Source organism: Asanoa hainanensis (assembly GCF_900188485.1).
Lineage (GTDB): Bacteria > Actinomycetota > Actinomycetes > Mycobacteriales > Micromonosporaceae > Asanoa > Asanoa hainanensis.
In genome coordinates, this window is sequence record NZ_FZPH01000012.1 from 113,204 (window position 1) to 169,431 (window position 56,228).

At 70.5% G+C, this 56,228-nt stretch carries 55 protein-coding genes (2 of these 55 running past the window's edge); 38 read left to right on the forward strand and 17 right to left on the reverse strand.

All coding sequences use genetic code 11. The features are described 5' to 3' along the window. The 10 genes from CHC05_RS26485 to CHC05_RS26525 all read left to right on the forward strand — a co-directional run. Positions 1–129, forward strand: partial view of a hypothetical protein gene (locus tag CHC05_RS26485; protein ID WP_089253285.1) — the final stretch only. Its footprint begins 174 nt before the window's first position; only the last 129 of its 303 coding nucleotides appear in the window; its start codon lies off the left edge, out of view; it ends in the stop codon at positions 127–129. Then, positions 126–1,712: an amidase gene (locus CHC05_RS26490; RefSeq protein WP_089253286.1), complete on the forward strand. Its 1,587-nt coding sequence runs from the start codon at positions 126–128 to the stop codon at positions 1,710–1,712. The genes CHC05_RS26485 and CHC05_RS26490 overlap by 4 nt, the downstream gene beginning before the upstream one ends. Positions 1,713–1,782: 70 nt before the next feature. Further along, on the forward strand, positions 1,783–2,625 hold the full coding sequence (locus tag CHC05_RS26495) for a helix-turn-helix domain-containing protein (RefSeq protein ID WP_089253287.1): 843 nt from the start codon (positions 1,783–1,785) through the stop codon (positions 2,623–2,625). A gap of 142 nt (positions 2,626–2,767) precedes the next feature. Continuing rightward, positions 2,768–4,213: an RICIN domain-containing protein gene (locus CHC05_RS26500; protein ID WP_245871232.1), complete on the forward strand. Its 1,446-nt coding sequence runs from the start codon at positions 2,768–2,770 to the stop codon at positions 4,211–4,213. 82 nt (positions 4,214–4,295) lie between these two features. Further along, positions 4,296–4,478 carry a hypothetical protein gene (locus CHC05_RS26505; protein WP_144022784.1) on the forward strand — a complete coding sequence of 61 codons (183 nt, stop codon included), beginning with the start codon at positions 4,296–4,298 and terminating at the stop codon, positions 4,476–4,478. Between the two features lie 2 nt (positions 4,479–4,480). Next, the gene (locus CHC05_RS26510) at positions 4,481–5,218 is read left to right on the forward strand and encodes an ABC transporter permease (RefSeq protein ID WP_089253289.1); all 738 of its coding nucleotides are present in this window, start codon (positions 4,481–4,483) and stop codon (positions 5,216–5,218) included. A gap of 214 nt (positions 5,219–5,432) precedes the next feature. Beyond that, complete coding sequence (locus CHC05_RS40920) at positions 5,433–5,846, forward strand: hypothetical protein (protein ID WP_144022785.1); 414 nt, start codon at positions 5,433–5,435, stop codon at positions 5,844–5,846. Beyond that, positions 5,830–6,531 (forward strand): class F sortase, encoded by a 702-nt coding sequence (locus CHC05_RS26515; protein WP_089253290.1) that lies wholly within the window; start codon positions 5,830–5,832, stop codon positions 6,529–6,531. Before CHC05_RS40920 ends, CHC05_RS26515 begins: the two co-directional genes overlap by 17 nt. Positions 6,532–6,582: 51 nt before the next feature. Next, positions 6,583–7,557 (forward strand): serine/threonine-protein kinase, encoded by a 975-nt coding sequence (locus tag CHC05_RS26520; RefSeq protein ID WP_089253291.1) that lies wholly within the window; start codon positions 6,583–6,585, stop codon positions 7,555–7,557. A gap of 64 nt (positions 7,558–7,621) precedes the next feature. Further along, positions 7,622–8,095, forward strand: coding sequence for a carboxymuconolactone decarboxylase family protein (locus tag CHC05_RS26525; protein WP_089253292.1), 474 nt, complete (start codon positions 7,622–7,624; stop codon positions 8,093–8,095). A gap of 3 nt (positions 8,096–8,098) precedes the next feature. Here the strand turns inward: CHC05_RS26525 and CHC05_RS26530 are convergent, their stop codons facing one another. From CHC05_RS26530 to CHC05_RS26550, 5 genes are all read right to left on the reverse strand, one after another. Next, positions 8,099–9,268, reverse strand: coding sequence for an ROK family transcriptional regulator (locus CHC05_RS26530; protein WP_218824692.1), 1,170 nt, complete (start codon positions 9,266–9,268; stop codon positions 8,099–8,101). Between the two features lie 66 nt (positions 9,269–9,334). After that, a complete protein-coding gene (locus CHC05_RS26535) occupies positions 9,335–10,822 on the reverse strand; it encodes a glycoside hydrolase family 36 protein (protein WP_089253293.1) in 1,488 nt (495 codons plus the stop codon). 61 nt (positions 10,823–10,883) lie between these two features. Continuing rightward, positions 10,884–12,245, reverse strand: a complete 1,362-nt coding sequence (locus CHC05_RS26540; protein WP_089253294.1) for an ABC transporter substrate-binding protein — start codon at positions 12,243–12,245, stop codon at positions 10,884–10,886. A 31-nt stretch (positions 12,246–12,276) separates the two neighbouring features. Next, a complete protein-coding gene (locus CHC05_RS26545; RefSeq protein ID WP_089253295.1) occupies positions 12,277–13,164 on the reverse strand; it encodes a carbohydrate ABC transporter permease in 888 nt (295 codons plus the stop codon). 9 nt (positions 13,165–13,173) lie between these two features. Further along, positions 13,174–14,055: a carbohydrate ABC transporter permease gene (locus CHC05_RS26550; RefSeq protein ID WP_218824693.1), complete on the reverse strand. Its 882-nt coding sequence runs from the start codon at positions 14,053–14,055 to the stop codon at positions 13,174–13,176. Positions 14,056–14,184: 129 nt separating this feature from the next. On the opposite strand from CHC05_RS26550, the gene CHC05_RS26555 reads away from it, so the two are divergent. Genes CHC05_RS26555 through CHC05_RS26575 form a run of 5 tightly spaced genes read left to right on the forward strand, consistent with a single transcriptional unit; the run spans position 14,185 to position 23,143 of the window. Further along, on the forward strand, positions 14,185–15,552 hold the full coding sequence (locus CHC05_RS26555; protein ID WP_089253297.1) for a DUF4832 domain-containing protein: 1,368 nt from the start codon (positions 14,185–14,187) through the stop codon (positions 15,550–15,552). A 45-nt stretch (positions 15,553–15,597) separates the two neighbouring features. After that, a complete protein-coding gene (locus tag CHC05_RS26560; RefSeq protein WP_089253298.1) occupies positions 15,598–18,264 on the forward strand; it encodes a fibronectin type III domain-containing protein in 2,667 nt (888 codons plus the stop codon). Positions 18,265–18,275: 11 nt separating this feature from the next. After that, positions 18,276–20,780 carry a DUF4832 domain-containing protein gene (locus CHC05_RS26565; protein WP_089253299.1) on the forward strand — a complete coding sequence of 835 codons (2,505 nt, stop codon included), beginning with the start codon at positions 18,276–18,278 and terminating at the stop codon, positions 20,778–20,780. A 39-nt stretch (positions 20,781–20,819) separates the two neighbouring features. Next, positions 20,820–22,106, forward strand: coding sequence for an alpha-glucosidase/alpha-galactosidase (gene melA, locus CHC05_RS26570; RefSeq protein WP_089253300.1), 1,287 nt, complete (start codon positions 20,820–20,822; stop codon positions 22,104–22,106). Beyond that, positions 22,103–23,143 (forward strand): amidohydrolase family protein, encoded by a 1,041-nt coding sequence (locus CHC05_RS26575; RefSeq protein WP_089253301.1) that lies wholly within the window; start codon positions 22,103–22,105, stop codon positions 23,141–23,143. The genes melA and CHC05_RS26575 overlap by 4 nt, the downstream gene beginning before the upstream one ends. A 47-nt stretch (positions 23,144–23,190) precedes the next feature. On the opposite strand, the gene CHC05_RS26580 is transcribed toward CHC05_RS26575, so the two are convergent. Then, the gene (locus tag CHC05_RS26580) at positions 23,191–23,625 is read right to left on the reverse strand and encodes a DUF6069 family protein (RefSeq protein WP_089253430.1); all 435 of its coding nucleotides are present in this window, start codon (positions 23,623–23,625) and stop codon (positions 23,191–23,193) included. Between the two features lie 178 nt (positions 23,626–23,803). Here CHC05_RS26580 and CHC05_RS26585 point away from each other — a divergent pair, with 178 nt between their 5' ends. Together CHC05_RS26585 and CHC05_RS26590 are read left to right on the forward strand one after the other, a co-directional pair. Further along, on the forward strand, positions 23,804–24,913 hold the full coding sequence (locus CHC05_RS26585) for a sensor histidine kinase (RefSeq protein WP_089253302.1): 1,110 nt from the start codon (positions 23,804–23,806) through the stop codon (positions 24,911–24,913). Then, on the forward strand, positions 24,910–25,569 hold the full coding sequence (locus CHC05_RS26590; protein WP_089253303.1) for a response regulator: 660 nt from the start codon (positions 24,910–24,912) through the stop codon (positions 25,567–25,569). The genes CHC05_RS26585 and CHC05_RS26590 overlap by 4 nt, the downstream gene beginning before the upstream one ends. Positions 25,570–25,572: 3 nt before the next feature. Here CHC05_RS26590 and CHC05_RS26595 read toward each other — a convergent pair whose 3' ends face one another. From CHC05_RS26595 to CHC05_RS26610, 4 genes are all read right to left on the reverse strand, one after another. Further along, a complete protein-coding gene (locus tag CHC05_RS26595) occupies positions 25,573–26,022 on the reverse strand; it encodes a nuclear transport factor 2 family protein (protein ID WP_089253304.1) in 450 nt (149 codons plus the stop codon). A 15-nt stretch (positions 26,023–26,037) separates the two neighbouring features. Next, positions 26,038–26,667, reverse strand: a complete 630-nt coding sequence (locus tag CHC05_RS26600) for a DsbA family oxidoreductase (protein WP_089253305.1) — start codon at positions 26,665–26,667, stop codon at positions 26,038–26,040. A 107-nt stretch (positions 26,668–26,774) separates the two neighbouring features. After that, positions 26,775–27,725, reverse strand: coding sequence for an arabinan endo-1,5-alpha-L-arabinosidase (locus CHC05_RS26605; protein WP_089253306.1), 951 nt, complete (start codon positions 27,723–27,725; stop codon positions 26,775–26,777). A gap of 44 nt (positions 27,726–27,769) precedes the next feature. Continuing rightward, a complete protein-coding gene (locus CHC05_RS26610) occupies positions 27,770–29,551 on the reverse strand; it encodes a VanW family protein (protein WP_245871233.1) in 1,782 nt (593 codons plus the stop codon). A gap of 222 nt (positions 29,552–29,773) precedes the next feature. On the opposite strand from CHC05_RS26610, the gene CHC05_RS26615 reads away from it, so the two are divergent. From CHC05_RS26615 to CHC05_RS26655, 9 genes are all read left to right on the forward strand, one after another. Beyond that, positions 29,774–30,712, forward strand: coding sequence for a hypothetical protein (locus CHC05_RS26615; RefSeq protein ID WP_218824694.1), 939 nt, complete (start codon positions 29,774–29,776; stop codon positions 30,710–30,712). A gap of 141 nt (positions 30,713–30,853) precedes the next feature. Beyond that, on the forward strand, positions 30,854–32,080 hold the full coding sequence (locus tag CHC05_RS26620; protein ID WP_179266385.1) for a (Fe-S)-binding protein: 1,227 nt from the start codon (positions 30,854–30,856) through the stop codon (positions 32,078–32,080). Next, positions 32,077–33,588 carry an FAD-binding oxidoreductase gene (locus tag CHC05_RS26625; RefSeq protein ID WP_089253309.1) on the forward strand — a complete coding sequence of 504 codons (1,512 nt, stop codon included), beginning with the start codon at positions 32,077–32,079 and terminating at the stop codon, positions 33,586–33,588. Before CHC05_RS26620 ends, CHC05_RS26625 begins: the two co-directional genes overlap by 4 nt. Further along, positions 33,585–33,836 (forward strand): hypothetical protein, encoded by a 252-nt coding sequence (locus tag CHC05_RS26630; protein WP_089253310.1) that lies wholly within the window; start codon positions 33,585–33,587, stop codon positions 33,834–33,836. The genes CHC05_RS26625 and CHC05_RS26630 overlap by 4 nt, the downstream gene beginning before the upstream one ends. A 7-nt stretch (positions 33,837–33,843) precedes the next feature. Then, positions 33,844–34,890 (forward strand): LLM class flavin-dependent oxidoreductase, encoded by a 1,047-nt coding sequence (locus CHC05_RS26635; protein ID WP_089253311.1) that lies wholly within the window; start codon positions 33,844–33,846, stop codon positions 34,888–34,890. A 66-nt stretch (positions 34,891–34,956) separates the two neighbouring features. Continuing rightward, positions 34,957–35,622 (forward strand): response regulator transcription factor, encoded by a 666-nt coding sequence (locus CHC05_RS26640; RefSeq protein WP_089253432.1) that lies wholly within the window; start codon positions 34,957–34,959, stop codon positions 35,620–35,622. Beyond that, a complete protein-coding gene (locus tag CHC05_RS26645; RefSeq protein ID WP_218824695.1) occupies positions 35,615–36,958 on the forward strand; it encodes a sensor histidine kinase in 1,344 nt (447 codons plus the stop codon). Before CHC05_RS26640 ends, CHC05_RS26645 begins: the two co-directional genes overlap by 8 nt. Continuing rightward, positions 36,955–37,437 (forward strand): PepSY domain-containing protein, encoded by a 483-nt coding sequence (locus CHC05_RS26650; protein ID WP_089253312.1) that lies wholly within the window; start codon positions 36,955–36,957, stop codon positions 37,435–37,437. Before CHC05_RS26645 ends, CHC05_RS26650 begins: the two co-directional genes overlap by 4 nt. Before the next feature lie 74 nt (positions 37,438–37,511). Continuing rightward, positions 37,512–38,405 carry a DMT family transporter gene (locus CHC05_RS26655; RefSeq protein ID WP_089253313.1) on the forward strand — a complete coding sequence of 298 codons (894 nt, stop codon included), beginning with the start codon at positions 37,512–37,514 and terminating at the stop codon, positions 38,403–38,405. Positions 38,406–38,425: 20 nt separating this feature from the next. Here CHC05_RS26655 and CHC05_RS26660 read toward each other — a convergent pair whose 3' ends face one another. Further along, positions 38,426–39,070: a TetR/AcrR family transcriptional regulator gene (locus CHC05_RS26660; protein WP_089253314.1), complete on the reverse strand. Its 645-nt coding sequence runs from the start codon at positions 39,068–39,070 to the stop codon at positions 38,426–38,428. A 146-nt stretch (positions 39,071–39,216) separates the two neighbouring features. Here CHC05_RS26660 and CHC05_RS26665 point away from each other — a divergent pair, with 146 nt between their 5' ends. From CHC05_RS26665 to CHC05_RS26675, 3 genes are read left to right on the forward strand one after another with little or no spacing between them, the layout of a single operon-like run. Next, positions 39,217–39,624: a YybH family protein gene (locus CHC05_RS26665; protein ID WP_089253315.1), complete on the forward strand. Its 408-nt coding sequence runs from the start codon at positions 39,217–39,219 to the stop codon at positions 39,622–39,624. Then, complete coding sequence (locus CHC05_RS26670) at positions 39,621–40,538, forward strand: NADP-dependent oxidoreductase (RefSeq protein WP_089253316.1); 918 nt, start codon at positions 39,621–39,623, stop codon at positions 40,536–40,538. The genes CHC05_RS26665 and CHC05_RS26670 overlap by 4 nt, the downstream gene beginning before the upstream one ends. A gap of 14 nt (positions 40,539–40,552) precedes the next feature. After that, complete coding sequence (locus CHC05_RS26675) at positions 40,553–40,999, forward strand: hypothetical protein (protein ID WP_089253317.1); 447 nt, start codon at positions 40,553–40,555, stop codon at positions 40,997–40,999. A gap of 49 nt (positions 41,000–41,048) precedes the next feature. Here CHC05_RS26675 and msrA read toward each other — a convergent pair whose 3' ends face one another. The 3 genes from msrA to CHC05_RS26690 form a co-directional block, all read right to left on the reverse strand. Next, positions 41,049–41,603 carry a peptide-methionine (S)-S-oxide reductase MsrA gene (msrA, locus tag CHC05_RS26680; RefSeq protein WP_089253318.1) on the reverse strand — a complete coding sequence of 185 codons (555 nt, stop codon included), beginning with the start codon at positions 41,601–41,603 and terminating at the stop codon, positions 41,049–41,051. Continuing rightward, the gene (gene msrB, locus CHC05_RS26685) at positions 41,600–42,070 is read right to left on the reverse strand and encodes a peptide-methionine (R)-S-oxide reductase MsrB (protein WP_089253319.1); all 471 of its coding nucleotides are present in this window, start codon (positions 42,068–42,070) and stop codon (positions 41,600–41,602) included. Before msrB ends, msrA begins: the two co-directional genes overlap by 4 nt. A gap of 123 nt (positions 42,071–42,193) precedes the next feature. Next, positions 42,194–44,908 carry an AAA family ATPase gene (locus CHC05_RS26690; RefSeq protein ID WP_281257729.1) on the reverse strand — a complete coding sequence of 905 codons (2,715 nt, stop codon included), beginning with the start codon at positions 44,906–44,908 and terminating at the stop codon, positions 42,194–42,196. Positions 44,909–45,007: 99 nt separating this feature from the next. Between CHC05_RS26690 and CHC05_RS26695 the strand changes: the two genes are divergently transcribed. From CHC05_RS26695 to CHC05_RS26710, 4 genes are read left to right on the forward strand one after another with little or no spacing between them, the layout of a single operon-like run. Continuing rightward, a complete protein-coding gene (locus tag CHC05_RS26695) occupies positions 45,008–45,727 on the forward strand; it encodes an SDR family oxidoreductase (protein WP_089253320.1) in 720 nt (239 codons plus the stop codon). Between the two features lie 11 nt (positions 45,728–45,738). Next, entirely contained in the window at positions 45,739–46,599 is an 861-nt protein-coding gene (locus tag CHC05_RS26700; protein WP_089253321.1) for a DUF427 domain-containing protein, read from the forward strand. 10 nt (positions 46,600–46,609) lie between these two features. Beyond that, entirely contained in the window at positions 46,610–47,323 is a 714-nt protein-coding gene (locus CHC05_RS26705) for an SDR family oxidoreductase (protein ID WP_089253322.1), read from the forward strand. A gap of 14 nt (positions 47,324–47,337) precedes the next feature. Further along, entirely contained in the window at positions 47,338–48,225 is an 888-nt protein-coding gene (locus tag CHC05_RS26710) for an alpha/beta fold hydrolase (RefSeq protein ID WP_089253323.1), read from the forward strand. Here CHC05_RS26710 and CHC05_RS26715 read toward each other — a convergent pair. Further along, entirely contained in the window at positions 48,203–49,621 is a 1,419-nt protein-coding gene (locus CHC05_RS26715; RefSeq protein ID WP_089253324.1) for a pyridoxal phosphate-dependent decarboxylase family protein, read from the reverse strand. The genes CHC05_RS26710 and CHC05_RS26715 overlap by 23 nt on opposite strands. A gap of 85 nt (positions 49,622–49,706) precedes the next feature. Between CHC05_RS26715 and CHC05_RS26720 the strand changes: the two genes are divergently transcribed. From CHC05_RS26720 to pstB, 5 genes are all read left to right on the forward strand, one after another. Then, positions 49,707–50,864, forward strand: a complete 1,158-nt coding sequence (locus tag CHC05_RS26720) for an agmatinase family protein (protein ID WP_089253325.1) — start codon at positions 49,707–49,709, stop codon at positions 50,862–50,864. 96 nt (positions 50,865–50,960) lie between these two features. Then, a complete protein-coding gene (gene pstS, locus CHC05_RS26725) occupies positions 50,961–52,064 on the forward strand; it encodes a phosphate ABC transporter substrate-binding protein PstS (RefSeq protein ID WP_089253326.1) in 1,104 nt (367 codons plus the stop codon). Positions 52,065–52,067: 3 nt separating this feature from the next. Beyond that, positions 52,068–53,036, forward strand: a complete 969-nt coding sequence (gene pstC / locus CHC05_RS26730; protein ID WP_245871234.1) for a phosphate ABC transporter permease subunit PstC — start codon at positions 52,068–52,070, stop codon at positions 53,034–53,036. A gap of 157 nt (positions 53,037–53,193) precedes the next feature. Continuing rightward, positions 53,194–54,270, forward strand: a complete 1,077-nt coding sequence (gene pstA, locus CHC05_RS26735) for a phosphate ABC transporter permease PstA (RefSeq protein ID WP_089253327.1) — start codon at positions 53,194–53,196, stop codon at positions 54,268–54,270. A 21-nt stretch (positions 54,271–54,291) separates the two neighbouring features. After that, positions 54,292–55,068: a phosphate ABC transporter ATP-binding protein PstB gene (pstB, locus tag CHC05_RS26740; RefSeq protein ID WP_089253328.1), complete on the forward strand. Its 777-nt coding sequence runs from the start codon at positions 54,292–54,294 to the stop codon at positions 55,066–55,068. Here the strand turns inward: pstB and CHC05_RS26745 are convergent, their stop codons facing one another. Together CHC05_RS26745 and CHC05_RS26750 are read right to left on the reverse strand one after the other, a co-directional pair. After that, a complete protein-coding gene (locus CHC05_RS26745) occupies positions 55,069–55,482 on the reverse strand; it encodes a YkgB family protein (RefSeq protein WP_179266403.1) in 414 nt (137 codons plus the stop codon). Positions 55,483–55,502: 20 nt separating this feature from the next. Next, a protein-coding gene (locus CHC05_RS26750; RefSeq protein ID WP_218824696.1) for a hypothetical protein crosses the window boundary here: on the reverse strand, positions 55,503–56,228 show its 3' portion. The gene runs 285 nt beyond the window's last position; 726 of the gene's 1,011 nt are visible here — the last part of the coding sequence; its start codon lies beyond the right edge, outside the window; its stop codon occupies positions 55,503–55,505.

The following is a 56,228-nucleotide window of genomic DNA, read 5'->3' on the forward strand; positions in this document are numbered from 1 at the left end:
ATCACGCAGATCGCCGCCTACCAGCTGCCCGCGCCCGCCGGCACCGACCCGGTCGTGGCCCGCGCGCTGTCGCAGCAGCCGGCGCCGCTGCTCTACCCGTCGATCAGCACCGAGTGGAGCAAGCCATGAGCGTGGAGCCCGCCGACCGCACCGTCGACCGCCGGGCATTCCTGGCCCGCACCGCGGCCCTCGCGGCCGTCACCACCGCCGGCGCCGTGGCGCTGCCCGCCGTGGCCCGGGCGACCGGCGCGAAGAAGCCCAGCCTCGACAACGCGAACGCGTTCGTGCGACCGGGCTCGTACGGCGACCCGACCGAGCTCACCATCGCCGAGGCCGCGTGGCTCATCCGGGAGCGCCGGCTGCGGCCCGAGGAGCTGCTCGAGGCCCACCTGGCCCGGATCGCGGCGCACGACGGCACCTACCAGGCGTTCAACGTGGTCCTCGTCGAGCAGGCCCGGGAAGCCGCCCGGCGCCGGCCCGGTCGCGGTGCGCTGCAGGGGATTCCGCTGGCCATCAAGGACAACTACTACACCGCCGGGGTGCCTACCACCGCGAACTCGTACCTGTTCCAGGACTTCGTGCCGCCGTTCGACGCCACCGCCGTCGCCCGGTTGAAGGCGGCCGGCGGGATCGTGGTCGGCAAGACGCAGATGGGTCCCCTGGCCACGACGCGAGCGACCACACCGGACGGTGTGGTCACCACGGTGAACGCCTGGACCCCCACGAACCCGAACCAGGACCCCGGCGGCTCGTCGACCGGCACCGCCACCGCGGTCGCCGGCCGGCTGGTGACCTCGGGCATCGGCACCCAGACCGGTGGCTCGATCACCGCGCCGTCCAACGCGCAGAACCTTACGGGTATCAAGCCGACGATGGGCCGGGTGTCGCTGCACGGGATCATCCCGTTGAGCTACACCCGCGACCATCCCGGCCCGCTGGCCCGCGACGCCAAGGACGCCGCGATCATGCTGACCGCGATGGCGGGCGAGGACCCGGCGGACCCGCGTACGCAGGGATTGCCGGACGTGCCGAACCTGATCGACGCGGCCACCCCCGTCCGCCACCGGGGCGCGGTCAAGCTGCGGTGGAACACCCGGATCGGGGTGCCGCCCGGCTTCGCGACCGGTACGTCGGCCACCGCCCTGGCCCGCCAGGCGTTCCTGGCCGCACTGGCCGCGATCCCCGGCGCGACCGTGGTCGAGGTGCCGTTGCCGGACGAGTGGAACCTGTTGACCGGCAACACCTTCAACAACGTGCGGTTGCCCGAGCGCAGCGAGCCGTTCATGCCGTACCTGCGCGACGACCTGCGCGGTTTCGGTGTCTCGCTGACCGGGTGGCTGCAGGGCGCGCTGTTCGGCGGCAACGAGTTCCTGACCGGACAGCGGGCCAAGGTGTTGCTGCTGGAGCGGGTGCTGGACCAGATCTTCGACAAGTGCGACGTCGCGGTCCAGACCGGCCCTGTGCCGTTCGACATCATCGGGCTGCCGGAGATCGCGTTCCCGATCGGCTTCACCGCCGCCGGGGTGCCGATCGGCACGATCCTGGGCGGCCTCCCGTACGCGGAGGACCGGCTCCTCTCGATCGCGGCGGCGTACCAGGCGGTCACCGACTGGCACAAGCGGCGCCCGACCGACCCGCCGGCGGGGGCCGTGGCGGCTCGTGGGGCGGGCCTGCGGCTCACCGCCGACCAGGTGGCCGAGCTGTCGCAGTGACGTGCGCCGGGCCGGGTCTCGGTGAGAGGCCCGGTCCGGCTGTACACTGACCGTCATCGATGCGTCCCGCGTGCTCTACACCGGGCCCTTCCACCTGGCGCTGCGGAAGGCGATCCGCGAGCGTGGGCTGTCCCTCGACCGGGTGCGCGCCCATCTCGCGCGGCGCGGCGTCTCCATCGCGCTCTCCAGCCTCAGCGACTGGCAGACCGGCCGGTGCCGCCCGGTCAACGAGTCCACGGTGGCCGCTCTCGAGGACGTGCTCCGGCTGCCCCCGGGCGCGCTTTCCCGGTTGCTGCGAGTGCGCGGCAGCCTCGCTGACATCGGCCCCGTGGCTGAGCTGCTCGACGCCGTGGCCGACTCCCGTCCCGACGACCTCGAGCTGGTCAGCGTCCAGCAGCGGGTCGACGTCGACGACGACGGGCGGTTCGCGGGCCTGCGGGTCCGCACGGCCATCCGGGCCCTGCGTGACGGCGTCGACCGCTACGTGGCCCGCTTCTACGGCGACCGTGGCTGCGACCCGCACCTCGTGCGCACCCGGCCGCTGCGCAACTGCCGCCTCGGCCGCCGGCTCGTGCACCCGTCGGCACCGGCGATGGTCTACGAGCTCGTCTTCGACGACGCGTTGCGGGCCGGTGAGACGTGGGTGTTCGAGAGCCGGCTGGTCGACCCCGGCGCCGCCCGGTGCTCCGAGCTCGCGTTCGGTTTCCGCTACCCGGCCGAGCAGTGCCTGCTGGAGGTGCAGTTCCATCCCGCCGCGCGGCCGGCCGGCACCCGGGCGTTCGCCCAGTTCGACCTGGCCGACCAGCGCCACGTGCTCGGCGGGCTGACGCTGAGCCGGCAGCACGCCGTGCACCTCATCGCGTCGGGCGTCGACTCGGGCGTGCTGGGCATCGCCTGGGACTGGGCACCTTAGGGATCGGTGCGGGGCCGGTCAAGGCGCGGAATTCCGACGGTTGCCGGCGGCCGCGCTCCGGTGCGACAAAGACCGGCAGAGCGACCGTCCCCGCTCGTCGAAGGAGTGAGTCACGCCCATGACCTCACGAAGAATCGCTTCAGTGGCCGCCATCCTGGTGTTCGGTGCCGCCACGCCCGCGCACGCCGCGCCGGAACACCGTGGTCAGTTGCCCTTGATCGAGGCCGCGACGCTGGTGCGTGCCGCCGCCGCCGCGCCGTCGTCCGGCCTCGCCTCCATCGTCATCGAGGAGAAGTCCGTCGCCGTCTGGTGGAAGGGCGCCGTGCCCGCTCCGGTGCTGACGGCGATCGCCAAGGCCAGAGCCATCGCGCCGGTACGCATCGCCCGTGCGGCCTACTCCAAGGTGGAGCTGCTGGCCGCGTCCGCGACCATCGAGCAGCAAATGCGCAACGATCCCGGTTTCCACGGCATCAAGGCCCAACCCGACGGCTCCGGCCTGATCGTCAAGGTCGACGCCGTCCGCGCCCGTACCCTCGCGGCCGTCGACGTCCCGGTCACCTTCAGCGTGGAAGACCGGCTGCGCCCCGTCTCCCGGGGTGACGACGGCGCACCGTGGTCGGGCGGCGCCCGGATCATCAACACGAGCATCGGTGCCGGCTGCACCGCCGGCTACGGCGTCAACACCCCGAGCGGCCCGGCCGTGCTGACCGCCGGCCACTGTGGCCAGCCCGGCAACCGCATCACCGACGGCGCCGGGGAGTTCATCGGCAACATCGGCGGCGACGACAACACGTTCGACGTGCTGGTCGTCCCGACGAACGCGGCCAGCAACCGGATCTACGTGGGTGGCGGCAACAGCAACCAGCAGCTCACGGTCACCGGCGGCGGCGCTCCGTTCGTCGGTGAGCGGCTGTGCCAGTCCGGCTACACCAGCGCGAACACCGTCGGCGGCCAGATCTGCAACCTCCAGGTCCGGTTCGAGGGCACGGACTCGCAGCGCCTCTGGGAGGCCACCCAGCTCGACGGTCAGGTCGCCGCGCGCCCCGGCGACAGCGGCGGCCCGGTCTACCTGGACCGCGGCGACGGCACGGTGACCGCTCGCGGCACCACCACCCGGGTCGCGGGCTCCGGCTTCGGCTTCGCCGGTTTCGAGAAGGCGCAACAGCGGTTCGGTGTCTCGATCCCCGGCGGCACCGGCGGCGGCCGCACCGGCCAGGTGGTCAGCGCCGCGACGAACAAGTGCTTGGACATCAACGCCAGCGGTACGGCCGACGGCACGAAGATCCAGATCTGGGGCTGCAACGGTACGGGCGCGCAGCGGTGGACGATCGGTGCCGACGGCACGGTCCGGGGCCTCGGCAAGTGTCTCGACGTGCGGTCGAGCGGCACCGCCAACGGCACCGTCGTGCAGCTCTGGGGCTGCAACGGCACGGGCGCGCAGGTCTGGTCGGCGGGTGCCAACGGCTCGCTGGTCAACCCGCAGTCGGGCCGCTGCCTCGACGTGGCCGGCGGCGGCACGGCCGACGGCACCCAGATCCAGATCTGGGACTGTGTCGGCGTCGCCAACCAGCGCTGGACCTTGCCCTAGCTTTCGCGGGGGCCGCCGGCCGGCGGCCCCCGCTCGCTCCCGGAATGCGTACGGGTGGTGGCGCTGCCTACACTCGATGATCGTGGACGCCTTGGATCCGAAGGCGATCGCGGCGAAGCTGATGGGCGAGCCGATCGCCGGTGCCGACGACGCGCGGGTGGCCGATGCCATGCGGCGCTTCGACCGGCACTCGCGCGAGCGCGAAGGGCTGCGCCGGCACGCCGAGCCACCCCCAGACGATCCACCGCAGACGGTCGACTCCTAGAGGTGGAGTCGCAGGCCACCGTCTCGCCGTCGGTTACGTACGCGGCCGTGCTGGTCGTGCTCGTCGTGGTCGCCGCGGCGGTGGCCGCGCTCGCCCGGCTGCGGGTGTCCCGCGCGCTCGTGGTGGCCAGCCTGCGCGCGGTGGTGCAGCTCGCCGCGATCTCGTTGCTGATCATCGCGGTGCTGCGGTCGTGGGGGCTGACCGTGGTCTTCGTGGCCTCGATGCTGACGATCGCCGCGTTCACCTCCGGCGGCCGGGTCGGTCGGCGGTCGCCGCTCGTCGCGGTGCCGATCCTGGCCGGCACGCTGCCCGTGCTCGCGTTGATCCTCGTCACGGGCACGGTGCCGGTGACTCCGATCGCGGTGGTCCCGATCGCCGGCATCCTGATCGGCGGTGCGATGACCGCGACCTCGTTGTCGGGCCGGCGCGCGCTCGAGACGCTGCGCACCCGCCACGGGGAGTACGAGGCGGCCCTGGCGCTGGGCTTCTCCGACCGGGACGCGGCCCTGGAACTGTGCCGGCCGAGCGCCGCCGAGGCGCTGGTGCCGGCGCTGGACCAGACCCGGACGGTCGGGCTGGTCACGCTGCCGGGCGCGTTCGTGGGCGTACTCCTCGGTGGCGCCAGCCCGATCGAGGCGGGCGCGGCGCAGCTATTGGTCCTCGTCGGCCTGCTCGCGGTGGAGACGATCGCGGCGGTGCTGACCGTCGAAATCGTCGCGCGTGGAGCGCTGAACAGCTGAAGGAAGGGCCCCTTGTTAACGCTTTCCGCAGCGCAAGGGACCCTTGTTAACACCTCCCGTCCCACGCGCCCGTAACACAACTCCAGTCCCACAAGCGGCAAAAGTGAAGTTTACCGATTAAAACGGAACAAACTTCGCAAAGGGGTTAGTGTCGGTCATGGCCCGACCTTCGTCGGGCAAATGGGGCACCGGGCAAGGGAAGGTACATCGAATCATGTCGAAGAAATTCCTGGGCAAGGTCATCGCCACAGCCGCGCTCAGCGGCGCGGCGCTGCTCATCGCGCCCGGCATCGCGCTGGCCGCCGACGAGCCGGGCAGCCACGACTGGCCGCAGGCGTGTGCCGCGCAGGCCGACGAGCACGGCAAGCCGGGCGCGGAGGCCAAGCCGGGCGCCGAGGGCAGGCCGGAGGCCAAGCCCGAGTCGGCCAAGGCTGACGAGAACGGCAAGCCGGGCGGTGGCGAGGACAAGAAGGAGTGCGACGCTCCCAAGGGCTGGGTCGACGGTGGTGCCGGTGGCGCCAGCACCGACGTCAAGCTCTTCACCGCGGGCGGCACCCTGCTGGGCGCGGCGTCGCTGGGCGGGCTCGTTCTCCTGCGTCGTCGCCGGACCGATGGCTCGCTGGCCTAAGTTCACGACGGGGCAAACCGGCGGCCGCCACGAGAAATTGTGGCGCGCCGCCGGCGCCGTCCTCGTCGCCGTAACCGCCCTCGCCGGAGCGGGTCTGCTCGGCGCGTCCTTCAGCGAGACGCCCGTGCCGCCACAGCCGGCCGCCGCGGACGCGATGTTCGACCCCGCCGTCCCGGCACCGACGGGCAGCCCGACCGGGAGCCCATCCGGCAGCCCGACCGCACCGGTCGCCCTCGCCCGGTCCGAGCCCGCGTCCATCCACATCAGCCGGATCGGCGTGAAGGCGAAGATCATGAGCCTGGGCCTCAACAAGGACGGCACCCTGCAGGTGCCGCCGTTGAAGAAGGCCGACCTCGCCGGCTGGTACTCGTTGGGCGCCTCGCCCGGAGAGATCGGCAACGCGGTCGTCGTCGGCCATGTGACGACCAAGGACAACACGGCGGTCTTCTTCCGCCTGGGCGAGCTGCGCAAGGACGACAAGATCATGATCAAGCGCAAGGACGGCAGCATGGCCAACTTCGTCGTCGACGGCGTCAAGGCGTACCCGAAGAAGAAGTTCCCGACCGCGCTCGTGTACGGGCCGAACCAGCGGGCCGGCCTGCGCCTGGTCACCTGTGGTGGAAACTTCGACGCCAAGGCCAGCAACTACCTGGACAACGTGATCGTCTTCGCGACGGCCGCCTGACGACGCCGTGCTTGTTTCCGCTGCCCGGAGGGTGGGTAGCTCTTGTCGGCGATGAACGAGGACCGGCGACTCAACGACCGATACCGGCTCGATCGCCGGATCGCGATCGGTGGTGCCTCCGAGGTGTGGCGCGGTCGCGACGAGACGCTCGGCCGGCCGGTCGCGGTCAAGGTGATGGCCGCCGAGGGTAGTCACGAGGTGGTGCTGGCGGAGGCCCGCTCCGTGGCGGCGCTGGGCCACCCGAACATCGCCGAGGTCTTCGACATCGGCGTCTGGAGCGTCCCCGACGGCCCGGCGATGCGCTACATCGTCATGGAGCTCGCCGAGGGTGAGACGCTCGCCCGGCACCTGCGGTCCGGGCCCCTCGACTGGCAGATCGCGGTGCGGGTCTGCGCCGAGGTCAGCGCGGCGCTCGCCGCGGCCCACCTGGCCGGTCTCGTGCACCGCGACGTCAAGCCGGCCAACGTCGTGCTGACCCCGTACGGCGTCAAGGTCCTCGACTTCGGCATCTCGATCGCCGCCGGCAGCCTCGACGGCCACTCCGACGGCGCGATCGTGGGCACGCCGGCGTTCATCGCGCCGGAACGCTTCCGGGGCCTGCCGGCGGCCCCTTCGAGCGACATGTACGCGCTCGGCGTGCTGCTCTTCCTCTGCCTCGCCGGCCGGCTGCCGTTCCCGCCGCTGCTCATGTCGGGCCGCCGGGTCGCGGCCCCACCGATGGAGCCACCGCGCCTGCCGGCGATCCCGGGCCTGCCCAGCGAGGTCGCCGACATCTGCCTGTCCTGTTTGGACTCCGACCCGACCGCCCGCCCGAGCAGCTTCGCGGCGGCCCTGCTGCTGGCCGACGCCGTCGACGCCCGCGTGCACCTGCCGCCGCTTGCCTCACCCGCGCCGGTCGACGATGCCGAAGAACTGCTCTCCCCGTGGACCTGCACGGCGGCGGAGGCCCCGACGGACCTGGCGGAAGCCGAAGCCGAGGCCGAATCCGAAGCCGACGAAGAGGCCGTCGGTCGCCACCGGGCCTGACATTCGCGCGGGCTGCCCCGTCGGAGGGGAGTAGGCAACAACCGACGGCACAGGAGTACGCACCATGGACGCACGTTTGAACCTGTTCGGCAGCCCGGTCGCGACCAAGGCTTTCAAGTACCTCTCGTCGGCCGGCAAGGCGGCCGCCGACTCGACCCTGCCCGCCGCGACGCAGGAGCTGGTCCGGCTGCGGGCCAGCCAGATCAACGGTTGCGCCGTCTGTGTCGACATGCACACCAAGGACGCCGCGCACGCCGGTGAGAGCGCGTTGCGGCTGCACCTGGTCGCCGCCTGGCGCGAGGCCACCGTGTTCACCGACGCGGAGCGGGCGGCACTGGAGCTGGCCGAGCAGGGAACCCGGATCGCCGACGGCGGCGGTGGCATCACGGACGAGGCGTGGGCGAACGCCGCCAAGCACTACAACGAGGACGAGCTCGCCTCCCTGGTGCTGACGATCGCCATCATCAACACCTTCAACCGCGTGAACGTCCTCACCCAGCAGCCGGCCGGCGACTACGTGCCCGGCCAGTGGGGCTGAGGACTACTGGCGGCGAGGGGCGACCGGGGCGGACAGCCCCGCGCTGAACAACCGGTCGTCCACCTCGTTGAGGGACAACTTCAGCGCACCGAGAGCCACGGAGTCCGCGCCGAGCGTCGAGGCGCGGACTTCCGGCATCCGGATGCACAGCCGCTCGAGCTCTTTGCGCAGCGGGTCGAGCACGAGATCCGCCGACCGGGAGAAGCCGCCGCCGAAGACGACCACCTGCGGGTCCAAGGTGAGCACGAGCGCCGCGGCGCCCACCGCCAGGTCCTTGACGTAGCGGTTGACCGCGGCCCGTGCGGCCCGGTTCCCGTCGCGGGCCGCGTTGAAGACCCAGGCCGCCGCGTCGTCGGGGCTCACGGTCGACGGGACGCCGGCGCAGTTCTGCAGGTGCGCCGGCGCGTCCAGCCACCGCACCTGCTTGAGCGCGCCGATCTCGCCCGCCGCGCCGCCGAACCCCCGGCGCAGCACGCCGTCGATGATCAGGCCCGCGCCGTTGCGCATGCCGCCGAGCAGATAGACGATGTCGTCCGCGTCGCGGGCCGCGCCTTTCCAACGCTCGGCCAACGCGGCCAACTTACAGTCGTTCTCGACCAGGATCGGGCAGGTGAACCGGGCGCCGAGATGGCTGGCCAGGTTGACCTGCTGCCAACCGGGCAGGGGGGTGAAGAAGCTGGTCTGCCCGGCCGCGTCGACGGCACCGGTGACCGCGACCGTCACCGCCCAGATGTCGCCGAACGACTTGCCGGCCTCCGACACGCACGCGTCGATCACGCTGTCGAGCTCGGCGAGCCGCTCTTCCGGCCCGGCATCGGGCGAGACGGAGTGCCGCACCGTGTGCACGATGTCGCCGTCGAGGTCGGCCAGCAGCGCCAATATTTTGTGGGCACCCACGTCGACGCCGAGCACGTGGCCGGCGTCCGCGCGGAACTGATAGCGGCGCGCCGGCCGGCCGACCGCGCTGCTGGCTCCGGGCTCGAGCACGCTGGCCCAGCCGTCCGTGACCAGCCCCTGGGCGATGACGTCGACGGCCGGCCGGGACAGCCCCGTGCGCTGCGACAGCTCGGTGACGGTGGACGGCGGGTGCTGACGCAGCGCGCGCACGATGCTCAGCGAGTTGAGCTCGCGCAGCCGCGACAGGTCGGTGCCGGTCGTCGCCAGTTCTGTCACGTCACGTCCCTTTTCCCAAGTACGCTTTTTTCCAAATACGCTTTGACCTTTACAAAATAGCAAGCCTCACGAAATGGGGTACGCGGCCGCCGCCGGGCTGACGGCGCCGGTGAAGTCCGCGACCCGCCCGTCGATCGTGAACTCGTAGCGACCGAGCCGCCGGACGTCCGGACGCGTCGACAGATACGTCTTCATGTCGTCGAGCTCGCCCGGCGTCAACCACGACGGCGGGTCCGACACCGCCCGGAACCGGCTCACGTCGGCCAGGTCCCGCAGCCACGCGAGCTGCTGGTCGGTGAGCAGGTTGAGCCGGCTCCGGAAATAGATCACGTCCGGGTCGACCTCGACCAGCGGCTGGTGCCACAGGCGGTGCATCGTGTTGACGACGGCATTGCGGGCCATCGCGTCGGACGGGTCGTCGCTGGCGTAGTTCTGCCACATCGGCGCCACGTCCGGTCCGCTGCGCAGCCCGTCGAGGATGCCCAGCGACGGCAGCAGGATCGCGCCGCTGCCGAGCAGGTAGACGTCGTCGCCGGCGACCTGGCGCACGAGGGCCAGGGCGTCGCGGTACGTCTGTTCCCGCTCGGCGTCGTCGACACGTACTCCTGGCACCGCTCCGGCATTGATGAAGTCGAGCTTGAGATAGCGGAAACCCCACTCGTGGACCACACGGTGGATCAGCGACCCGAGATAGTCGAGCGCGTCCGGGCGCGAGAGGTCCAGGGCGTGGTAACCCGTGCCCCAGTTGTGCCCGGCGATCACCAGGTCGCCCCGGTCGTCGCGCAGCAGGAGTGACCGCGGCACGCCCGCCGTGGGGAGCGCGATGAACGGCGCGAGCCACAGCCCGGCCACCATCCCGACGTCGGTGATCCGGTCGACCAGCGCCCGCATGCCCGACGGGAACTTGTGGTTGGGCTGCCAGTCGCCGACCAGGCGCTCCCAGCCGTCGTCGACCTGCACGACGTCGAACGGCAGGCCGCGCAGGTCGGTGATGTCCTTGGCGAGCTGCTGTTCGGTGATGGTCTCGTAGTACGCGTACCAGGAGCACCAGACGTTGCCCGCCCGGCGGGTGCTGCTGCCGAGCCGCTCCGCCAGGTGCCGCGTGTACGCGGCGAACACCTCGTCCTCGGGCCCGTAGGCGGCGAACCACGGTGCGGCGCCGCGCTCGTACCAGCCGGCCAGGGTGTCGCGGTCGGCCGTCAGGCGGGGAGTGCCCAGGCCGAGCGCGCCCAGCAGCAGGACGTTGCCGTCGCCGGTGTCGAGCGCCGCCACGGCGGAGGAGTGGTGCCGGGCCGGGTCGTCCCAGACGTCGTCGTCGGCCGTGACCCGCCGTTGCGGGTTGGCGATGCGCAGCGGTGGCTCGCTCAGCCGCCGCCAGCCACAGGGGCTCCAGGAGTTCTGGCCGTGCCGGTAGAACAGGGCGTCACCCAGTCCGTGCAACAAGGCGACGCGTCCGGGCGGGAGGATCAGACCCCCGTCGGCTGCTTGCGGGCTGCCGGTGCCGTCGTGTTCGAGGGCGAAGGTACGCCCGGCCAGCTCGATCAGCAGTGCCATTGTTCTCCTCGGCGATGTGAGAGAGGTGCGGCGGAGCAGGGCCCCGCCGCACCGGGTTGGGCTACTTGAAGAGCTGGTTGACCTGGTCGTTGGCCTTCTTCATCGCGGAGGCCGAGTCGGTCTGGCCGAGCACGGCCGACTGGATGGCGTCCTGCACGATCTGGCTGACCTCGCTGCCGTGGTCGGTGATCGGCAGGAAGAAGGTGCCGCCGGGTGCCGCGGCCTCGTCGATGAACGCCTGCACGTCGCGGCCCTTGCTCTTGTGGGCCTCCAACGCCTTCTCGCTGGCGTCCTTGATGGCCGGGAAGACCACCGCGTTGCCGCCGACGATGTTCTGGCAGTCGGGGGAGGCGAGGAACTTGACCCACTTCCAGGCCTCGTCCTTGTGCTCGGTGCCCGTCCAGATCGCGTCCGAGAGGCCGTTGATCGCCGACTTGCGGCCCTGCGGACCGGCCGGCAGCGGCGCGAACGCGAACTTCAGCTTCGCGGTGTCACCGAGGTAGCTGTTGATCATCCAGGAGCCGGTGATCGTGATGGCGCCCTTGCCCGCGTTCATCAGCGCGTCGTTGGTGAGCGTGGAGGCCTTGTCCAGCGCGGGGCTGTAGCCCTTGGCGATCAGTGACTTGTACCAGTCGATCACCTGGGCCAGCCGCGGGTCGTCGTACTTGTACTGCGTGCCCCACGGGTTCTTGTCGAGGTACGTGAAGCCGAGCGAGGCGGCGAAGTTGCCCCAGCCGTTCTGGCCCTGCGAGCCGTCCTTGAACTCGGGCAGGAAGCCGAACGTCTTGACCTTCGACTTGTCGAACGCGGGGTCCAGGCCGTTCTTGCCGTTGGCGTCCACCGTGGCCTTGGCGATGAGCTGCTCGAACGTACCCCCGTCGGTGGGGTTCCAGGTCAGGTCCTTCAGGCTCGCCGCGTCGACGCCCTGCGCCTTGAGGTGCTCGGTGTTGAAGACCAGGGCCATGGTGTCCCAGTCCTTCGGGAGCCCGTAACGGGCGCCGTCCTTGGTGAACAGGTCAGCCAGGCCGCCCTGGTACTGGGACAGGTCGATCTTGTCGGCGTCGACGTACGGCTGGAGGTCGAGGATCTGGCCCGAGGTGACGAACTGCGGGTAGTACGAGCCCTGGTTGGTCCACACGTCGGGCGCCTCGCCGGCCGCGAGCTGGGTGGTCAGGTTCTGCCAGTACTGGTCCCAGGCCGACTGCGTGATCCGGATCGTGATGTTCGGGTTCGCGGTCTTGAACGCGTCGGCACAGGCCTGGTACGACGCCTTCTGGTTGTCGTCCCACAGCCAGTAGTCGAGCGTCACGGCGCCGCCGGCCTCGTCGCCGGAGTCGTCGCTGCTGCAGGCGGCCAGGCCGGCCAGGCCGGCGGCCATCGCCAAGGACAGCAGCGCTGTCCCGGCGCGTGATCTGCGGATCATCTCGTCCTTCTCTCTCTGCGGGGGAAAGGGGTTACTTGCTACCGGTGAAGTTCAGTGACTGGACCAGGCGCTTGCCCATGAAGATCAGCAGGATCAGGACCGGCAGGACCGACAACGTCGAGGCGGCCATCAGGCCGGTCCAGTCGGGTGTGGTGTTGGGCGACTGCTGGCGGAACACGCCGAGCGCCACGGTGACGAGCCGGTTCTCCTCGCCCCGGCCGACCAGCAGCGGCCAGAGGAAGTCCTTCCAGGCCCAGACGATCGTGGTGAGCCCGATGGTGATCAGGGGGCCGCGGCTCATCGGCAGCGCGATGCGCCAGAAGATGCCCCACGGGCCGTTGCCGTCGAGGATCGCCGCCTCCTCCACGTCGCGGGGGAGCGACAGGAAGAACTGGCGCAGGAAGAACACCGCGAACGGCGTCATCAGGATCGTGGGAGCGACCATGCCGGCCATCGTGTTGATCAGGCCGAGGTCCTTGACCAGGATGAAGTTGGGCAGCAGCGTGAAAATCGGCGGGACCATCAGGGCGGCGATCAGGATCGCGAAGACCGCGTCGCGGCCCGGGAAACGCAGCCGGGCGAAGGCGTATCCGGCCATCGCGCAGAACAGCGTCTGGCAGCCCGCGATCAGTCCGCAGTAGATGATCGAGTTGAGCAGGTAGCGGGCGAAGTCGATCTTCGCGCCGGAGCCGCCGGCGGCGCGGGCCTCGGCCTCGGTGGTCAGGCCCAGCACCCGCAGGAAGTTGATGAACGTCGGGTCGTGCGGCAGCAGCGAGGAGTTGTCGGTGAAGAGGTCGGCGGCGGGGGTCAGCGCGGTGCGGACCATCCACCAGAACGGGAAGACCGTGACCACGACGAACGTGATCATCGCGATCCAGGCGACGACCCGGCCGGTGGTGAGCTTTCGACGAGTACGCATGCCGGCCCCCTACGCCAGGTCCGAGCGGGACGCGCGGAGCAGGCGCATCTGGATCGCGGTGAGCACGCCGAGGATCAGCGCGAGGCAGATCGCCGCCGCGGCGGCATAGCCCATGTGGAAGTAGCGGAACGCCTGCTCGTAGATGAAGTAGTAGATGACCCGGGTCGCCGAGACCGGGCCGCCGAACGTGGTGACCGCGATCGTGTCGAAGATCTGGAACGACCCGATCAGCGAGACCACGAGCACCAGCGCCAGGACCGGGCGCAGCAGCGGCAGCGTGATCCGCCGGAACATCCGCCACTCGTTGGCGCCGTCGATCGCGGCGCTCTCGTAGAGGTACTGCGGTATCTGCAGCATCCCGGCGTAGAGCAGCAGCGCCGTGTACCCGGTGTAGGCCCAGGTGTTGATGGCCGCGACCGTCGGCATCGCCCAGGCCGCGTCGGTGAAGAACCCGACCGGGCCGACCCCGAGCGAGGTGAGCAGGTTGTTGACGAACCCGAGGTTGGTGTCCAACAGCCACATCCAGAGCAGGCCCACGGTGACGTTGGGTACGAGCCATGGCAGCAGCAACGCCGCCCGCAGCACCGTCGAGCGGGTCAGCCGGTGCATGAGCGACGCGACACCCAGCGCGAGCAGCGTCTGTGAGCCGATGTTGAGGACCACGTACCAGACGGTGACCAGCAGCGAGTGCCAGAACTGGCCGTCCTGGGCGAGCTCCGTGTAGTTGTCCGCGCCCACGAACGAGGGCTGGTTGAGCATCGTGTAGTCGGTGACCGAGTACCAGAGCCCGCGGATCGCCGGGTAGCCGTAGAAGACGGCGAAGCCCACCAGCACCGGTAACAGGAACCACCACGCCGCACGACGGTCGTCGCGCCGTTTCGTCGTCTTCATAGATCGCCTCTGATCCATCTCGGTTGGCTCTTGCCAGCCGCCCCGTTCTCGAATAATGATGTAGACCTTCGAAATTTTGTCAACACCTCTTCGTATTACTTCAGAAACCGCCGAGGAGGCCGAGCGATCATGATCCGCCGTGCCCTGCGCCTGTCGATAGCCCTGCTCGCGGCCCTGGTGGTCGCCTCGGGCACCCCCGCCGTGGCCCACCCGCCGTCGTCTCATCCACAGTGGACGCCGCTGGCCTACGCGCCCGCGCCAGCCGACAACCCGCTCAAGGGATTCCTGCCGTACGCCGGCAGCTACGAGACCTTCCCGTACAGCATGGAGTGGTTCTACCTGCCGCTGCGCGACGTGATGACCGGCCCGAAGCAGTTCAACTGGGCCGCCCTCGAACAGCAGCTCGACGACATCGCGTCGCGCGGCCACCAGGCCGTGTTCCGCTTCTACCTCGACTATCCGGGCAAGCCGACCGGCATCCCGCAGTACCTGCTCGACCAGGGCCTGCTCACCCGCCCGTACCCCGACTTCGGCAACAACGGCGTCAGCGTCTCGCCGGACTACACCGACCCGCGGCTGGTCTCCGCGCTGGAGAGCTTTATCGGCGCCCTGGGCCGGCGGTACGACGGTGACCCGCGGATCGGGTTCATCACGCTGGGCCTGGTCGGCTTCTGGGGCGAGTGGCACACCTGGCCGTACGACGGCTGGACCCAGCCGGAGAACTGGATGCCCGGCACCGACGTGCTGACCCGCGTCCTGAGCCGCTACGAGACCGCGTTCGACGAGACCCGGCTGCTGGCCCGCTATCCGAGCCCGGAGAACAAGACCCTCGGCATCGGCTACCACGACGACTCGTTCGCCTTCGAGACCCTGCCCAACCAGTCCTGGCACTTCGTGCAGCGCCTGATCGACCAGGGCGTGACCGAGAAGTGGCGCGACGAGCCCATCGGCGGCGAGCTGAGGCCCGAGATCCAGTCGTGCCTGTGGGACCAGCCGGTCAGCTGCGGCCAGTACGAGGACTACGCCGAGTCCGTGGCCCAGACCCACGCGTCCTGGCTCATCAACCACGCCGCGTTCGCCGGCGCCGGCTACTCGGGCGACAACAAGGCCCGCGCCCTGGCCGCGTCCCGCTCGTTGGGCTACGAGCTGACCGTCACCGCGGCGGCGGTGTCCCGTGACCGCGTGTCCGTGAAGGTGGCCAACCGCGGCGCCGCGCCGTTCTACTACGACTGGCCCGCCGAGCTCGCCGCCCTCGACAGCCGGGGCCGCGTCGTCAAACGCTGGCACACCAACTGGTCGATGACGGGCATCCAGCCCGGCGGGGCCCCCACGCTGAAGTCGGCCCGGATCGACACCCGTGGCCTGCGCCGGGGCAGCTACGACATCGTCCTGCGCGTCCCCAACCCGCTGCGCGGCGGCATCCCGTTGCGCTTCGCGAACACCAGCCAGGACAACGAGTCCGGCTGGCTCCACCTCGGTGCCGTCACGACCCGCTGACGGCACGCACCTGTTCCTAACTCCGTCCCGAAGGGAACACGGTTCATGGCATCACTACGCAAGTTGTTCGTCACCAGCGCCGCGGTGCTCACCCTGGTGCTGGCGTCGAGCACCGCGGTCGCCGCGCCGGCGGGCCCACCGTCCCGCCCGCCGGCCGGCCCCGGACCCGACACGAGCCTGACCACCCACTCCTACACCTACGCCGACGCCCCGCTCGGGCAGCCGCTCAAGGGCTTCGCCCCCTACCTGTTCCCGGGCGACAACCTGGGCGCGAAGTATCCCGGGGGCCTCGTCTGGAGCTACTTCGCACTCAACGAGGTGATGAAGGACCCCACGAGCTGCTCGGTCTTCGACTGGAGCGTCTTCGAGAAGGCGCTCGACGAGGCCGCCGTCTGGGGCCGGCAGGTCGCCTTCCGGTTCTACGTCGAGTATCCCGGCGGCAGCGGCACCCACCCCGGCAACGGCATCCCGCCGTGCCTGAACGGCAAGATGGCGTTGCGTACCAACGGTTTCTGGGGCACCGTCAGCCCGGACTACGACGACCCCGACGTCATCGCGGCGCTCACCAGCTTCATCAACGCCTTCGCGAACCGCTACGACCGGGCCGGCCCGGGTGGCACGGCGGACCCGCGCATCGGCTTCATGACGATGGGCCTCGTCGGTCTCTGGGGTGAGTGGCACACCTGGCCCTACGACCGCGACACCGCTGACGGCTACCCCAACCTGATGCCGACCGACACCACCATCCGCACCCTGATGGGCGCGTTCGACACCGCGTTCAACAACATCCAGCTCGAGGTCCGCTACCCGCTGGCCGGCACCGAGAACGCGAACATCGGCTTCCACGACGACTCCTGGCCGTACAAGGAGTGGCGCGGCAACGCGCTGAAGGGGATGACCCTGCCCGTCTCGATGAACGGCTGGGACGACGCGTTCCTCCAGCTGCAGCTCAACACCGGCACCGAGAACCGGTGGGTCACCCAGTCGATCGGCGGCGAGGCCCGGCCCGAGATCCAGGGCAGCCTGTACGCCAACTGGCCGGGCGGCTCGGGCCAGGTCGACGACGTGCTCGCCGCGACCGAGCTCACCCACATCAGCTGGATGATCAACCAGACCGGCGCCGGCGGCTACAGCACCGGCGACGCGAACGTGGCCGCGGGCGTCCGCAAGATGGGCTACAACCTGCACATCCCGCAGGCCAACTTCAACAGCAGCGCCTCGGGCACGTTCAAGGTCGGCGTCACCATGCAGAACAACGGCGTGGCGCCGTTCTACTACCCGTGGACGACGGTCATCGGCCTGCGCAACGCGTCCGGGGCGATCGTCAAGACCTGGGACACCAACTGGGACCTGCGGCAGGTGCAGCCGCTGCGGATCCGGGCGTTCCCCGACTGGAACGTGGGCGGCAACCCGACCTATCTCGACTTCGGCCGCCCGGTCAACTTCTCCGCGAACCTCAGCACGGCCGGCGTGCCCGCGGGCTCGTACAGCCTCGTGTTGAAGGTCCGCAACCCCCTCGAGACCGTGACACCCGAGGTGCTGCGGGCGCGGCCGGCCGCCAGCCGGCTGACCGACTGGATCATCGACCAGTGGCGCCCGGCCCTGCCGCTCTCGTTCGCCAACGCCAACCAGGGCACGGACGGCTGGGTCAACCTCGGCAACATGACCACCGGCGGGTGTACGGGTGACTGCACGGCGCCGTCGGTGCCGTCCGGGCTCGCGGTGACCGGGGTGACGAACACGAGCGTGTCCCTGTCGTGGTCGGCGTCCACGGACAACGTCGGTGTGACGGGCTACCAGGTGTTGCGCAACGGTGTGCTGGCCGGTTCGCCGACAGGCACGTCGTTCACCGACACCGGTCGTTCGCCGGGGCAGACGTATCAGTACCAGGTGCGGGCGGTCGACGCTGCGGGCAACCAGTCCGGTTTGTCTTCCACGGTGTCGGGGACCACGAGCGGCTGCTCGGGTGACTGCACCGCACCGAGTGCGCCCACCCTTTCGTCGCCCAGCAAGACGGACACCACGGTCTCGTTGTCGTGGACCGCGTCGACGGACAACGTTGGCGTGACGGGTTATGAGGTGTTCCGGGGTTCGACGTTGGTGGGCAGTCCGACGGGGACGTCGTTCACCGACACGGGATTGACGGCTTCGACGGCATATTCGTACACCGTGAAGGCGCGGGACGCGGCCGGGAACCGGTCCGCGGCCAGCAATACCGTCACGGTGACGACGAATGCCGGGACGCCACCGCCGACCGGCCTCGTGCTGGACAACTTCGACGGGACACCGGCGTACCCGTCGGCGGCCCTGAACGATCTGGGCAAGTGGACCGGCGGCAACTGCTTCCTCGACGGCGGTGGCTCGGGCGCGGTGTCCGGCGGGGCGTTGAGCCTGCGCTACAACAACTGCGGCTGGTTCGGCTCCGACGTCGGTGTGGACCTGAGCTCGCGGACGTATCTGGTCGTGCGGGTCAAGGGTGCTGCCGGTGGGGAGCAAACCCACTTCAACCTCGGTCTCGGTGGGTCGACGAAGGTGTTCGGCGACTTCACGTTGGACGGTGGTGCCCACCCGGTCATCACGACCAGCTATCAGGACATCCGCATCCCGATGGCGACCAACGGGATCAACCGCAACTCGCCGTCGCAGCTCGCGATGGGCTTCTGGTACGGCGGCAACTCCACCATCTCCATCGACCACATCAGCTTCGAGTAGGGGAGAGCATCATGTTCGCTCGCACCCTGCGGGTGCTGACCGTGGCGACCGTGGTCGCGGCGTCGGTGGCGGTCGGTGCCGCGCCGGCCCAGGCGGCCACCGTCACCTACCAGGCCGACCTGGCCACCGCGTTCGCCAACCCGGAGCGCGGCTACCACAACCGCTACGAGATCATCAACGACCCGGCGGTCAACGACTACGTCAACGCCTCCAGCATCCCCGGTTTCAACCCGGACCTGCTCGACCGGACGTTCACCCGGGCCAGGAACAACGGCAACACGCTGATCCACAGCTACGTCCACCTCGACAAGTACAAGACGCAGGCCCTGCCGCAGGCGCTGCTCGACAACCTGGCGTCGGGCCTCGCGGCGGTCCGGGCGGCCGGCATGAAGATCGTGCTGCGGCCCGCGTACACCTGGGACGGCTACGTCAGCGTCGACGAGGCGCAGATTCTCTCGCACATCAGCCAGCTCAACGCCGTCATCACCGCCAACGCCGACGTGGTCCTGCACCTGGAGACCGGCTACCTCGGCGCGTGGGGCGAGTGGCACACCGGCGGGCTGACCAACCCGTCGTCGGTCGAGGAGGCGCCGGCCCGCTACCGCATCATGAAGCGGATCGCCGACACCACCCCGGCCACGATCCCCCTCGCGATGCGCTATCCCATCTACATCAAGGAGGTGGTCGACCCCACGTCCTGCGTGGTGCCGGGCGGGTGCGACCTGACCCAGGCGCAGAAGGACCGGATCGGCTTCCACAACGACTGCTTCCTGGCCGACTACAACGACATGGGCACCTACGACAACCCGTCCTGGATGGGCTGGTACTACATCGAGCAGAAGAAGCAGTGGATGTACGACCTGGCCACCTCCGGCGGGCTCAACAAGATGGTCGGCGGCGAGACGTGCGGCGCCGACGGCTACAACGACGCCGCGTGCGTCAACGCGCAATCCGAGATGTTGAAGCTGAACTTCACGGAGATCAACGAGGACTACGCCGCCGTCAACACCGACAAGTGGAAGGCGGCCAACCTCGCGGCGAGCGGCAACGACCCGGCCGAGACCTGCTTCACGCGGATCAAGCGCAAGCTCGGCTATCGGCTCAGGCTGCTGGACGCGACGTTCCCGACCACGGTCGCGCTCGGTGCCGGCCTGAGCTTCACCGCGCACCTGTCCAACGACGGGTGGTCCGGGCTCGTCAAGACGCGGCCGGTCTATCTCGTGCTGGACAACGGTACGCAGCGCTACAACCTGCCGCTGACCGGCGTCGACCCGCGCACCTGGCTGGCCGGCGCGAGCACGGTCACCTCCAGCGTCACCGTTCCGGGTGGCGTGGTGGCCGGCTCGTACAAGTTGGCGCTGTGGCTGCCCGACCCCGTCGCCGCGTTGCAGAACCGGCCGGCCTACTCGGTGCGGCTGGCCAACACCGGCACCTGGGACGCGACCAAGGGCTACAACGTCCTGGCCAACGCGGTGACCGTCGGGTCGTGCACCGGTGACTGCACGGCGCCGTCGGTGCCGTCGGGGCTGGCGGTGTCGGGGGTGACGAACACGAGCGTGTCGCTGTCGTGGTCGGCGTCCACGGACAACGTGGGTGTGACGGGCTATCAGGTGTGGCGGAACGGTGTGCTGGCCGGTTCTCCGACGGGCACGTCGTTCACGGACACCGGTCGTTCGCCGGGGCAGACGTATCAGTACCAGGTGCGGGCGGTCGACGCGGCGGGCAATCAGTCCGGTTTGTCTTCCACGGTGTCGGGGACCACGAGCGGGTGTTCGGGTGACTGCACGGCGCCGAGTGCGCCCACCCTTTCGTCGCCCAGCAAGACGGACACCACGGTGTCGTTGTCGTGGACGGCTTCCACGGACAACGTCGGCGTGACGGGCTATGAGGTGTTCCGGGGTTCGACGTTGGTGGGCAGTCCGACCGGGACGTCGTTCACCGACACGGGCCTGACCGCTTCGACGGCCTACTCGTACACCGTGAAGGCGCGGGACGCGGCCGGGAACCGGTCCGCGGCCAGCAACGCGGTCGCCGTCACCACCGATGCGACTCCACCACCGCCGACGGGGCTGGTGCTGGACAACTTCGACGGGACACCGGCGTACCCCTCCACCAATGATCTGGGTAAGTGGACCGGTGGGAACTGCTTCCTGGACGGCGGTGGTGCCGGCGTGGTCACGGGTGGGGCGTTGAGCCTGCGGTACAACAACTGTGGCTGGTTCGGGTCCGACGTCGGTGTCGACCTGAGCTCGCGGACGTATCTGGTCGTGCGGGTCAAGGGCGCGGCCGGTGGGGAGCAAACCCACTTCAACCTCGGACTCGGCGGTTCCACCAAGGTGTTCGGTGACTTCACACTGGACGGTGGTGCCCACCCGGTCATCACGACCAGCTATCAGGACATCCGCATTCCCATGGCGGCCAACGGGATAAACCGCAACTCGCCGTCTCAGCTCGCCATGGGCTTCTGGTACGGCGGCAACTCGACCATTTCCATCGACCACATCTCGTTCCAGTAGGCACATCAGGCGCTGCCCGCGTCGTTTCGGAGGACCTGAATGACAACCATCGTTTTCCTCGGCGCGGGCAGCGTCGTCTTCACCCGCGAGCTGCTCGTCGACATCCTCGGCTTCCCCGAGCTCGCCGACGCGCGGATCGTGCTGCACGACATCGACCCCGAGCGGCTCGCGACCGCTTCGGCGTTGGCCGGCCGGGTCGCTTCCGCCTATGGAGTGCGGCCCTCGATCGTCGCCACGCTCGATCGCCGGGCCGCGCTCGACGGCGCCGACTTCGTCGTCAACTCCATCCAGGTCGGCATGTACGCGGCCACCCGCGTCGACTTCGACGTGCCGGCCCGGTTCGGCCTGCGCCAGACGATCGGCGACACCATCGGGATCGGCGGCATCTTTCGGGGCCTGCGGACGTTCCCGGTGCTGGCCGGCATCGCCGCCGACATGGCCGAGCTGTGTCCGGACGCGTGGCTGCTGAACTACACCAACCCGATGGCCATGAACGTCACGTACCTGGCCCGGATCGCACCGCGGCTGCGCGTCCTTGGCCTGTGCCACTCGGTCTACTGGACCGTGCGCGGCCTCTGCGAGATCGTCGACGTGCCGTTCGACGACGTCAGGTTCGAGAGCGCCGGCGTCAACCACCAGGCGTGGATCCTGCGCTGGGAACGGGACGGCGTCGACCTCTATCCCTTGCTCGACGCGGCCATCGACCGTGATCCCGAACTGCGCCGGCGCGTACGCGTCGATATGTACCGCAGGCTCGGCTACTACCCGACCGAGACGAGCGAGCACTCGGCCGAGTATGTGCCCTGGTACCTGCACCACGACGCGGAGATCGAGCGGCTGCGCATCCCGGTGGGGGAGTACCTGGCGGTCAGCGAGGCCAACCTGGCGGAGTACGCCGCGACCCGCGCCGGCACCGCCCCGATCGACCTCACGAAGTACACGACGGAGTACGCGCCCCAGGTCATCCACAGCATGGTCACGGGCACGCCGCGCCGGATCGTCGCCAACGTCGCCAACGACGGCCTGATCGGCAACCTGCCGGCCGGGTTCGCGGTCGAGGTGCCGACCACTGTGGATGGTGCCGGTGCCCGCCCGTCGCCGGTCGGCTTGTTGCCGCCGCAGCTCGCCGCGGTCAACCGGCCCTACGTCAGTGTCGGCGAGCTCACGGTCGAGGCCGCCCTCAGGGGCGATCCGCGGCTCGTGCGCCAGGCCGCGATGGTCGACCCGAACACGTCCGCGTCGCTGACCGTCGACGCGATCTGGGAGCTGTGCGACGCGTTGATCGCGGCGCACGGTGACCTCCTGCCCGAGGGGCTGCGGGCATGACGGAGCTGCGGCTGCGTGACTACACACCCGTGCCGGCCATCCGGCGTCCGTTGACCCACGTGCCGCGGGCGGCGGTGCCCGCCGTCGACGTGCACAACCACCTCGGCCGGTGGCTGGGCGACGGGGACTGGCTCGTGCGGGACGTGCCCGCGTTGGTCGACCTGATGGACGAGGTCAACGTCCGCACGATCGTCAACCTGGACGGCCGTTGGGACGGCGAGCTCTCCGCCAACGTCGCTCGCCTCGATGACGCGTACCCGAATCGGTTCGTGACCTTCTGCCACCTCGACTGGTCACTGCTGCGCGGCCCGGACCCGACCGGCGCGCTGATCGCCGCGTTGCGGCGCGCCCGCGACGCCGGCGCCCGCGGCGTCAAGGTGTGGAAGGACCTCGGGCTGACCGTGACCGACGCCAGCGGCGCGAAGGTGCTGCCCGACGACCCACGGCTGACCGACGTGTTCGCCGCGGCGGGGGAGCTGGGCCTGCCAGTGCTCATCCACACCGCGGACCCGATCGCGTTCTTCCAACCGCTCGACGAGCGCAACGAGCGGTTGGAGGAGCTCGCGGCGAACCCGTCGTGGTGGTTCGGGGCGCCCGGCTACCCCACGTTCGATCGCCTGATGACCGCCCTGGAGACGGTGGTGGCGGGCGCGCCGGGCACGACGTTCATCGGCGCCCACGTCGGCTGCGCGGCCGAGGACCTCGGCTGGGTCGACGGCATGCTGACCCGCCATCCCAACTTCCACGTCGACCTGGGCGGCCGGCTGGCCGAGCTGGGCCGCCAACCGCGCGCCACCCGCCGCCTGATCCTCGCCCACCCGGACCGCGTCCTGTTCGGCTCGGACGCCTTCCCACCCGGCCGGGAGGCGTACGAGGTCTACTGGCGCTTCCTCGAGACCGAGGACGAATGCTTCCCGTACGCCCCGGGCAGCCCGATCCCGCCGCAGGGCCGCTGGGACATCTCCGCCGTCGGACTGCCGCCGGACGTGCTGTCCCAGGTTTATGCCGGCAACGCGCGGCGGCTGCTTTCCGAATGAGGCTGGCCCGGTACGCGCGGGGCGCACCGGGCCAGCGGCCTTTCGGGTCAGGCGGCTCTGTTGCTCCGGGCCATGATGGGGATCAGCACCGCGCCGGTCGCGAGGTGCATCGCCAGCAGAGCCAGCTTGGCGCCCGCTCCGACCCCCGACCCGATCGGGCCGAGCAGCGAGAACGCCAGGACGGTCGAGGCGATCAAGGTCCAGGTCCGCGTGCCGCCCTTGGTCCAGCGCTCGAGCACCGCCAGCAGGCCCCACCCGGCCAGGCCGGCCAGGACGGTCACGAGGACGACGGCCACCGGCGTCACGGTGGTGGCGCCTGAGCCCTGGTCGACGATCAGGTCGACGCCGGCGATCGGGTCCGCGATCGTCCAGACCGTGAAGGTGGCCGCGGCGGCCGCCACCACGGCTAGGCCACGGGCCCGGCGGCGCTTACGGGCGCATTCGGCGGCGGTGTGGGCGGTGGCGTTGGTCGTGGCGGTCATGGTGTTCTCCTCGGATCGGTGCCGTTCGTTGTCTGGCACCACTGTCCGGGGTGCGGGCCTCATCCCGGATCGGGCGCGGGACGGGATCCGATCTCCGTCCGTGGACGGATGCGGGCGGGCGGCCGGGTCGGTCTCGCGGCCGATGAGCCGTCGCCGCCGGCCGCCTACGGTGAAACACATGAAGTCTTCCCGGGTTCCCCCGAGGGCGGTCGGCGCGGTGTGGGCCGGCGTGGTCGCGGTCGTGCTCACCGTGCTGATCCTGCTGGTGCCGGACGGCCCGTCCACACCGCTGACGACGGCGGCGGCTCTGGCGTGCGGGCTCGCGCAGGCCGCGTCCGTGCTGCTGATCGGCCGGCGGCCCGAGTGGGCGATCACCCTCGCGATCGCGGCGGGCATCGGCGTCGAGGCGTTCGCGCCGCAGGTCGGCTGGCTCGGCCTGGCCGCGGGCCCGCTGATCGCCTTCGCCCGGATCCGGCCACCGCGGGTCTCGCTGTGGGCGCTCGGCGTGATGGTCGCGCTGACCCCGTGGAAGCTGGTGGACGGCGGCGGCTGGCGTGAGGTGGTCATCGCCGTGTTCGCGTCGCTGCTCGGCTGGACGTGGGGCGAGCTGGACCGGTCCCGCTGCATCCGCCGCGAGCAGGAACGCCGGCGGATCGTCTCCGACGAGCGCGCCCGGCTGGCCCGGGAACTGCACGACGTGGTCGCGCACAACGTGTCGCTGATGGTCGTGCAGGCCGGCGCCGCCGCCGACGTCTTCGCCCGTCGGCCCGAGCAGGCCCTGGCCGCGCTCGACACCATCCAGGAGGCGGGCCGCTCCGCCCTCGGCGAGCTGCGGGCGATGCTGCAGACCCTGCGGCCGGACGGCACGGAGCCGCGGGCGCCGCAGCCGGGCCTCGACCAGCTCGACTCCCTCGCCGCCTCGCTGGGCGCGGTGGGGCTGCCGGTCGCGGTCAACCGGGACGGTCCCGCTCGCGAGGTGCCGGCCGACGTGAGCCTGTCGGTCTACCGCATCGTCCAGGAGTCGCTGACCAACACCCTGCGGCACGCCCGTGCGACCCGGGCCGAGGTGCGCCTGCGCTGGACCGACGCGGAGCTGCACCTCGAGATCACCGACGACGGCACGGCCGGCGCGTCCCGCGTACCGGCGGCGTTCACCGGCGGTTCCGGCGCGGGCCTGGCCGGCATGCGCGAACGCGCCCGACTGGTCGGCGGTAGCCTCGACGCCGGTCCGCTGCACGAGGGCGGGTTCCGTGTCTCGGCCAGCCTGCCCCTGGGAGCGTCCGCGTGACCGTCACCGTCCTGCTCGCCGACGACCAGGAGCTGGTCCGCGCCGGCTTCGCGATGATCCTCGGCGCCCGCGACGACATCGAGGTGGTCGGCGAGGCCGGCGACGGCCTGGAAGCGGTGGCGCTCGCCGCCGAGACCAAGCCCGACGTGGTGCTGATGGACGTCCGGATGCCCCGGCTCGACGGCATCGAGGCGACCCGCCGGATCGTCGACTCGGGCAGCCCGGCCCGGGTGGTCATGCTCACCACGTTCGACCTCGACGAGCCCGTGTTCGCGGCGTTGCGGGCCGGGGCCAGCGGCTTCCTGCTCAAGGACATCCGCCCGGCCGACCTGGCGGACGCGGTGCGGGTGGTGGCCCGCGGCGAGGCCCTGCTCGCACCGACGGTGACCCGGCGCCTGCTCGACCGTTTCGCGACGGGCCTGCCGGCCCGGTCGGGGCCGGACCGGCGGCTCGAAGCGTTGACCGCCCGGGAGGTCGAGGTGCTGACGCTGGTCGCGCGGGCGATGACCAACGCCGAGATCGCCGAGCGCCTCTTCCTCACCCAGGCCACGGTCAAGACCCACATCTCGGCGATCCTGACGAAACTCGACCTCCGCGACCGGGTCCAGGCGGCGGTGCTCGCCTACGAGACCGGCCTGGTGCGACCGGGCGCGTGACCGCTACTCGACGCGGTTGTCGTCGAGGTCTTCGACCTCGTCACCCCAGTTCTTCATGATGTACGCGGTGTCCTCGTGCAGCCGTACCCGGTGGACCTGGCCGTCCTTGATCTCGAAGAAGAACGCGGTCCGGTTGTTGAGCTGCTTCCCGCCCGGGGTGGTGCCCGTGACGAAGACCTGGACGGCGACGTGGTCGCCTTCGGCGATCACCAGGCCGTAGGGGGTCTGGCGCACCGCACCCTCGCCGGTGCCCCAGATGGCGCGGGCGGTCTCCCCGAAGGACCGCAGGTTGGCCTTCGACAACGGCGGCATGCCGGCGCGGGGGAAGGTCCCGGGATCGTGCTCGTAGGACATCTCGAAGTCGTCGTGGACGTTGTCGAGGATCCACTGGTCGCTGGCCAGATGGTGCTGCAGGAAGTCCAGAGCGAGGGTCTTGCTGCTTTCCGTGGTCATCGCTGGTCTCTCTCCTTATGACTCGTCCCACGCCTGCTTGATCGCGCGCAGGAACGTGTCGATCTCTTGTGCGCCGTACAGGCCGTAGCGGTCGTCGACGACGGTGAACGGGACGCCACCCGCGCCGAGACGCAGAGCCGCCTGATGGTCCTGCCGCACGCGGTCGCGGTACCGCCGTTCGGTGAGCGCACGGCGCACCTCGGCCCCGTCGAAGCCGAGCTCGGCCGCGAACCCGACGACGCTGTCGACGCTGAACAGCGTGCGGCCCTTCCCGAAGTGGTCACGGAACGCACGGCGCCAAGCCACGGTGTTGCCGCCGTGGTCGGCGGCGAAGGCGAGAAACTCGTGGATCAGCTCGGTGTTGCCCATGTCACGGTCCATGACCTCGTAGGGCTGCAAGCCGTCGCGCTTGGCCAGGCGCTCGATGGGCCGGATGTAGTCCTCGGCGGCCTGGCCGACCTTCCCGACCCGGCGCAGCAGCTCCCGCTGGGTGATGCGCTCGGGCAGATCGGGTGCCATGACGAACGACCGGTGCACCACCTCGACCTGGTCCCGGTGGTCGAACCGCGCCAACGCCTCGTCGAGCCGGTAGTTCGCGAGTCCGCACCAGGGGCACACGATGTCCGACCAGATCTCGATCTTCATGAGTCTCTCCAACACTTACGACATGTGCGTAACCACATCGTGCGTCAGCATCGGAGGGCCTACAAAAGGCACTTTCATGTGCGTACGACGGCGTCGTGAGGCGCCGCTCAATAGACGTAGGGCCAGCCCGCGCTGTCGTATGCGATGCGGTTGATGCCCAGTAGCGCCGCGCCGTTGTTCGCGTAGTAGTGGTAGACGAGGATGTCGCCGTCTGTGTCCGCGAGGATCGCCTGGTGGCCTGGGCCGTGGATGGAGTCGTGGCCCGCCAGCACCTGCGTGCCGCCGCCCGCGGTCATCGCCACGCCGTTGCGGTCGGCATACGGGCCCGTGACGTTGGTCGAGCGACCGACCATCACGCGGTACGTGCTCGACGCGCCCTGGCAGCAGCGGTCGAAGGACACCCAGAGGTAGTAGTACGCGCCGCGCCGCACGATGAACGGCGCTTCGATCGCGCCGCCGCCCCGGCCGGCGACGCTCAATAAGCCGTTGTCCGAGCGCAGGCCCGTCGACGGGTTCAGCGCCACCATCTTGATCCCCGACCAGAACGAGCCGAAGCTCAACCACCATCGCCCGGCGGCGTCGACCACCAGGTTCGGGTCGATGGCGTTGAAATTGTCGGAGGTGCGGGATTCGATAACCAGGCCCGCGTGCGTCCAGCTTCCCGAGGCGCCGGTGGTGCTCGTCGCCAGGAAGATGGCCGACCGGTTCGAGCCGAACGTCGACGCCGAGTAGTACATCCAGTAACGGCCGTTGCGGTACGTCAGATCCGGTGCCCACAGGTTGCGGCTGCCGGCCGTGTACGTGGTCGTCCAGGCGGCGCCGCCCGGGAAGGCCGAGCCGGCGTTGCGGAACGCGATGCGGTCCGACGAGGTCTTGAGGCTGATGCCGTCACCGGTGTGCGCGACCAGGTAGCCACCGCCCGGCCGCCGCACGATCGCCGGGTCGTGCACGGCCACGTCGCCGGTCACCCGCCCCGGGCCGGGGTAGGCCGCGGTCACGCTGGTGGCAGCGACGACCGCGACGACGAACGAGCCGGCGAGGTGCGCGAGTGAGGCCATGAGGCCATGTTCGCGTTAACAATAGACGAATGTCAATGACTCGTTCACTCGCAGGTGAAGCGCGGCTCCGCCAGGTAGGTCCAGGTGAACTTCTCGCGCTTGACCTCTTTGCCGGCCTGCTTGAAGACCCGGAACGCGTCCTGGGTGAAGCCCGGGATGCCGTTGGTCGGGATGCAGGTCGGACCCGCCGGCAGCCTCGTCACCTTCGGGCTGGTGATGTTCCGCCGCGGGCTGTACTGGGTCGTCACGCTGTCCCAGACCTTCGTGCTGTACATCGAGACCGTGATCGAGTCGGCCGTCCACGAGGTGTCGATGACCACGCCGTAGTCGGTGTCGTTGCGGAACTTCAGGTCCAGGTTCGGCCAGAAGATCGTCGACTCGATGACCGCGGGATAACGGCTGAAATAGTACGAGTGCGGCTTGTGCTCGATGTCCTCGAGCCCCGCGTAGTACGCCGCGTTGAACAGGGTCGTCGTGAACTGCGACGTGCCGCCGCCGACGCCCGGCACGAGCTTGCCGTCCAGGATGACCGGCGCGTTCCGGTAGCCCTGCGCGTAGCCGCGCTCGCCCGTGCGGCCGTTGAGCGAGAACACGGCACCCGGTTTGACGAGCGCGCCGTCGACCTCCTTGGCGGCCTGGACGATGTTCTGGCTGCGCGGCGCGGACAGGCCGCCGGTGAACTTCGTGGTGAACGTCGAGACGCGTTCCTTGATGCCGAGCTTGGCGATGTCGGCCGCCGTCGTCGCGGGCTTGGCGGTCACGAGCTTGCCGGCGACCGTACGCCCGTCGTTCTTCGGCAGCACCTCCAGCAGCGCGGTGGCGAGCGCCCCGACGTCGACCTGGCGGCCATCGGCGCCCTCGGTCACCCGCGGCTTGCCACTCACAATCGAGACCTGCGCGTCTTTGGCCTTCACCTCGACCGCGCCGAGCGGGCCGGCGAGCGCGGCGCGCAGCTTCTTCGCGTCCAGGGCGGGCTCGATCCGGCCCTCCTTGTCCGCGACCAGGCGCAGGCTCTTGGCGATCGCGGTCGGGGGCACCGTCACGTCGCCCTCCGACGTCGTGACGGTGACCGGTGCCGCCACCGCGGGCCGGGCGAACTCGGCGATCAGCTTGTCGACGTCGTCCTTCGTCGTCGCGGGATGGATCTCGACGATCGGCACGACCACCGGTGCGCCACCGAGCCAGCCGGCGCGCACCGCGTCCGCCGACTTCTCGGCGTGCAGGCCGCGGCCCGGCGCCGGGTAGACCGCCTTCGGGGTCGTGCCCGAGAACGTGATCGACGGCAGCTTCATCGCCCGCGCGTCCTTGCCGAGCGCCGCGCCCAGCACGTCGTGCAGCTTGCCCTCGTCGACGGTGACGACCGGGTCGAGCGCGTGCGAGCCGAACAGCAGGCTGACCGGGTCGGCGCTGCGCCCGATGGCGGCGTCCACGGTCGCCTCGACGTCGACCGCGAGGCCGACGTCGGCCGGGTTGACCTCGGCGGCCTGTTCGCCCAGGCGCACCGGCACCGGCGCTCCGAGCGTCTGCACCTTCCAGGCCAGCCCGGACTTGAGCGCGGCCACCGCCTCGGACCGGCTCTTGCCGCCGAGGTCGATGCCGAGCACCGACGTGCCACGGGGCACTTCACCGGCGTACGCGTAGGCGCCCGCGCCACCGATCGCGCCCAGCACGGCCGCCGCGATCCCGCCGACCATGAAGAGCCGGCGCCGCGGCCGGGCGGGCGGCTCGATCTCGGGCACCGGCGCGAAGGTCGCCCGCGGCTCGCCCACGCGTTGCGCCGGGAACTGCACGGTCGGTGCGTCGTTGGCTTGCGGGTGCTGGCTCACGCGCCACCTCGAGCTAGGAACGGATCGGACGGCGGACGCCCGAACAAGCGCCCGCCGGGATGCTAGCGGGATTGCCGCTGGGCCGCCGCTCTCAGTTCCCTTGTTGCGGACCCGGCCTAGCCTGAGCCTGGCCTCGCGCTGATGTTGCCTGCGGTCGATGCGAGCCTCCCGAAACAGTTCCGGAGAGGACGAGCGATGTTGCGTACGAAAACGACTCTGACCATGGCAACCGTGGCCGCGCTGGTGGGTTCGATGGCGGCTGCGCCCGCACAGGCCGGCGCGGCGAGGCCGTACCGGGTTGTCGATCTGGGCTTCGTCGGCCAGGCGGTAGCGATCAACGACAAGCGTCAGGTGGTCGGCAACAAGATCGACGGTGAGAACAGTGGCCCGGTCGTGTGGGAGCGCGGACGGCACGTCCGGCTGGACGTGCCTGCGGGCGGCGAGTACCAGGCACAGGAGGCGATCGCGACCGACATCAACAACCGCGGCCAAGTGGTGGGGTACGTCCGGCTCGCCGGCGTGGCTACGCAGCACGCGGTCCTGTGGGAGCGCGGGGTGATGAGGGATCTCGGGACCCTCGGTGGACAGTTCAGCCACGCGTTCGCGATCAATGATCGTGGCCAGGTCGTCGGCACCAGCCAGAACGCGGACGGCGTCAACCACGGGTTCGTCTGGGAGGACGGCCGGATGACCTCTCTGGGCCTTTTCGTGCCCGACGACATCAACAATCGCGGCCAGATTTCGGGCTTCCAGAGGTACGGCGACGTCAACAGTACCGCCGCCTTGCTGCGTCGCGACCGGGTGACCCGGCTCGACCTTCGAACGACGTCCGCGATGGCCATCAACAACGCCGGGACCGTGGTCGGCTACCTGACCGACTACGTGGCCGAGCGGAACACCGCGTACCTGTGGCGGGCAGGCCGGGCCGTCGCCATCGGGCCGTTCGACTCGACCGCCTTCGACATCAACGACCGGGGCGAGGTCCTGATGGTCACGTCCAGCGGCGTGGAGTTGTGGCGCGACGGTCGGGTGACCTCGCTGTCCGACCTCGGCGTGACGCCGCCGGTGGTCAACGTGGGTGCGCTCAACAACCGCGGTGACATCGTGGCCAGCCCTTACGACTCCTTCCCACGCGTCAACGCGACCGTCTACCTTCGCTGACGTCAGCGCGGGTGGCACCCTGCGCGAGCCACCCGCGCTGCCCCATCTGTGGCGAATCGTCGGAGATCGCTGAGGATCAACGCCCCTTTACTGGCTCGCGGCCCGCGGGGCACCATGGTCACGCGACCTGGGAGGACGACGATGTCTTCGACCGAACGCGCAGACGGTCCCGCGGGAGGGACCGAAGAAGAGTTCGTCCAGGAATGGCGCAATGCCGCCTACAACTGCTACAGCTCCGGGCACAAGTTCTGCCGCGAGGTCTGTCCCGTGATGCAGGTGACCCGCAACGAGGTGCACACGCCCACGGCCTTCCACGCGAACGTCGTCGCCATGGAGAAGGGCCTGCTGTCCATTGCGGACGTGGCCCGCGACTACGTCCACTGCACCGGCTGCGGCGCCTGCGAGCTGCGCTGCCCGAACACCCTGTTCACCGGCGACTTCTACCGCTTCCGCACCCGCACCGTGCAGCTCGTCAAGGCCGTCCGCGCCCTCGCCGTCGACCAGGGCATCCACCAGCCCGGGTGGCAGCGCTGGGTCGAGGAGACCAGCCGGCAGAAGTCCGAGCCCGTGCTCGGCGGCGAGGTCCCGGTCAGCCAGGAGCACGTCCGCGACTGGGCAGCCGGGCTCGACCTCCCGACAGGCGGCGAGACCATCCTGTTCTGCGACTGCGAGGGCGCCTTCCACCGCACGTCGGTGCCGCGCGCCGCGGCCAAGATCCTGAAAGCGGCGGGCGTCGAGTTCGGACTGATGCGCGAGCAGTGGTGTTGCGGCGGGCCGGCCGCCGAGATGGGCTACGTCGAGCGGGCCAAGGAGTTCGCCCGGCACAACGTCGACGACTGGCGGGCCGTCGGCGCCAAGCGGATCATCGTCTTCGACCCGCACGACTACATCTCGTTCACCGAGGACTACCCGAACTACTTCGGCGACGAGTTCGACTTCGAGATCGTGCTCTTCGTCGAGCTGCTGGCCGAGCTGATCCGCGAGGGTCGGCTCCCGCTGACCAACCCGGTCGACCGGGTCGTCACATACCACGACGCCTGTCGCCTCAACAAACGCAAAGGCATCCACGCGGCGCCCAGGGAAGTGCTGCGGGCCATCCCGGGCCTCACGTTCAAGGACGTCGACCACGTCACGCAGTGGTCCTACTGTTCTGGCGCGGGCGGCGGCCTGCCGATCGAGCGACCCGACCTGACCGCGGAGATCAGCCGCCGCCGCGTCGAACGGGCCGCCGAACTCGACGTCGACACCCTGGTCAGTGCGTGCGTGTGGTCCGAGCGCCCGCTGACCGAGCAGGGCGGCAAGCGGGCCGACCCGATCGAGGTGCTGGACCTGCTGGAAATCGTCGCGCTGAGCGCGGGCCTGGCATGACCGCCACCCTGGTCACCGACCCGGTGATCGACGAGCTGATCGGCATCTGCGGCCCCGACAACGTGTTCGCCGACAAGTCGTCGCGAGTCAACCGGGCCCGCGTGCCGGCGCCGTTCCCGGTGCATCGGTGGGCGGAGCACGTACCCGATGTGGTCGTGCTCCCGACCACCGCCGAGCAGGTCTCCGAGGTCGTCAAGCTGGCCAACCGCCACCGCATCCCGGTGGTGCCGCGGGCCGGCGGCACCGGGTTGACCGACGGCGCGGTGCCGTTGCGGCAAGGCATCGTCGTCGACGTCAAGCTGATGAACAAGATCCTGGAGCTCGACCTCGACGACCGCACGGTGACCGTGCAGCCCGGCATCAACATGCTCAAGCTCAACGAGGAGCTCCAGAAATACGGCGTGATCTACCCGGACGACCCGGCGTCGTACCCGTGCTCCCTGGTCGGCGGGCGGATCGGCACGAGCGGCTGGTCGCTGATCGGCGGCCGCTACGGGCACACCCGCGACCTGGTGATCAGCTTCCAGATCGTGCTGCCCACCGGCGAGCTGATCTGGGTCGGCGACGGCGGTGGCCGCAAGGTGCGCAAGTCCTCGACCGGCTACCAGCTCAAGCACCTGTTCATGGGCCACCAAGGCACGCTGGGCATCGTCACCGAGGCCGTGCTCGAGCTGGTGCCGCGCCCCGAGGCGGAGTTCGCGGCATTCTTCTCCTATCCCGACTACGAGACCGCCTGGCGATCGACCGGCGCCCTCGCTCGCTCGGGGCTGGCCACCCTCGCCGGCGTCGTGCTCTTCGACGAGTGGAAGCTGGCCTACCTGCGCCGCGACGACGAGGCCTACATCCCGCAGCCCGACGACGTGCGCTGCGTGGTCGCGACGGCCATGTACGGCACCACCGACGAGGTGCGCCCCGGCGCCAAGCGGCTGCTGCGGATCGGCAAGGACACCGGCGGCGCGTACCTCGGCGACGAGATCTCGCAGGGCGACTGGGCCTCGCGCCACGACCGCTACGCGACGCCCCTGCACGGCCGGCTGCGCGACGGCCAGGTGGTGCCGATGAGCTGGCACTGCGAGGACGCGTCGATCAACTGGACCCAGCTGCCGGCGGTACGCGAGAAGTGGCACGACATCGTCGCCCGGCTCGGCGACCGCTTCCGGATCTTCGACGACTGGGGCATGTTCGCCTACACCAACGCGGCCTTCAAGCCGTGGGGCGACTACCTCACGGAGATCGACGTCGGCATCTGGGAGCAGGAGCTCGACGACGAGGCGTGGGACGCCTGGGTGACCGCCAAGCGCGACATCGCCGCGGTGTCGATCGCGCACGGCGGCTCGATCAGCGCGTGCCACGGCGCCTGCCGCGCGGGCGAGGTCGACCTCGTGCCGGAGGAGATGGGCGGCGGCTGGGACGTGATGAAGAAGGTCAAGCGGGTGCTCGACCCGCTCAACATCATGAACCCCGGAAAATACCTGCTCGACCAGGCGTACGAGGACGGCCCGTCATGATCGGTTTTCGCCTGTCCGCGCAGCGGCCACCGGACCCACGGCGGATCAACGACGTGGTGGTGCAACGGATCGAGCACGTGTACGAAGTGGACCCCGCGCTCATGCGTGACCACTTCCAACAGCACGACTTCCCGGCGTGGGACACGCGCCGCATCGTCGACAGCCGGTGGGAGCACCTGGCGTGGATGCACGCCCACTGGGCCGACTCGGTGGTGTCCGGCGAGGAGCTGATGTCCACAGAAGAGTGAGGTCCCGATGAGGTTCAGCTACGTGATGCTTCCCGACTATCCGCTCGCCGACTCGATGGAGTCCATCAAGAAGGCAGACGAGCTCGGCTTCTACGGCTGCTACGCGGCCGACGAGACGTGGCACAAGGACATGTGGCTGCTGTTTGCCGCCGCGGCCGACAAGACCACCAACATCCGGTTCGGGCCGTCGCTCTCGGGTGTCGTGCTGCGTGAGCCGACGCTGATCGCCCAGGCGGCGGCCACATTGGACGAACTGACCGGCGGCCGCGCCGAATGCGTCATCTCGTGCGGCAACTTCGGGCTGCTGGCCCAGTACCACATCGACTGGGCGCAGACCCGGCCGTTGTCGCGGACCCTGGAAGCCCACCAGGTGATGCGGACCCTGCTGGACGAGGGCGCCATCAACTTCGAGGGTGAGTTCTACAAGTACACGGGCCTGTTCACCTTCGCCAGGCCGGTGCAGGAACGGATGCCGCTGCTGCTCGGCGCGATGCGCGGCCCCCGTTCGTTCCGCAAGGCCGGCGAGCTCTCCGACGGGGTGCACCACGCGTTGAGCTACACCCGGGAGGCGTACGACTATCTGGTCTCCAACGTCCGGCAGGGCGCGGAGAAGGCCGGCCGCGACTGGCGTTCGCTGGACATCGGCGCCTGGATCGTCTTCTCCATCGGCCGCGACTCGGCGGCGGCGAAGGAGGCCGCGCGCAGCATGGTCGGCCTGTACGCGTCGTCGATGCCGGACGAGCAGCTCCGGCGCAACGGCGTCGACCCGGCCGACCTGCAGCCGGTCATCGAGGCGCTCGGCAAGGGCGACCTGTCCGGCGCGATCGACCTCACCCCGCCAGAGGTCGCCGAGCGGCTGTCGGTGGCGGGCACGCCCGAGGAGTGCGTGGCCAAGCTGCGCAGCGAGATCGTCGACGCGGGCGTCAACCACCTGATCTTCGCGATCACCGACGCCGCGCTGGTGAAGGCCCTGATGGGCCGGGACCTCGACAACGTCGCGTCGGTCAACGAGCAGCTCCAGCTCATCCACGACGAGGTGATGCCGGCGTTCTGATTCAGCGCGGGTTCAGCGTGGGTACGGGAGGATGGTCTTTTGCCGGCCGCCCTTTCGGAGGACCTGATGCGCGTGCTCGTCGTCGACGACGAGAAGCGGTTCGCCGCGTCGTTGCGGGCCGGGCTCGTGGCGGAGGGCTTCGCGGTCGACCTGGCCCACGACGGCACCGACGGGCTCTGGCTGGCGCGGGAGAACCCGTACGACGCGATCGTCCTCGACCTGATGCTGCCGGGGCTGAACGGCTACCAGGTCTGCGCGACGCTGCGCGCCGAGCGCGACTGGACGCCGATCGTGATGCTCACCGCGAAGGACGGCGAGTGGGACCAGGTCGAAGGGCTCGACACGGGTGCGGACGACTACCTGACGAAGCCCTTCTCGTTCCCGGTGCTCGTGGCGCGCCTGCGGGCGGTGGCCCGGCGCGGTGCGCGGGAGCGGCCCGCGGTGATCGAGGTCGGCGACCTCCGACTCGACCCGGCTGCCCGGCGGGTGTGGCGGGCGGGAGTCGAGGTCGAGCTCACGGCGCGCGAGTTCTCGCTGCTGGCCTTCCTGGCCCGCCGCCCGGGCGACGTGGTGTCGAAACGGCAGATCCTGGACGGCGTGTGGGACGTCGACTTCGTCGGAGACCCGAACATCGTCGAGGTGTACGTCCGGCATCTGCGCAACAAGATCGGACGGGAGGCGATCGAGACCCTGCGCGGCGCGGGCTACCGACTGCGGAGGGACGGTGGCTGAGAGCCGGACGTCGGTGCGCTTCCGCACGACAGCGGTGGCCGTGCTCGTGGTCGCCGCCGCCCTGCTGGTTGGGGCGGTCGTGCTGGTGGCGCTGGTGCGCGACTCGCTACGTGACGGGCTGGAGGCCACCGCCGAGCAGCGCGCCTCGGCCATCGCGGCGGAGATCCGCGTCTCGGGCCTGCCGGCGAGCGAGCCGTCGGGCGAGTGGGCGGAGGAGGCTCTGGACGAGGACGACGACGAGGATCTCGTTTGGCAGGTGGCCGACGCCGACGGCGCCGTCCTGCGCTCGTCCCGACCCCTGCGCTCGACGTTGGAGGAGGACGACCGCGGCTATCTCGTGGTCACCGAAGACGCCGACCCGTACACCGTCTTGGTCGGTGTCTCCCTGGAGGAGGTCGCCGACTCGACCGCCGCGCTGGTCACTCCGCTGATGGTCGGTGTGCCGTCGCTGCTGCTGCTGGTGGGCGGCACCGTGTGGGTGGTGGCGGGCCGGGCGCTCGCGCCGATCGAGCGCATCCGGCGCGAGGTCGAGGAGATCACCGGCGATCGGCTCGACCGGCGCGTGCCCGAACCGCGATCCCGCGACGAGGTCCACCGCATGGCCCGGACGATGAACCAGATGCTGGGCCGGCTGCAGGACTCGCGCGACCGGCAGCAGCAGTTCGTCGCCGACGCCTCGCACGAGCTCCGGTCGCCGCTGGCCTCCATCCGCCAGGCGGCCGAGGTGGCCCGCGACCACCCCGGAGCCCTGCCCGAGGGTGAGCTCACCGCTGCCGTGCTCGAGGAGTCGGCCCGCATGCAGCGGCTGGTCGAGCAGCTGCTGCTGCTCACTCGGGATGGGGTCGGCCGTGCCCCGCACGACGTCGACCTCGACGACCTGGCGCTGGCGGAGGCCCGCCGCGTCGCCCGGTCCGGGCTGGAGGTCGACACCGCCGGAGTCGGGGCCGGACGGGTGCGGGGTGACCCGACCGCACTCGCCCAGATCGTGCGCAACCTGGTCGACAACGCCGCCCGGCACGCCACCGGCACCGTGGCCATCGCGGTCCGGGAGACCGGCGACGGAGTGGAGATCATCGTCGAGGACGACGGTGCGGGCGTCCCACCGGAACACCGGGAACGGATCTTCGAGCGGTTCGTGCGGCTCGACGAGGCCCGGACCAAGGACGCCGGCGGCAGCGGGCTCGGCCTGGCGATCGTCAAAGAGACCGTCACGGCCCACGGCGGCACCGTCACGGTCGCGACGTCCGCCCTGGGCGGTGCGCGCTTCGTCGTACGCCTCGCCGTGAACGGACTTTCAGGTGGGTTTCAGGCACGGACCCGCACGATCCACCCATGAAGATTTCCAAGCGCGCCGTCGTCATCACCGCCGCGGCCGTCGTCGCACTCGGCACGGGCGGAGCGATCTGGGCCACCACCGCGAGCGCCGACGTCCAGGGCGGCGAGCGCGAGCGGGTCGCCAACGCGGCCACCCAGGCGGTCCCCGGGACGGTCCAGGACGTCGAGACCAGCGACGATCCCGGCGAGGCGTACGAGGTGGAGGTTCGCAAGGACGACGGCAGCGAGGTGGACGTCGCCCTGGACAAGGACCTCAAGGTGGTCGGCCAGGACAACTCCGACCGGGTGCTCACGGCCGCCGAGCGGGCGTCGGCCGAGCAGGCGGCGCTGGCCGCCGTCGGCGGTGGCACGGTCACCGCGGTGGAGGGCGGCGACGACGGGTCGGCCTACGAGGTCGACGTCCACGACGCAGCCGGCGCCGAATGGGACGTCGACCTCGACGCCGGATTCACGGTGTTGAGCAAGACGGCCGACGACTGACGGGGTGTGAGCAGGAGCGCGGTGGCGGCGGCCGGCTGGCCACCGCCACCGCCCGAGTCGTAGAGTCCCGCGGCGTGACCTTGGCTGTTGGATTCGGCGTCCTGGCGGCGTTCCTGTTCGCCGCCGCCGCCTCGCTCCAGCAGCAGGCCGCGCAGCGGCACCGGGCGGAGGACGGCCCGCACCGGCGCACGGACGTGTTCGTGGGGCTGCTGCGGCTGATCAGGCGACTGGTCCGCGAGCCGCTGTGGCTGGTCGGCTGGGTCACCAACCTCGGCGGTTTCGGCGCCCAGGCGATCGCGCTCCGGTTCGGGTCGGTCGCGCTGGTCCAGCCGCTGCTCGTCACCCAATTGCTGTTCGCGATGCCGATGGCGGCGGCCTGGCAACGACGCCGCCCGGGCCGGCGCGACTGGCGGGCCGCGATCCTGATCTGCGGCGGCCTCGTGACGTTCTTCGCGGTGCGCGGCATCGCACCGCAGGACGGCCAGCCCAACCGGACCCACGTGCTGCTGGGCTGCCTCGTCGCGGTGGCCGCGGTCCTGCTGATCCTGCCGTTCAGCGAGGGCCGGCCGCGCCTGGTCCGGGCCACGATGATCGCGATCGCGGCCGGCATCTGCTACGCCATCAGCGCCGCGATGATCAAGCTCACCACCGACGACCTGCTGACCCGCGGCGCCCTGGCCACCGCCCGCGACTGGCCGGGCTACGTCCTGGCGGCGTCCACGCTGAGCGGCCTGGTCCTGGGCCAGGGTGCGCTGGCGGCGGGATCGTTGCCGTCGGCGGTCGCCGCCATGTCGATCACCAACCCGGTGGCCAGCTACCTGCTCGGCGTCTACGCGTTCGCGGTCGAACCGCCGAGCACCACCAGCGCCCTGATCGGCCTGGCCGCCGCTGGCGCCCTGACCTCCCTCGGCGCGGTCGGCCTGGCGCACTCACCGCTGGTCCGCGCACCCCGACCAGTCCTGAGCTAGTGGACTAAATAGTCCAGCCTTTAGCGGGGCGGCTCCACGAGGAACGACTTGATGTGGTCCAGCGCCATGTCGAGGGCGACTTCCATCGGTGCGACGTCGTGTGCGGCGTTCGCCAGGAGGTAGCCGCCCTGCAGCGCGGCCATCAGGCCCGTGGCCAGCTTCTCCGGATCGGCGTCCGGGCGCAGCGCGCCGCTGTCACGCATCCGGTGCAGGCCGTCACTGATCAGTTTTTCCCATTGGTCGAAGGTCTCGGACAGCATCGAGCGGGACTGCTCGTCCTGGTCGGAGAGCTCGACGGCCATCGAACCGAGACCGCACCCGTACCTGCCGTTGTTGAGCGCGTTGGCTTGCACCAGCGCGTTGCGCCAGCGGACCAGCCCGGAGAAGGACCTCAGCCGCTCCAGCCTGCCGCGCTCGCGCTGGATCACCAGCGCGCCGCGGTACTTGACCAGCGCGCGCACGAGCTCCTGCTTGTCGGCGAAGTGGTGGTAGAGCTGGGACTTGCTCGTCTGGCTCGCCTCGCGGACGTCGTCGAGGGTCGTGGCGTTGACGCCACGCACGAGCATCAGCTGGTTGGCCGCGTCGAGGATCCGCTCGCGGGTCGCTATGCCCCGTTGGCTGATCCTCCGCGGCTTCGCCGGCGCGATCACCTGCTCGTCGCCCATCCGTGCAGTGTATCCACGGTCGGCCATGAGTGACGGGACCTTGGGGTCCACCCGGCGAGGCATCTTGCGTAGCCAGGGTACGGATGGACGTCGGCTGTCATCGCGCTAGGCTGGACGAAATGGTCCAATAAGAAGAGGAAGCCGTGATGTCCGATTCCTTCTTGCTGCCCACTGATCCCGAACAGGTCGTACCGTCGCTGGTCGAGCGGTTCAACTCCGGCGAGGTGAGCGCGATGCTGCCCTTGTACGAGGCGGACGCCGTGCTCGTCATGCGCGACGGGAGCACCGTCACCGGTCACACCGCCATCGCCGGCCAGCTCGAACCTGACCTGAAGCACGGCCTGCCGCTGGACGCCAAGGCCCGCCACGTGTTCGTCGCCGGAGACCTCGCGGAGATCGTGCTGGACTGGGCGATCGAGGGCACCGGCCGCGACGGCGAGCACGTGCAGTTCGGAGGCACGGCCTGTGACGTCCTGCGGCGCGGCGCGGACGGGTTCTGGCGGTACGTGATCGACAACAACCAGGGTACGGCCATGCGGGGAGGTGCCCGATGAAGGCGATCGTCGCGCCGAACGAGGCTGCCGGGACGGCCGGGATGACGCTGGTCGAGCGTCCGGAACCGGAGCCCGCGATCAACGACGTACTCGTCGAGGTGCACGCCTCCGGGTTCACCGCCGGCGAGTTGACGTGGCCCTCGACCTGGGCCGATCGCGCCGGCCAGGACCGGACGTCGCCGATTCCCGGGCACGAGCTGGCCGGTGTGGTCACTGCCCTCGGCTACGGCACGACCGGGCTGTCGGTGGGACAGCGGGTGTTCGGCCTCACCGACTGGACCCGGGACGGCACTTTGGCGGAGTACGCGGCCGTCGAGGCCCGCAACCTCGCACCATTGCCCGGAGACGTCGACTTCACCGTCGGCGCGAGCCTGCCGATCTCCGGTCTGACGGCCTGGCAGGGACTGTTCGACCACGGTCGCGTGAAGTCGGGGCAGAGCGTGCTCGTGCACGGCGCGGCCGGCGGGGTCGGATCGCTGGTCACCCAGCTCGCGCGCGAGGCCGGCGCCTACGTCATCGGCACCGGGCATGCCGCCGCTCGCCAAACGGCACTCGACTTCGGCGCGCGGGAGTTCGTCGACCTCGACAACGAGTCGCTGGAAGCCGTCGGCGCGGTCGATCTGGTCTTCGACGTGTTCGGCGGTGACATCGGGAAGCGGTCGGCCGGGCTGGTGCGCGCGGGCGGAACGCTGGTGTCGGTCACGGGTCCGCCGCCGGCACGACCCAAGGACGGCCTGGCGATCGACTTCGTCGTCGAGGCCGATCGCGCCCAACTCGGTAAGATTGTCGAACGGGTGCGGGACGGACGTCTGCGGACGGTCATCGGCACCGTCGCAACCCTCGCTGACGCCGTTGCGGCGCTCAACCCCACCGAGCGGGTCAAGGGAAAGACGATCATCCGCGTGCGCGCATGACGGGAGGATCCGGCATGACGACGATTCACCTTCAGCGGACGACGACCGCGACTCCCGAGGAGTTCGTCGCCGCGTTGACCGATTTCGGGCCTGGCCGGTCCGAGGTCTTCAGCCGCAGCGCCGACGGCTATCTCGAGGTGCACGAGAAGGGCACCGATCAGGCCGACGTCACCGAGGGCTCGGGCGGCATCTGGGAACGGATGCACTACGACTGGTCCGACGTGCACCACGTCGTGGTCACCACCACGGACTCCAACACGTGGGGTGGCGGGTCGGGCTTCACGTACACGCTGAGCCCGCGACCCGACGGAACGACCACTGTGGACCTGGTCGAGGTGCGTGACGGCAAGACCCTGCGGGGGCGCGCACTCGGGTTCGCGATCGGTTTCATCGGCAACCGGGTGCTGGGCAAGGAGCTGGAGCACGCCATCGAGGCCATCGAGGCCCGCAACAACGCGTGAGGGCGCGTCCACCGCACGACAGCGGTGGACGCGCCCGTTCAGCCTGTCGTCAGGCCGAGGTCGCGGTGCGCCTGGGGAGCACCCAGTCCGGCCGCGGGAAGTGGCACGTGTAGCCGTTCGGGTAGTTGACCAGGTAGTCCTGGTGCTCGGGCTCGGCCTCCCAGAACGGGGCGGCCGGCTCGATCGTCGTGACGGCCTTGCCCGGCCACAACCCGGACGCGTCGACGTCCGCGATGGTGTCGCGGGCGACCCGCTCCTGCTCGTCGGTGAGCGGGAAGATCGCCGAGCGGTAGCTCGAGCCCATGTCGTTGCCCTGGCGGTTCAACGTCGACGGGTCGTGGATCTGGAAGAAGAACGCCAGGATGTCGCGGTACGTCGTCTGCGTCGGGTCGAAGACGATCTCGACCGCCTCGGCGTGGCCGGGGTGGTTGCGGTAGGTCGCGTGATCGTTGTCGCCGCCGGTGTAGCCGACGCGCGTGTCCAACACGCCGGTCTGGCGACGAATGAGATCCTCCATGCCCCAGAAACACCCGCCGGCCAGGACGGCCGTCTCGGTGCCCGGCTCCTGGGTGACGCGTCCGGTGTCGTTGACTCCGCTGGTCATGATGCGTTCTCCTTCGTAACGTCCGGCTCGAACAGCGAGCGGTATTCTCCGTAGCCCTGCGCCTCGAGCTCCGAGACGGGGATGAACCGCAGCGCGGCCGAGTTCATGCAGTAACGCAATCCTCCCGCGTCGGCCGGTCCGTCATCGAACAGGTGGCCGAGGTGGCTGTCGGCGCCGGCAGACCGTACCTCGGTGCGGGTCATCCAGAGCGTTCTGTCGGTCTTTGTCCGGACAACGTCGCCGTCGATCGGCTTGGTGAAGCTGGGCCATCCGGTGCCACTGTCGTACTTGTCGGTCGACGAGAACAGCGGCTGCCCGGAGACCACGTCGACGTAGATCCCGCGCTCGTGGTTGTCCCAGTACTCGTTCCGGAACGGGGGCTCCGTCCCGTCCTGCTGGGTAACGCTGAACTGGGTGTCGGTGAGACGACCAACGGCGTCCGCGGTCTTGCGGTAGTCGTGTGACACGATCTCTCCTCTTCTGCCGCCGCTGGCTGCGGCGTCACCTGTCACAACACCGCCGGGGGTGGTTTTGGTCCCGGGCTTCCTGAGAACTCCCTGTGACCGGGGTCTCGGGCGGAGCCGGCCAGGCTAGCGCGTGGGGAGGACCCGGGGGAGTTGGGTGCGCGACGTGATGCCGAGCTTCGTGAAGACCTTGCGCAGGTGGTACTGGACCGTGCGCGCGCTGATGAACAGGCGGGTCGCGATCTCCGGGTTCGAGAGGCCCTCGCTGGCCATGCGGGCGATTTGGGCCTCCTGTGTGGTCAGGTTGTGGTCCCGCGCCGGCGCGCGCGGGTGGGTGTTGCCGCCAGCCGCGCTGAGCTCGCGTCCCGCGCGTGCCGCGAACGCCGCCGCGCCGATCCCGGTGAACAGGTCGTACGCCGTCCGCAGCTCGGCCCGGGCGTCGGTGCGCCGCCGCCGGCGTCGCAGCCACTCGCCGTACAGGAGATGCGCCCGGGCCAGGTCCACCCGCATCCGGGTGCGGCCCAGGTGCGCCAGCGCCGATCGGTACAGCGGCTCGGCACCGTCGCCGTCGGTCAGCAGCGCCTGCGAGCGGGACTGGATGCCCAGCGCCCAGTCCGTGCCGCAGGCGTTACGCATGTCGGACAGCAGCGCGAAGACCGGGCCCGCCGCCTCCGGCCGGCCGGTCCGGACCGCGGACTCGACCAGCTCCGGCGCCGCCCAGATCAACGATCCCGGATCCTGCGGGTACGCCGTCGCCCGCTCGGCCGCCGCCAAGGCCTCGCCGTAGTTGCCCAAGCTGTTGTGCAGCAACGCGTACGCCCACTCGGCGAAGGTGAGCCCCACGCCCTCGCCCCGTCGGGCCACGTCCGCCTTCGTCGCCTCCACCAGCGTCGGGCCCGCGTCCGCGTCGCCGCGGAAGGCCGCCAACCCCAGCGCACCGTACGGCGCGACGCTCGTGCCGGTCGCCTCCGTGATCGCGGTCAGCTCGTCGGTCAGCGCCGCCGCGGCGGCCAGGTGGCCGCTGAACAGGTGCAGGTACGCCCGTGCCGTGAGCGCCAGCGGCAGGTGGCCGAGCGCGCCGGTCTCGCGGGCCAGCCGGACGTACCGGTCGGAGAGGGCGTCCCACCCGTCGTCGTCCCACACCCGCAGGGTCGACGTGATGGCCATCCACAGTAGATCGACGTCGCCGTCGAGGGAGCGCACGCCGGCCAGCGCCGACCGCAGCACCGGCAACCCCGCCGCGTAGCCCTCGTCGTACGCCAGCACCGTCCCGGACAGGAGCAGGTCCGCCGCGGACGGCGCCGAGGCCGGCGGCGCGCCCCGCGCCGCGTGCGCCACCGACCGCACGTCGGCGGACGGCGCCGCGAACCGTCCGGCGAAGATGGCGGCCGACAGCGCCTCCAGATAGGTGGCCCGGGACAGCGTGCCGTCGACCTGTTCGAGCCGCCGCGCCGCCTGCAACAGCAGCGGTGCGGCGTCGTGGCCCCGGTCGGTCACGAAGGCCAGCTCCGCGCGGGTGAGGTCGGCCTGGGCCTGCTGCTGCTCGGTCAGCGGCGCCGAGGCCGCGGTGGCCAACAGGTCCCGCGCCGCCTCGAAGCCACCCGCCCGCACCTCGGCCCGCGCCGCCGCCAGCGCCCGCACGCCCCGCTTCGCCGGCGCCGGGCTCAGCGCCGCCGCCCGCCGAAGGAACGCCGCCGCGGCGGCCGGACCGCCGCGGGCCTGCGCACGCCCGGCCGAGCGCTCCAGCTCGACCGCCACGTCCTCGTCCTCCGTGGCCGTCGCCTCGGCCCGGTGCCACGCCCGGCGGTCGGGATCGGTCCGGGCGTCGGTGGCGGCGGCCAGCGCCGCGTGCGCCGAGCGCCGTTCGTCGGCCGGCGCGGCCAGGTAGACCGCGGACCGCGCCAGCGGATGCCGGAACCGCCCGCCGTCGTCGACCAGCCCGGCGTCGGCGGCCGGCCCGGACGAGGACCGGTCGACGTCCCACCGTCGCGCGGCCCGGGCGACCAGGTCGGCGTCTCCCGACGGGTCGGCCGCCATCAGCAGCAACAGCCGCCGGGTCGGCGCGGGTAGCTGGTCCACCCGGCGCTGGAACTGCGACTCGATTCCGCCGGTCAGCGCCGCCGGCAGGCCGAAGCCGCCCGCCAGGTCGGTGGGGCCGATCCCGCGCGGCAGCTCCAGCAGCGCCAGGGGGTTGCCGTGCGCCTCGGCGACGATCTCGTCGCGTACCCGGGTGTCGATCGGACCCGCCAGCGCCTCGTCCAGCAGCGCGCGGGCCTCCTCTTCCGCCAGCGCGCCGACCGGCAGCGACGGCAGACCCGCCAGGGAAGGCGGAACGGAGCGGGCCGCGAGGACCAGGCCGACCGACTCCACCTCGAGCCGGCGGGCCACGAACGCGAGCACCTGCGCCGACTCGCGGTCGAGCCATTCCAGGTCGTCGACCAGGCAGACCAGCGGCCGCTCGGCGGCCACGGCGGACAACAGGCTCAACACGGCCAGGCCCACCAGGAACCGTTCAGGTGGCGGCCCGGCGTTGATGCCGAACGTGGTGCCCAGCGCCTCCCGCTGTGGTGCCGGCAGGCGGTCGAGCCGGTCGAGCAGCGGACCGCAGAGCTGGTGCACGCCCGCGTACGGCAGCTCCATCTCCGACTCGACCCCGGCGGCCCGGACGACCCGGCCCGGACTCACCACGGCGGCCAGGTGGTCCAGGAGGGCCGTCTTGCCCACACCGGCCTCACCGTGCAACACCAGCACCCGGCTCGCGCCCCCACGGACGGCCTTGACCATGTCGTCGAGCACCGCGCATTCGGTGCGACGGCCGGTGAGTCCGGCGGACCCGCGCACAACCCCACGCTAGCGGGGTCGGCTGGCCAGTGGCGGATGCGCGGCGCAAACGCCCGCGTGAAGGCTTTTCGCATTAGCCATCTGTCCCCGGGAGGAAAAATGCCTGGGTTGCTCAAGGACCAGCGGGTGCTCGTCGTCGGGCGCGGCAGCGGGATCGCCCGCGCGGTCGCGGTCGTCGCCCGGGACGCCGGCGCCCGGGTCGTCGCCGCCGGGCGGGACGGTCCGGGACTGGCCGACGCGTACGCGGGAGAGCCGGACATCTCCACCGACACCGTCGACCTCACCGACGAGGACTCCATCGAGGCGCTCGCCGAGCGCCTGGAGACCGTCGACCACGTGGTCTCGACCGCCTCCGCGCGCGCCCGCGGGCACCTGGCCGACCTCGACCGCGCCGCGGTGCGAAAGTCGTTCGACACCAAGGTGATCGGCCCGCTCATGCTGGCCAAGCACCTCGCGCACCGGATCGACCCGGGCGGCTCGATCACCCTGTTCTCGGGCGTGGCCGCGGCCAAGATCGCGGTTGGCACGATGGCGGTCGCGATCACGAACGGCGCCGCCGACGTCCTGGCCCGCTCGCTCGCCCTGGAGCTGGCCCCGATCCGGGTCAACGCGATCTCGCCGGGCGTGATCGACAGCGGGGCCTGGGACGACCTGGGAGCCGAGGCCAAGCAGGCCTACATCGACACCATCCGGCGCCGCAATCCCACCCGGAGCATCGGCACCACGGGTGACATCGCCGACGGCGTGCTGTTCGCGATGACCAGCCCCTTCCTGACGGGCACGACGCTGCACATCGACGGCGGCGAACCGCTGAGCTGAAAGGATCGATCATGGGACTCTCCTGGCAGCAGGGCCCACTGGCGGCGCACGCCGTCGGCCGCTTCCTGACCCCCGATCCACTGCCCGAACGGCTGTTGTACGCGGAGCCGCTGCGCCGCCGCCTGCGGGTGCGGTTCGGCGGTGACTGGATCGCCGACAGCGAGGACGTCGTGCTGCTGCACGAGCCGGGCCGCTACCCGGTGGCGTACTTCCCGGACATCGCGATCGAGCCCGACGCGCTGCGAGAGACCGACCGTGTCACCAACCATGCCCAGCTCGGGCCGACGCGGTGGCTGACCGTCCAGCGTGGAGACCGGCACGCCGAGCGGGCCGCGTGGCGGTTCGCCGACCTGCCCGACTACGCCGACCCGCTGCGCGGCCGGACGGCCTTCGCCTGGCGGCCGATGGACGCGTTCTACGAGGAGGACGAGCGGATCCTCGGCCACGCCGCCGACAGCTACCACCGCATCGACATCCGCCGGACCTCGCGCCACCTGGTCGTCCGCGACGGCGACCGGGTCGTCGCCGATACCGTCCGGCCGCGTGTCCTCTACGAGTCGGGTTTCGCGCCGCGCTGGTACGTGCCGCGGGCGGACGTCGAAGCCGGCGCGCTGGCCCCGGTGGAGCAGCAGACGTTCTGCCCGTACAAGGGGCTCGCCAGCTACTACGACATCGGCGAGCGGCCCCGCGCCGCCTGGTCGTACGAGGAGGCCTGGCCCGAGGTGCACCTCATCTCGAACTTCGTCTCGTTCGAGGCCGACAAGATCGCCGTCGACCTCGACGGGCGGCGGCTCGTCCTGGAGCCCGGGCAGTCCGTCGTCGCGCACGGCATCGACCGGGACTTCGACGAGGTCTTCACCACCAACCGATAGGAGCCGCAACATGTCCACCCTGCAGAACCGCACGGTCCTGGTCGTCGGCCGCGGCAGCGGCATCGCCCGGGCCACCACGCTGGCGGCCCGGGCGGCCGGCGCCACCGTGGTCGTCGCCAGCCGCGACGTCGCCGCGCTCGCCGATGCGTACGACGATCCCGGCATCACCGCGGAAAGCGTCGACATCACCGACGAGTCCAGTGTGGAGGCGCTGGCCGAGCGGATCGGCCACGTCGACCACGTCGTCTCCACCGCCTCCGCCCGGGCCCGCGGCACGGTCGACGCGCTCAAGCCGGACGTCGTCATGGCGTCTCTCAACACCAAGGTGGTCGGCCCGATCCTGCTCGCCAAGCACTTCGCCAAGCGGATGCCGAAGGACGGCTCGTTCGTGCTGTTCTCCGGCGCGACCGCGGACAAGCCGACCGTCGGGATGCTCGCCGTCGCCGCGACCAACGGCGCCGTCGACGCCGTCGCCCGGTCGCTGTCGGTGGAGCTGGCGCCGATCAGAGTCAACTCCATCTCGCCGGGCACCATCGACACCGGCGCCTACGACGCGCTCGGCGACCAGAAGAAGGCCGAGCTCTACGAGCGGCGCCGTGCCGAGGTGCCCGCCCACCGGGTCGGCACCTCCGACGACGTCGCGGACGCCGTCGTCTTCGCCCTCACCAACACGTTCCTGACGGGTGTCCGCCTGCACGTCGACGGCGGCGAGACCCTGGTCTGAAGGAGGGGACAGTCGTGAACACCACCCATCACCGTTACGCAACCGTCCACGGTCGACAGTTGTTCTACCGGGAGGCCGGATCGACCGACGCACCGGCGATCGTGCTGCTGCACGGCTTCCCGGCCAGCTCGTACATGTTCCGCGACCTGATTCCGGCGCTGGCCGACCGCTACCACGTGGTCGCGCCGGACCACATCGGGTTCGGCTTCTCGGACGCGCCGAGCGTGGACGAGTTCGACTACACGTTCGACAACCTGACCTCGCACACGACGGAGCTGTTGAACCAGCTGGGGATCGAGCGCTACGCGTTCTACGTGCACGACTACGGCGCACCGATCGGCTGGCGGCTCGCGTTGCAGAACCCCGACGCGGTCACGGCGATCGTCACGCAGAACGGCAACGCGTACGACGCGGGCTTCGTCGAAGACTTCTGGAAGACCGTCTGGGCCTACCAGCGCGAGCAGACGCCCGACACCGAGGCAGCGATCCGCCAGGCGCTGAGCCTCGACATGATCAAGTGGCAGTACCTGACAGGCACGCCCGACCCGACGCTGGTCAGCCCGGACACCTGGAACCACGACTACGCGCTGGTCAGCCGGCCCGGCAACGACGTGGTGCAGCTGGCCCTGTTCCGGGACTACGCGACCAACCCGCCGATGTACCCGCGCCTGCACGAGTACCTGCGGGACACCCAGGTGCCGGTGCTGGCCGCCTGGGGCCGCAACGACCCCATCTTCGGCCCGGACGGCGCACGCGCCTTCGCGGACGACGTCGCCGACGCGGAGATCCACCTGCTGGACGGCGGCCACTTCCTGCTGGAGTCCCACGGCGACGAGGTCGCGGGCCTGACCCACGACTTCCTCGACCGCCGGACGGCCGCTATGCCGGCGCGGCCGCGGTGATCAACGCGATGGCCTCGTCCACCTGGGACGCGTGGGCGCGGTGGGCGACGACCGCTACCCGCAGCGTCTGCCGGCCGTCGACGACCGTGCTGGACAGGTAGACCCGACCGCTCGCGTTGACGTGCGCGAGGATCGCCCGGGTCGCCGCGTCCGCTTCCTCGACGTCGGCCGGGGACGCGGCCCGCACCCGGAAGGCGACCGTGCTCAGGTCCGGCGCCCAGGGCACCTCCAGCGAGGGCACCCGGTGCAGCGCCTCGTGGACCCGCTCGGCCAGGTCCAGCTTCTCGTCCAGGGCCGCCCGGAACGCGCCGACGCCGTGCAGGTGCAGCGGCAGCCAGACGCGCAGGCCGCGTACCTCGTGGCTGAGCTCCGGACCGAGGTGGGCGTAGTCCGGCAGTTCGAGCGAGCCCAGGTCCTGCAGGTAGTCGGCGGTGCCGTGGTGCGCCGCCGCCAGCTTGGCCGGGTCGCGCACCACCAGCGCACCGGTGCCGAACGGCAGGAACAGGGTCTTGTGCGGGTCCAGCGTCACCGAGTCGGCGAGCTCCACGCCGGCCAGCCGCTCGCGGCCCCGCTCGGTCAGCCGGAAGAAGCCGCCGTACGCCGCGTCGACGTGGAACCACAGGTCCGTGCCGGCCGCGAGGGCGGCGATGGTCGGCAGCGGGTCGACCGTCCCGGTGTCGGTGGTGCCGGCCGATCCGACGATCAGGAACGGGCGCAGCCCGGCGGCCCGGTCTTCCTCGATCATGGCGGCCGCGGCCGGGACGTCCATGCGCAGGTCGGGTGTGCTGGGCACGACCCGGATCCGGTTGCTCGCGATGCCGGCGATGCGGGCGGCCTTGGCCACGGAGTGGTGCGCGTACGCCGTGACGTACATGGTCCCGTCCGCGATGTCCTCGCCGAGGCGGTCGTGCCGCGCTGCCACGACGGCGGACAGGTTGGCCAGCGACCCGCCCGTGGTCAGCAGGCCCCCGCTGCCGTCGGGGAGCCCGCACACGTCCTGGGCGATCCACCGCAGCACGCTGTCCTCGAGCGCGGTGAGCGCGGGCGCGGTCGCGGCGAGGCTGCCGTAGCGGTTGAGCACCTGGCCGTAGAACGCGGCGAGCGCCGAGCTGTAGAGCCCCCCACCCGGGATGTACGCGAAGTAGCCCGGCCCCGCGGTCTCCAGCGCGACGTCGGCGGCGCGGTCGACCAGCGCGAGCAGCTGGTCGAGCTCGCCAGCGTGCTCCGGCGGCGGGGCCAACAGCTCGTCGACGAGCTTGGGCAGCTCGGCCGAGCCGAGCACGGGGGTCAGGTCGGTGGCCGGGCGCTGCGGCAACCGGTCGACGAAGTCGGCCAGCCGGTTCAGCACCAGGTGGCCCTGGTCGAGCATCAGCGCGCGGTCCGGTTCGAACTCCATGACCCGAAGGCTGGCACTCCCGGACGGAGTTCGGCACGGTCCCGTCGCCACCGTCACATGGGGATTTGCGGCTATTGTCCCCGAGATGACGCACTCGCACAGTGACGCCTTCGCCAACCGGGAAGGTCAGTGGGCGCAGCTCGCCGAGGAGCGGCTGTCGCTGTTCCGCCACGACGAGGAGATTCAGCGGGGACTGGCGTACGGGCTCCCGGGCTCGCCGACCCTGGTCGACCGGACGATCCCGACGTTCTCGCGGGGTGAGCTGCCGCACTTCGCGGGGGAGCGGGGCACGTTCCTCAACGCGCCCTTCCTGGAGGACGTCAACGACGTCGGCGATGCCGAGGTGGCCGTGTTCGGCGCGCCGCTGGACTCCGGCGCCACGTACCGGCCGGGCGCCCGGTTCGGCCCCCAAGGCATTCGGCGCTCGACGAACCTGTTCGGGACCTACTGCTACGAGCTCGGCGTCGACCTGCGCGAGCAGCTCAACCTGGTCGACATCGGCGACGTGTTCACGATCCCGGGCAACCTGGAGAAGAGCTTCGACCAGATCAGCCAGGCGATCTCCCACGTGTACGCGCGCGGCGTGCTGCCCGTCGTCCTGGGCGGCGACCACTCCATCGGCTACCCGACGATCCGGGGCATCGCGCCGCACGTCGACGGGAACATCGGCATCATCCACTTTGACCGGCATGTGGACACCCAGGAGACCGACCTGGACGAGCGCATGCACACCACCCCGTGGTTCCACGCCACGAACATCGGCAACGCGCCCGCCACCAACCTGGTCCAGGTCGGCATCGGGGGCTGGCAGTCGCCGCGGGCCGGGGTCAAGGTCGGCCGGGAGCGGGGCACCACCGTGATCACCGTCGGCGACGTCGAGCGGGTCGGCGTCGAGAAGGTGGCCGAGGTGGCGCTGGAGACGGCGTGGCAGGGCGCGAAGGCGGTCTACCTGTCCTTCGACATCGACGTGGTCGACGCCGGGTTCGTGCCGGGGACGGGGTGGCCGGAGCCGGGCGGGCTGTTGCCGCGCGAGGCGCTCAACCTGATCCGGGCGGTCGCCGCGCCGGGGCTCGCCGGCATCGAGGTGGTCGAGTGCGCGCCGCCGTACGACTGGGCGGAGCAGACCGCCCTGCTCAGCTCCCGGGTGGTCCTGGACGCGCTCGCGGTGCTGGTGCGTGAGGGCCGGCTCGGCAAGAAGGCCGCCCGCAAGGACCGGCATGCGTGGGGACCGCCCGCCGCCTGACAGATACCGCACTTTTACGGCGAAACCGCCGCGAAACCCCCCTTAGGTGCACTTAACTCGTGCTTGGTGGTCGGTCGCGCGAAGGGAAATCGTCAGGTGAGACTCCGGCGGTACGGCATCATCGCGTCTCTCGCGGTGACGGCGGCGCTCGCGCTGAGCGCGTGTGGTGCGGACACGGATTCCGGTGCGACCGTGGCCGGCGCGGGGGTCGCCCAGGCGATCAACTGCGCCACGGGCACCCTCAACGCGCAGGGCTCGTCCGCGCAGAAGAACGCGATGGACGAGTGGCGCAAGAACTACCAGCAGCAGTGCAACGGCTCGACGATCAACTACGAGCCGTCCGGGTCCGGCGCGGGTGTGCAGGCGTTCATCGCCGGCACCGCGGACTTCGCCGGCTCGGACACGGCGCTGTCGGCGGACGAGCAGTCGCAGGCGAACTCACGGTGCAACGGCGGCCCGGCGGTCAACCTGCCCATGGTGATTGGGCCCATCGCGGTCGCGTACAACGTCTCGGGCGTCGACGACCTTCAGCTCAAGCCCGACGTGCTCGCCAAGATCTTCGCCGGCGAGATCACGCAGTGGGACGACGGCGCGATCAAGGCCGACAACCCGAACGCGTCGCTGCCGTCGACGACGATCCAGACCGTGCACCGGTCGGACGAGTCGGGCACGACCGACAACTTCACCAGCTACCTGGCGGCCACCGCCGGCAGCAGTTGGACCTTCGGCGCGGGCAAGGCGTGGAAGGCGCCGGGCGGCACCGGCTCCAAGGGCTCCGACGGTGTGGCCAGCTCGGTGAAGAGCACTGACGGTTCGATCGGCTACATGGAGCTGTCGTTCGCGGAGAACTCCGGGCTGAACATGGCCAAGATCCAGAACGGCGCGGGGCAGTTCCAGGAGCTCACGCCCGAGGCGGCCAGCAAGACCATCGAGGGCGCCGCGGTCACGGGCAGCGGCAACGATGTGACGCTGGACATCGACTACGCCACCAAGACCGACGGTGCGTACCCGATCGTGTTGGCCACGTACGAGATCGTCTGCAGCAAGGGCGCCCCGTCCGACAAGGTCGCGCTGTTGAAGGGCTTCCTGGGCTACACGGCGAGCTCCGAGGGGCAGGGCATCCTGAACGGCCTCGGCTACGCGCCGCTGCCGGGCAACGTCCAGTCCAGGGTCCAGACCTCGGTCAACGCGATCTCCTGACCGGTGTCTTCTGACCCTCGTTCGGGCGGCGACGCGCTGCCACGCCGCAAGGGTTTCGGTGCTGAGTCCGTCTTCCGCACCGGCACCTTTGCGGCGGGCGCGATGGTGCTGGTCATCATCGTCGCGATCACGGCCTTCCTCGTCGCGGAGGCCGTGCCGGCGTTGCAGGCCGACGACGCCAACTTCCTCACCGAGACCGAGTGGTTCCCCAACCAGACGCCACCCGAGTTCGGCATCGCGGCGCTCGCCTGGGGCACGCTGGTCACGTCGGTGATCGCGTTGGTGGTCGCCGTGCCGGTGGCGTTGGGGATCGCGCTCTACCTCTCCCACTACGCGCCCCGGCGCATCGCCACCACGTTCGGCTTCGTGATCGACCTGCTGGCCGCGGTGCCCAGTGTCGTGTTCGGACTGTGGGGCTTCACCGTCTTCATCGAGCCGGTCCGCAGCTTCTCGGTCTGGCTCAACAAATATTTCGGCTGGATCCCGCTCTTCGGCGGTGACGGGCCGTTCGGCCGCTCGTTCATGCTGGGCGGCCTCGTGCTCGCCATCATGGTGCTGCCGATCATCACGGCGCTCTCCCGCGAGGTCTTCCGGCAGACCCCCACGGCCAACGAGGAGGCCGCGCTCTCGCTCGGCGCCACGCGGTGGGAGATGATCCGGACCGCGGTCCTGCCGTACGGGCGCCCGGGTGTGATCGCGTCGGTGATGCTCGGACTCGGCCGGGCGTTGGGCGAGACCATCGCGCTCGCGCTGACGCTCGGCTTCATCAACGAGATCACGGTCAACATCATCCAGAACGGCGGCAACTCGATCGCCGCGAACATCGCCAACGGCTTCGGCGAGGCCGGCGAGATCGGCCGGGGAGCGTTGATCGCCTCGGGCCTCGTGCTGTTCGCGATCACCCTGGTCGTCAACATGGCCGCCCGCGCGATCATCTACCGCCGGCGCGAGTTCACGGAGTCGGCCGCATGACCGCGCGAGGCTCCGCACGCGGCCGCCGGCCGCGGGACGAGGTGGCGGGCATGACGGCGCGTGGCTCCGCACGCGGCCGCCGGCCGCGGGGCGAGGTGGCGGGCATGACGGCGCGTGGCTCCGCACGCGGCCGCCGGCCGCGGGGCGAGGTGCGGGCATGACCGCGCCGGCGCAGACCGCTCCCGGGCGGGATCCTGGGTTGCGGGGGCGGCGCACGCCGTTGCTCGTGCTGGTCGGTGTCGCCGTGGTCGCGTTCGGGGTGTCGGCGGCGATCTGTTACGGCACCGGGTTCGGCAACTGGGTGCTCGTCCTGGTCATGGGCCTGATTCTCTACCTGGTCGGGTCGTTCTTCGCCATCAACCGGTACGAGGGCCGCCGGGCCGCCCGCGACCGCACCTGGGGCGCGCTGATCCACTCGGCCTTCGTCCTCGCGCTGCTGCCGTTGGTCTCGGTGGTCTGGACGCTGATCTCCAAGGGCACGGAGCGCCTGGACCTCAACTTCTTCAGCACGTCGATGAACAACATCGGTGCCCGCGACCCCGACGGCGGCGCCGTCCACGCGATCATCGGCACGCTGGAGCAGGTGGCCATCGCCGCGGCGATCACCGTCCCGCTGGGGGTGCTGGCGGCCGTGTACATCGTCGAGTACGGCCGCGGCCGGTTCACCCTCGCCATCCGGTTCTTCGTCGACGTGATGACCGGCATCCCGTCGATCGTCGCCGGCCTGTTCGTGCTGGCGTTCTGGGTGCTGATCGTGACGCCGTGGTTCAACAACGGCCAGCCGGCCTTCTCGGGCTTCGCGGCTGCCCTCGCCCTGAGCGTGCTGATGCTGCCGACCATTGTCCGCTCGACGGAGGAGATGCTGCGCCTCGTCCCGGCACCCCTGCGCGAAGGCGCGTACGCGCTCGGCGTACCCAAATGGAAGACGATCGTCAGGGTTGTTATCCCGACGGCTCTTCCCGGCATCATCACGGGCATCATGTTGTCGATCGCACGCGCGGCGGGGGAGACCGCACCGGTACTTTTGGTAGCAGGCGGCAGCGATGCCGTCAACATCAACCCATTTGAAAACAACCAGACGTCGCTTTCGTTATTCGTCTTCCAGCAGGCGGGCGACGCATCCCGATTCGCGCCGGCGCGCGCCTGGACCGCGGCGCTCACCCTGGTCGCGTTGGTGCTCATCCTCACCATCGCCGCCAAATTGCTCGCGGGGCGCAATCGGCTCCGCCGTTGACATCAGCAACGAGGACTGCACATGGCCAAGCGTGTAGAGGCGACCGGGGTCACCGCCTATTACGGTTCGTTCAAGGCGATCGACAGCATCAACCTGCGGGTGGAGCCGAAGACGGTGACGGCGTTGATCGGTCCGTCGGGGTGTGGGAAGTCGACGTTCCTGCGTGCTGTCAACCGATTGCACGAGGTGTTGCCGGGAGCGCGGGTCGAGGGTTCGCTGACGGTCGACGACGAGAACATCTACGACAAGGACGTCGACGTCACGGCTGTGCGCCGGATGATCGGCATGGTGTTCCAGCGGCCGAACCCGTTCCCGACGATGTCGATTTTCGACAACGTGGTGGCGGGTTTGAAGCTCAACGGCGTGCGGCGCAAGTCGGTGTTGCAGGACGCGGCGGAGAAGGCGCTGCGGTCGGCGAACCTGTGGGACGAGGTCAAGGACCGGCTCGGCAAGCCGGGTGCGGGTCTGTCGGGTGGTCAGCAGCAGCGGTTGTGCATCGCGCGGACGATCGCGGTGGAGCCGCAGGTCGTGCTGATGGACGAGCCGTGCTCGGCCCTGGACCCGATCTCGACGCTGGCGATCGAAGAGCTGATGTTCCAACTCAAGGACCTATACACGATCATCATCGTGACCCACAACATGCAGCAGGCGGCCCGGGTGTCAGACCGGACCGCGTTCTTCTCGATCGAGAAGACCGGAGACCCGGGCCGGCTCATCGAGTACGACAACACCCAGAAGATCTTCAACAACCCGAGCGAGCAGAAGACCGAGGACTACATCACCGGCCGCTTCGGCTAGCTAGCGGAAACCCGCAGCCCGCAACGCGTCCGCGGCCGTGAGGAGGCTGGCGCCCAGGAGGACGCCGTCCTTCAGGAGGGCCTCGCCCAGCACCGACAGCTGCGGCACCCCGTGTCCCTCCTGCCAGGCCTCGGGCGTGGTGACCAGGAAGCTGAGCGTGCCGACCATCATCCCCGCCGCACCGAGGCTGCCGAGTGCCGAAGCGCGTGGTGCCAACGGTTTCGCCGCGATCAGTGCGCCGAGCGCGACCTGCGAGATGGCGACCATACGGCCCAGCTTGCGCGCGCCGAGCCGGCGGCGCAGCACCGAGGTGAGTGGACTGTGGGTCACGAGGGGCTCCGCGTTCTGGATCTCGTACTCCGTGAACTTGAGCCCACCCACCCACACGAACACCGTCGCGAGGCCGTAGCGCATGACGGGGAATCCCACGGACGTCAGGACTGCTCCTGTGCGCATGGCTTGGCTCCCAGGGGTGGTTTCCACCCGGTCGTGCCGGCTTGACCGACTGCGGTCCGTCGCACCTTGAGCCTAGCGTCGAGGCCGGCCCGGATCAGGGCGATCACCGTCTCGGCGGTGTGGTCGAGGTGCGTGCGCCCGTCGGGCAGCGTGGCGGCCGGGCTGATGTAGCTGCGCTCGCCGATGTGGGTGGCCGGGTCGAGCCGGTGCACGCTCACCTTGCCCGCGCGTTCGGCCCGGTTCCACGGCCCTCGGGGGAACACCCGCCACCGCTGCGGGAAGATCCAGGCGCCGAGGCGCTCGATCCAGTCGGCGTCGCTGGTGAGGCGGTGGACGTGCCGCGCGTGGGTGAGGTCGTTGGCGCCGTTGTGGAACCCGCCGAGGTTGACGAGCTCGAGCGGGCACCGCAGCTGCGTCCACAGCTCCTCGACCGCGCCCGTGGCGACCTGGGCACCGCCGCTGTAGCTGAGCAGCACCACCGGGATACCGCTCCCCCGCCGGTAGCCCGCCAGCCGCAGCTGCGTGGCGATCTGCGCGCCGACGGCCCGGTTGTAGAGCGGACGGTACCGGTGGTCGGCGGCGATGAAGATCTGCATCACGTTGTGCAGGAACAGCAGCAGCCCGACGTGCCGGCGCAGCCAGATCCACACTGGACGCTCGGCCAGGGCATAGGCCAAGGGGGAGTACGGCTGCACCTGGCCGAG

Coding starts and splice junctions, on each gene's coding strand:
- CHC05_RS26490 (WP_089253286.1), top strand. CDS start 126: ATGAGCGTGGAGCCCGCCGACCGCACCGTCGACCGCCGGGCATTCCTG.
- CHC05_RS40920 (WP_144022785.1), top strand. CDS start 5,433: ATGTCGAAGAAATTCCTGGGCAAGGTCATCGCCACAGCCGCGCTCAGC.
- CHC05_RS26515 (WP_089253290.1), top strand. CDS start 5,830: ATGGCTCGCTGGCCTAAGTTCACGACGGGGCAAACCGGCGGCCGCCAC.
- CHC05_RS26520 (WP_089253291.1), top strand. CDS start 6,583: ATGAACGAGGACCGGCGACTCAACGACCGATACCGGCTCGATCGCCGG.
- CHC05_RS26525 (WP_089253292.1), top strand. CDS start 7,622: ATGGACGCACGTTTGAACCTGTTCGGCAGCCCGGTCGCGACCAAGGCT.
- CHC05_RS26535 (WP_089253293.1), bottom strand. CDS start 10,822: ATGGCACTGCTGATCGAGCTGGCCGGGCGTACCTTCGCCCTCGAACAC.
- CHC05_RS26540 (WP_089253294.1), bottom strand. CDS start 12,245: ATGATCCGCAGATCACGCGCCGGGACAGCGCTGCTGTCCTTGGCGATG.
- CHC05_RS26545 (WP_089253295.1), bottom strand. CDS start 13,164: ATGCGTACTCGTCGAAAGCTCACCACCGGCCGGGTCGTCGCCTGGATC.
- CHC05_RS26550 (WP_218824693.1), bottom strand. CDS start 14,055: ATGAAGACGACGAAACGGCGCGACGACCGTCGTGCGGCGTGGTGGTTC.
- CHC05_RS26555 (WP_089253297.1), top strand. CDS start 14,185: ATGATCCGCCGTGCCCTGCGCCTGTCGATAGCCCTGCTCGCGGCCCTG.
- CHC05_RS26560 (WP_089253298.1), top strand. CDS start 15,598: ATGGCATCACTACGCAAGTTGTTCGTCACCAGCGCCGCGGTGCTCACC.
- CHC05_RS26565 (WP_089253299.1), top strand. CDS start 18,276: ATGTTCGCTCGCACCCTGCGGGTGCTGACCGTGGCGACCGTGGTCGCG.
- melA (WP_089253300.1), top strand. CDS start 20,820: ATGACAACCATCGTTTTCCTCGGCGCGGGCAGCGTCGTCTTCACCCGC.
- CHC05_RS26575 (WP_089253301.1), top strand. CDS start 22,103: ATGACGGAGCTGCGGCTGCGTGACTACACACCCGTGCCGGCCATCCGG.
- CHC05_RS26580 (WP_089253430.1), bottom strand. CDS start 23,625: ATGACCGCCACGACCAACGCCACCGCCCACACCGCCGCCGAATGCGCC.
- CHC05_RS26585 (WP_089253302.1), top strand. CDS start 23,804: ATGAAGTCTTCCCGGGTTCCCCCGAGGGCGGTCGGCGCGGTGTGGGCC.
- CHC05_RS26595 (WP_089253304.1), bottom strand. CDS start 26,022: ATGACCACGGAAAGCAGCAAGACCCTCGCTCTGGACTTCCTGCAGCAC.
- CHC05_RS26600 (WP_089253305.1), bottom strand. CDS start 26,667: ATGAAGATCGAGATCTGGTCGGACATCGTGTGCCCCTGGTGCGGACTC.
- CHC05_RS26605 (WP_089253306.1), bottom strand. CDS start 27,725: ATGGCCTCACTCGCGCACCTCGCCGGCTCGTTCGTCGTCGCGGTCGTC.
- CHC05_RS26615 (WP_218824694.1), top strand. CDS start 29,774: ATGGCAACCGTGGCCGCGCTGGTGGGTTCGATGGCGGCTGCGCCCGCA.
- CHC05_RS26620 (WP_179266385.1), top strand. CDS start 30,854: ATGTCTTCGACCGAACGCGCAGACGGTCCCGCGGGAGGGACCGAAGAA.
- CHC05_RS26625 (WP_089253309.1), top strand. CDS start 32,077: ATGACCGCCACCCTGGTCACCGACCCGGTGATCGACGAGCTGATCGGC.
- CHC05_RS26630 (WP_089253310.1), top strand. CDS start 33,585: ATGATCGGTTTTCGCCTGTCCGCGCAGCGGCCACCGGACCCACGGCGG.
- CHC05_RS26635 (WP_089253311.1), top strand. CDS start 33,844: ATGAGGTTCAGCTACGTGATGCTTCCCGACTATCCGCTCGCCGACTCG.
- CHC05_RS26640 (WP_089253432.1), top strand. CDS start 34,957: ATGCGCGTGCTCGTCGTCGACGACGAGAAGCGGTTCGCCGCGTCGTTG.
- CHC05_RS26650 (WP_089253312.1), top strand. CDS start 36,955: ATGAAGATTTCCAAGCGCGCCGTCGTCATCACCGCCGCGGCCGTCGTC.
- CHC05_RS26660 (WP_089253314.1), bottom strand. CDS start 39,070: ATGGGCGACGAGCAGGTGATCGCGCCGGCGAAGCCGCGGAGGATCAGC.
- CHC05_RS26665 (WP_089253315.1), top strand. CDS start 39,217: ATGTCCGATTCCTTCTTGCTGCCCACTGATCCCGAACAGGTCGTACCG.
- CHC05_RS26670 (WP_089253316.1), top strand. CDS start 39,621: ATGAAGGCGATCGTCGCGCCGAACGAGGCTGCCGGGACGGCCGGGATG.
- CHC05_RS26675 (WP_089253317.1), top strand. CDS start 40,553: ATGACGACGATTCACCTTCAGCGGACGACGACCGCGACTCCCGAGGAG.
- msrA (WP_089253318.1), bottom strand. CDS start 41,603: ATGACCAGCGGAGTCAACGACACCGGACGCGTCACCCAGGAGCCGGGC.
- CHC05_RS26695 (WP_089253320.1), top strand. CDS start 45,008: ATGCCTGGGTTGCTCAAGGACCAGCGGGTGCTCGTCGTCGGGCGCGGC.
- CHC05_RS26700 (WP_089253321.1), top strand. CDS start 45,739: ATGGGACTCTCCTGGCAGCAGGGCCCACTGGCGGCGCACGCCGTCGGC.
- CHC05_RS26705 (WP_089253322.1), top strand. CDS start 46,610: ATGTCCACCCTGCAGAACCGCACGGTCCTGGTCGTCGGCCGCGGCAGC.
- CHC05_RS26715 (WP_089253324.1), bottom strand. CDS start 49,621: ATGGAGTTCGAACCGGACCGCGCGCTGATGCTCGACCAGGGCCACCTG.
- CHC05_RS26720 (WP_089253325.1), top strand. CDS start 49,707: ATGACGCACTCGCACAGTGACGCCTTCGCCAACCGGGAAGGTCAGTGG.
- pstA (WP_089253327.1), top strand. CDS start 53,194: ATGACCGCGCCGGCGCAGACCGCTCCCGGGCGGGATCCTGGGTTGCGG.
- pstB (WP_089253328.1), top strand. CDS start 54,292: ATGGCCAAGCGTGTAGAGGCGACCGGGGTCACCGCCTATTACGGTTCG.
- CHC05_RS26745 (WP_179266403.1), bottom strand. CDS start 55,482: ATGCGCTACGGCCTCGCGACGGTGTTCGTGTGGGTGGGTGGGCTCAAG.